We start from the raw sequence: 56,588 nt of genomic DNA, 5'->3' as shown, positions 1-56,588 counted from the left end.
CGCAAGCTCGCCGAGCGGAGCCAGACGGCGGCCAAGGAGATCAACGAGGTGGCCGGGGGCAGCGTGGGCATGGCCATCAAGTCCGGCGAGCAGCTCAAGGAACTCGTCCCCGCCATCCGGAAGACCGCCGAGCTGGTCCAGGAGGTGGCGGCCACGTCGCGTGAGCAGGCCAGCGGCGTGAAGCAGATGAACAAGGCCATGACCCAGGTGGACCAGGTCACCCAGCGGAACGCCTCGGCGGCGGAGGAGCTCTCCTCCACGGCGGAGGAGCTGTCCTCCCAGGCGGAGGCCCTCCAGCAGCTGGTGGCGTTCTTCAAGGTGGCCAACGAGGATGCCGGGTCACGGCCCGCTCCCGCCGCGCACTACCTGCATCCGGAACCGGCTCCGCTGGCCGCCAGGTCCCTGAAGCCCGCGGTGGGCTTCGGGCAGGACCAGCACTTCAAGCGGTTCTGAGGGAGGCGCCGATGGACACGAACGTCCTGGCCAACCTGGCCAACGAGGACCACAGCCAGTACCTGTCGTTCTTCATCGCGGACGAGGAGTTCGCGGTGAAGATCCTCAAGGCCCGGGAGATCCTGGAATACGGGACAGTCACCAAGGTGCCCGGCGCCCCTCCCACGGTGCGCGGTGTGATCAATCTGCGCGGTTCCGTGGTGCCCGTGGTGGACCTGGCCCTGAAGTTCGGGCTCCCCGAGCGCGAGGTCACGAAGCGCACCTGCGTCGTGATCGTGGAGGTGGTCCAAGGGGAGGAGAAGACGACCATGGGGGTGATCGTGGATTCGATCAGCCAGGTGGTCGAGCTCCCGCAGGAGCAGATCGAGCCCGCCCCGGACTTCGGCACCAAGGTCAAGCTGGAGTACCTGCTGGGGATGGGCCGGTCCGGGAAGAAGTTCGTCATGGTCCTGGACATCGACAAGGCCCTGTCCCCCTCCGAGCTTTCCTCGGTCACCGCCATCGCCGGCCAGGCCGCCGCCGAGGCGGCGCCGGAAGGCGCGGGGGCCCGGCAGGGCGACTGAGGCCGCCGCCGACCATGGACAAGCCGCGGAACCCCGCCCCGGACGCCGCCGGGGAACACCCGCTCAGGAAGGATGAGTTCCGCGCCTTCCAGGACCTGATCCACCGGGAATCGGGGATCTTCCTCGCGGACCACAAGCAGGCCCTCCTGGGCGGCCGTCTCCACTCCCGGCTGCGGGCCCTGGGCCTCGCCACCTACGGCGACTACTTCAAGGCCGTGCAGAAGGACGAGGCCGAGCGCATCGAGATGCTGGACCGGATCTCGACCAACGAGACCCACTTCTTCCGGGAGCCCCACCAGTTCGAGTTCCTGAAGACCCGGGTGCTGCCGAGGTGGATGGAAGATGCGCGGGCCGGGACGCGCTCGCGGTCCATCCGGATCTGGAGCGCCGCCTGCTCCACCGGGGAGGAGCCCTACTCCATCGCCATGCTCCTGCTGGACCAGCTTCCGGCCTCGGAAGGCTGGTCCATCGAGATCCTGGCCACGGACCTGTCCACCCGCGTCCTGCAGCGCGCCAAGGATGCGGTCTGGCGCATCGAGAAGGCGGAGGAGATCCCCACGCCCTACCTCAAGGCCTTCATGCTCCAGGGGACGGGCCCGGAGCAGGGCAAGATGAAGGCAGGGCCGGAAATCCGCTCCCTCGTCACCTTCTCCAGGATGAACCTCAACAGCCGGCCCTATCCCGTGCCGGGCGGGTTCGACCTCATCTTCTGCCGGAACGTGCTCATCTACTTCAATGCCGCCACCAAGGTGAACGTGGTGGAGGAGCTGCTGGCCCACCTCTCGCCGGCGGGCCTGCTGTTCCTCGGCCATGCGGAAAGCCTCCACGGCCTCACCGAGCGGGCCCGCAGCGTGGGCCCCACCATCTACGCCCCGCTCCAGTCCACCTACTTCAGCGGCCAGAAGCTGCCGCGGCTGCGCTGAGCGCGGATTCAGGCGCGGGGCGCGGCCGCCGATAAGCCGGGAAGACGTGCGTATCCACTTGATTCGCGCCGTCGAGTCACGTACCTCTATTCAGTCAGGCCACGCCTGGGTCACGCAGGCAGGGTGGAGCACCATGGCAGAGTTCCAGCGCAGCATCGGACACACCCCGATCCAGGTCCTGGTGGTGGATGATTCGGCCGTGGTCCGGCAGGCGCTCACATCCATCCTGGGCGGGGAACGGGACATGCGCGTGACGACCGCGCAGGATCCCATCTTCGCCCTCCAGAAGATGCAGACGGCGCGGCCGGATGTCATCGTCCTGGACCTGGAGATGCCGCGCATGGACGGGATCACCTTCCTGCGGCGCCTGATGGCGGAGGATCCGCTGCCCGTGGTGATCTGCTCGAGCCTGGCGGCGCGCGGCGCCGAGGCCGCCATGCTGGCCCTCGAGGAGGGGGCCCTGGCGGTCATCACCAAGCCCCAGCTCGGGGTCCGGGATTTCCTCCACGAATCCGCCACGCAGGTCATCGATTCCGTCCGTGCCGCCGCCCATTCGCGCCTGCGGCGGCGCAGGCCGGCCCCCGCCCAGGAACGGCCGGCAGGGACCCCGACCCTCGGGACCACCACGGACCAGGTGGTGGTGGTGGGGGCCTCCACCGGGGGGACCGAGGCGCTCCGGGAGCTGCTCTCGGCCATGCCCGTGGACTGCGCGGGCATCGTGGTCGTCCAGCACATGCCGGAGATGTTCACGGCGGCCTTCGCCAAGCGCCTGAATGAGCTCTGCCGGATCGAGGTCAAGGAGGCCGAGGACGGCGACGGCATCCTCACGGGCCGGGCCCTGATCGCCCCCGGGAACCGCCACACGGAGGTGGCCCGGTCCGGCGGCCGCTACGTCGTCCACGTGAGCGACGGCCCCCTGGTCTCCCGGCACCGTCCCAGCGTGGACGTGCTCTTCCACTCCGCCGCCCGGGCGGCCGGGTCCAACGCCGTCGGGGTGATCATGACGGGCATGGGCGACGACGGCGCCGACGGCATGCTGGCCATGAAGCGCGCCGGAGCCCACAACCTCGCCCAGGACGAGGCCAGCTGCGTGGTCTTCGGCATGCCGAAGGAGGCCATCGAGCGGGGCGGGGTGGATGCCGTCGTGCCGCTCCCCACGCTGCCGCGGGCCATCCTGGATACCGTACGGCGGGGGCGGCGGGGCTGACCGCCCGGCTCTCGGCCACCTAATTATCGGTGAGCCTCAGCCAGAAAAGCGGAACGCAGAGGGCGCAGAGACCGCCCTTCGGGCGCGCGGAGAGCGCAAGGGGGCTCGACCCACCATGCGTGGGCCCGCCGAAGGCGGCCTCCGGCGTTGCCGGAGGTCATGGGAGGCGCCAGGGCCGCGCACCCCAAAAAGAGCGCGACCCTGGCGCACCATGGAGCCCACGCTTGCGAAGCTGCACCCCCAAATCAGCCGCAGCCCCGTTTTCAATCTGTGTGAATCTGTGAAATCTGTGGACCTGAGGCCGTTTCTCCGTCATCTCCGGCTCCAGCCTTCATCTTGCGAACATGGGGCTGAGCTTGGGCGATAAGCAGGTTCGGCTATTAGGCCGCTATTGGGCTTTGGTGCGCACGGAGAAGGAGTACATCTTCGAGTTGGAGTACCGCGTCACCACGCGGAAGTTCCGGAGGAGGTACCAGCACCGGGCCTTCACGTTGCCGTCCGGCGTGGAGGACCAGAGGTTGGACTCGTCCTCGGGGTTCAGGAAGTCGCCGTAGGGGTTCCGGTGCCCCACGAAGGGGATCTCCAGGATGGCCTGGCCGTTGGCCAGGCGGCTGTTGTCGCTCAGCCCCGGGATGGCCTCGAAGATGGTTCCCCACTCGTCGTCCGAGGGGATGCGGGTCCCGAACAGCTTCATGGCCGCGTGCCAAGTGAACAGGGTGTTCCCGTTGAAGTCGTAGATGCCGTCCTTGTGGCTCGGCTCGGCGGTCTCGTTGCGGCGGCGGAGGCGCAGGCCCCCGACTTCGACGCTGTCGGCGTGGACCGTGATGGCGTGGACCTTGGCCAGTTCCTCCGCGTTGTTCGCGTAGCGGTCCTCCAGCTCCCCGAGGACGCGGACCACCGGATCGTCGGCGGGGGCCGTGTGGCGGTCCGGCGAGGCGGCGGGGGCGCTCTCGGCGCTGGGCTTGGCGGCGCCCAGGAGGAGGTCTGCCTCCTGCTGGTAGGAGGAGACGGGCACGTGGATGCCGGCCTCGACCAGCTTCAGGGCGCGCTCCACCCGCTCCCGGATCACGGCGTGGATCATGATCGCCTCTTCATGGAGGCGGAGGACTTCCGGCGTGTCCAGGGGGGAGGCGGGCTCGGTGGACAGGAGCAGCGCGCCGGCCAGAGTCAGTTCCCCGGCGCCGGCGGCGGGCGGGGCGGCCGCGGGCACCGGGGCCGGGGGCACCAGGACAGGGGGGATGCGGACCGGCGCCTCCTCGTGGTTGGGCTCGGGCGCATCCTGGGCGGCCGTATGCAGGTACTCGTCGCGCAGCCGGAGCCCCTCCAGGAGGATCATGGCCGTGCTCTCGCGGATGGTCTGCATGGGGGCCTGGGCGCCCTCCTGCATGTCGAAGATGCCGCCCTTCCAGGCGATGAGGTCGTAGACGGCCTGGGCCCCGGTGGTCTTCTCGCGCTCGGCGTGGACCATCTGGCCCTCCCGGAGCCAGACCCGGCCGGTCTGCCGGCCCAGCCGCACGGTCAGGCAGCCCGTGGAGCGGGTGGAGGCGTACAGCTGCACCAGGTCCACGAACCCCAGCTTCAGGGAGCCGGTGAAGCCGCCCCGGTTGGACTGGAGGGCCAGGTCCACCTCGTCGATGAGGGCCTTGGGGGCGAAGGGCTTCTCGATGAAGCTGAAGGCCCCCCGGCGGTCGATCTCGGACCGCATCTGGGCGCTGCCGAAGGCGGTGATGAAGATGACGGAGAGGTCCGGGCGGATCTTCTGGGCCTCGACCATGAGCTCGATGCCGTTCACCGCCGGCATCTGGAAGTCCGTGATCAGGACGTCGATGCGCTCCACGCGCAGGAGGTCCAAGGCCTCCATGGGGTTGGAGCTGATCCTGAAATCCACGGCCGGGCGTTCACGCGCGAAGTGCTTGGACACCGACCAAAGGAGATCCTCTTCATCGTCAACCATCAAGACACTTGCCATGCCCCATGCAAAGCAACAGGGACGCCAAGTGGAGTGTCTTTTTCAATTGAACATATCGGGCGGGTTGGGTGCCGGATAAGGGCCCCGCATGGGCCCGGCCTGGATCATTAATTATCCAGGTGATCAGTCTTTGACCGGGTAGGCCCCCGCCTTGCGGAGCCAGGACCGGAGGGTCACCCGGGTCACGCCGAGGGTCCTGGCCGTCTGGCTGAGGTTCCGCCCGGAGTTCTCCCAGGCCTCCACCATCCGGCCCTGGAGGATGTCCTCCAGGCTCTCCTGGGGAGCCGGCCTGGCCGAGGCCGCCGGCGGGCCGGCGATCTCCGGCGGGAGGTCCTCGATCCGGATGGCGGGCCCCGGCGTGAGGATGATGGCCCGCTCGATGACGTTGCGCAGCTCGCGGATGTTCCCGGGCCACCGGTAGCGGGCCAGGGCGGCCATGGCCTCGCCGGAGCAGGCCGGCGGAGCGGTGCCCATGGTCTCCCGGAACTTGGACAGGAAGCACTCCACCAGCAGCGGGATGTCCTCCACCCGCTCCCGCAGGGGAGGGAGGTGGATCCCCAGGACCTTCAGCCGGAAGTAGAGGTCCTGCCGGAACTGGCCCGCCTCCACGAAGGCCGCGAGCTCCCGGTGGGTGGCGGCCACGATGCGGACGTCCGCGCGGATCTCCCGCTCCCCGCCCACCCGGCGGAAGGGATGGCCCTCGATCACCCGCAGCAGCTTGGGTTGGAGGTCCAGGGGCAGCTCCCCGATCTCGTCGAGGAAGAGGGTGCCGCCGGAGGCCAGCTCGAAGAGCCCGCGGCGCCCGGCCTTGGCCCCCGTGAAGGCCCCGGCCTCGTGGCCGAACAGCTCGGATTCCACCAGCTCCTTGGGCAGGCAGGCGGCGTTGAGCACCACGAAGGGGCCTCCGCTGCGCGGACTGGCGCGGTGGACGAAGCGCGCGGCCAGCTCCTTGCCGGTGCCCGTCTCCCCGGTGATGAGCACCGGCGCGTGGGCGGCGCCGGCGGCCTGGCCGAGGGCGCGCATGGCGCGCTGAAAGGCCGGGGCGGACCCCACGATCCCCTCGCCCTCCATGGACTGGCGGCGCATGGCCTCGAGGCTGCGCCGGAGGGTGCTCTGCTCCAGGGCCGCGGCCAGGCTCGAGAAGAGGGTTTCCGACTCCACGGGCTTGGTGAGGTAGTCCGTGGCGCCCAGGCGGATGGCCTTGATGGCGGAGGCGGCCTCGTCCCGGGCGGTGAGGACGAGGACGGGGATGGTGGGATCCCCGGCCAGCAGGCCGCGGAGGAGGTCGTGGCCATCCTCGTCCGGCAGGCCCAGATCCATCACCACGAGGTCGTGGTCGGCCTTGGCCGCGGTGGCCCGGGCCTGGGCGGCGGTGGCGGCCCAGGCCACGTCGTACCCGCGCTGGTTCAGCAACCGCGTAAGCGCGAAGGCCAGGTCGTCGTCATCTTCCGTCAACAGCACCCTGGGCACGAGGGGCCTCCCGTGGGAGCGAGAGCAAGAAGCTGGTCTCTTGCTGGGGGATGGAGGTGGCCACCAGGCTGCCGTGGTTTTCGAGGGCCAGGCGGTGGGCGATGGCCAGCCCGATGCCGGTGCCCTTGGGCTTGGTGGAGAAGAAGGGCGAGAAGATCTTGGGCAGCAGGTGGGCGGGGATGCCCGGGCCGTCGTCGCAGACGCGGATGCTCGTGAAGGCCTGGCCCCGGTGGGTGGAGCCGGAGGAGGCCTCGATCCGGATGCGCGCGGGGTCCTTGACGGCGTCCAGGGCGTTCTCCAGCAGGGCCACGAGGATGCTGACGGTCTGCACCTCGTCAGCGTAGACCGTGAGCCCCTCCGAGGGGAAGGCGAGGACGGGGCCGGCTCCGAAGGGGCGCAGGCGGGCCTCCAGGCTCTCCACGGAGCGGTAGGCCATGGCCCTGACGTCGATGAGCCGGGGCGAGGGCACGGAGGGGCGGCTGAAGTCGAGGAAGACCTTCATGAGCGATTCGATGCGCAGGGCCAGCTTCTGCAGGCGCTCCACGCACTCCAGCTGGGGGCCGGGCTGGAGGTCCTGGTTGAGGAGCTCGCAGAGGGTCCGGATGGAGGCCAGGGGGTTGCGGACCTCATGGGCGAAGGAGGAGGCCAGCTGCCCCAGGTCCGAGTAGCGCTGCCGCTGGCGCTCGTCCTCCTGGACGGTCCGGACCTCGGCCTTGTGCTGGATGGCCGCCGAGAGGCCGTCGAACAGGACGTCGGGTGCCACGGGCTTGGTGAGGTAGTCCGTGGCGCCGTTCCGGAGGGCCTTGATGGCTGAGGCCGCGTCGTCGAGGGCGGTCATCACGAGGATCGGCAGGTTCGGATGTTGGAAGGACAGCTCCCGCAGCAGCTCGAAACCGTCCGCATCCGGGAGGCCCAGGTCCATGATCAGCGCGTCGTAGCCCGCCTGGTCGAGGCAGGTCCGCGTCTCCCAGCCTGTCTCCGCCCAGCGGACGGAGCAACCGCGCGCCTTCAGGAGGTCCTCGGCCATCATCGCCGTGACCGGATCGTCTTCGGTGAGCAGGATCGAGTACATGGAATCCTGGCGGGGAGGTGCGGCACCGGACCCCCGTCCGGTCTCCACGGGTTCCCTCCAGGGTACCGCAAAAACCCGCGGAGGCCCCCGGATGCCCCGGCCCTCCTCACCTCAGGTGGTGCCGCGGGGTATCGTTAGGGACTCCGATGGGGATCCCGTCCTCCCGCCCTATGCAGACGCCGCCGCTCCCGCCCGATGAATCCTTCCGTCTGGAGGTGCTGCGGAGCCTGCGGGTCCTCGACACCCCGGCCGAGGAGCGCTTCGACCGCATCACCCGCGCCGCCGCCCATTTCTTCGGGGTCCCCATCGCCCTGGTGAGCCTGGTGGACGCTTCGCGCCAGTGGTTCAAGTCCCGGTACGGGCTGGAGGCGGCCGAGACGCCGCGCGATGTCTCCTTCTGCGGGCACGCCATCCTCGCCAGCGGACCGCTCCTGGTGGAGGATGCCCTGCGGGACGAGCGGTTCGCGGACAATCCCCTGGTGGTGGGCCCCCCCTTCGTGCGTTTCTATGCCGGCGTGCCACTGCGGGGCCCCGGGAACGCACCCCTGGGCACCCTCTGCGTGGTGGACCGGGTCCCCCGCGCCTTCTCGCCCGCGGATGCGGCCTTCCTCATGGACATGGCGGCCTGGGCCGAGATGGAGCTGGTCCGGGGCGCTCCGGGGAGCGCGCCGGAGGATGGGCCCGGCCGGTGGCGCCACTCGCGGCTCCTGCTGGAGGCCCTCCCGGACCTCCTGCTGCGGCTCGACCGCGAGGGCGTCTGCCTGGAGGTCATCACCCGGGATCCCCTGGATTTCCCCGGATCCGGCGGGCCGGCGGCGGGCCGCCGCCTGGCCGAGTTCCTGCCCCCGGCGGAGGCGGCCGCAGGGCTCCAGGCCCTCGGCGAGGTGCTGGGCACCGGGGAGGCGCGGACCGTGGAGTACCGGCTGGCCCTCGGGGGCCGGGAGGGGGATTTCGAGGTCCGCCTCGTGCCCTGCGGGCCCGGCCAGGCGCTGGGCATCGTCCGGAACGTATCGGCCCGGCGCGAGGCGGAGCGGGCCAAGGAGCGCTTCCTCCACACCGCCAGCCACGAGCTGAGGACGCCCCTGTCGAGCATCCGGGGCAGCCTCGAGCTTCTGCTGAGCCAGGCCGGGATGCCCGCCCGGGCCCGGGAGCTGGCGGCGCTGGCCCACGCCAACGCGGTGCGGCTGGCCCGCATGGTGGACGACATCCTGGGCCAGGCCCGGCAGGGCCGCATGGTGCCCTCGGTGCGGGCCAGCCGCCTGGACCTCCTCGTGAACCAGGCCCGGGAGGCGGTCCGGACCTACCGCGAGTCCTTCGACGTCGCGCTGGCGGCGGGCCCCGTGCCCGAGGGGGCCGAGGTGCTGGCGGACACGGATTGGGTGGTCCAGATCCTCGTGAACCTGCTGTCCAACGCCGTGAAGTACAGCCCGCCGGGAGAGGCCGTGGTCCTCGCCATCCAGCCCTCCCCCCGGGGCTGGACGCTGGCCGTGGAGGACCACGGCCCCGGCATCCCCGAGGCCTTCCAGGCCCGCATCTTCCGGGAGTTCGCCCAGGCCGGGGGGCCGCATCAGCAGCCTGGGAGCGGGCTGGGGCTGTCCATCTCCAGGTCCCTGGCGGAGGCCATGGGAGGCGCCCTCGAGTTCGAGTCCCGTCCCGGCCGCACCGTGTTCCGCCTGGACCTCCCCGCCGCCGGCCGCGCCCTCGCGCAGGCGCCCCAGGGCGCGCTCCGCGCCATCCTGCACGTGGAGGACGACGATGTGGTGTGCGGGCTCCTGGCGGAAGCCCTGGAGGGCGTGGCGCGGGTGGATCGCGCCCGGACCCTGGCCGAGGCCCGGGAGCGCCTCCCGGGGGGGGATTGGGCCCTGGCGGTCCTGGATGGCCGCCTTCCCGACGGTGCCGGGCCCGAGCTGCTGCCGGCCCTGCGCGAGGCCTGCGGAGACACCTTCCCCGTGCTCCTCTATGCAGGCGACGATGCGGCGCCGCCGGGGTTCGCCCACATCTTCATCAAGGGCCGCTGTGGACCCGATGAGATCCGGCGGGTGATCCTGGGGATCCTTGGAGAGCCGGTCTCCTAGCCACACAGGTGGGCGCGGAAGGTGCGGAGGACGTCCGCGCAGACCGCCGGCAGCGCCGCCAGGGCGGACCGGCAGGCCGCCTGCCGGCCCGTCTTCGCGGCCTCCTCGATGCCCGCGGCGCAGGCTCGGATCCCCTGGAGGCCCAGGCTGCCTGCGGAGCCCTTGAGGCGGTGCGCGGCCGCGCCCACGCCATCGAGGTTTCCGGCTTCCAGGGCCTCCCGCATGGCGAGGCGGTCCTCCTCCATGCGGAGCTCGAACAGGTCGGCCATCTGGAGCAGCTTCGGAGCCGTCAGCCCCCCCCTGAGGCAGGCGGCGAGGTAGACCTGGTCCAGCACGGGGGGCTGGGAGGCCCCGCGAGGCTCCCCTCCCGGGTCAGGCAGGCGTTCCTGGCTTGGCACGACATCCACCTCTGACCGGAATTCTACCCTGTGAAGGCGTCCGGGACGGGCGGGCTGTCAGTGGGCCTGTCCCGGCGCGAGGAGCCCGCCCAGGCAGAACTCCACGAGGAGCTCCGCCTCCTGGAAGGGGCTGCCGAAGGGGGGATGGTCGCCCCACAGGACCTTGTTGAGCCCCGACATCATCCCGTGCCCCACCACCTGTCCCATGATCGTGATGCCGAGGAAGGCCACCTGGGCCTCGTTCAGGTCCGGGCGGAGCACGCGGATGCAGCTGCGGATCGCGTCCACCGCCGGGCCGACGTACTGCCTGAACAGCGCGTGGAGGCTCGGCCGGGGCGAGCGGAATTCCTGCATCCACAGGCGGGCCCTGAACTCCTGGAGGGGCAGCCGCACGTCCGTGCCCGGTGCGGCCCGGTCGAACATCAGGTGGATCTGCTCCCTCAGCAGCCGGATGGCCCCGGGCCGGTCCAGGGGGCCGCCGTCCGCCTCAGGGCCTGAGGCCTGCATGGGCGTCTCGAGGATGTACTTGAACACCTCGAGGTAGAGGCCTTCCTTGTTGCCGAAATAGTGCGAGAGGAGCGACAGGGGCCGCCCGGCCTTGTCCGCGATCATCCGCATGCTGCTGCCGTCGAACCCATGGTCGGCGAAGCAGACCAGGGCGGCCTGGAGCAGGGCGGTTCGGGTGTCGGTGGCGGTGGCTTCCATGATGGGTTTCATGATATCCATCCACCTCCAGCCCTCGCCTGGACGGATGGGCCCCGGATCTCCCTGCAGCCCGTTTCGATCTTTCCATGGAGCGCTCATGCGCTGGAACCTCGCACTGGCCCTCGGTCTCCTGGCCTCGTGCCCTGTCTCCGCCCAGGCGCCGGCCGCTGCTCCGGCGGAGGACACCTGGCCCGACCCGGGCCCTCCGCTGACCCGCGACCTCTTCCCCCTGAACCTGGTTCCCATCACCTACCGGCCCACCAGCCCGATGCCGGTGGGCAAGGGCCAGTGGCGCTTCGCATTCCAGGTGACCCGCTCCAACACCTTCGAGTTCTCGGACCTGATCAAGGACCGGCTGGGAAGCGACCCGTCCGGCAGGATCCGTGTGGAACCGGCGGGCGTCACCCAGTTCGCCGCCTCCCTGCCGAATGAGCCCCTCCTCTTCTTCTTCGATGGCGAAGTCCAGCGGACGGAGCTCGACTTCCGCTACGGCCTGACCCGGGACACGGACGTGGCCCTGACTCTGGGCTGGGAGAGCATCGACGGCGGCTTCCTGGACGGGCTCATCGAGGGGTTCCACAAGCTCGGGTTCGAGCAGAGTGGACGCGGGGCCATCGCCCGGGATCAGCTCACCATGGCCATCATCCAGAAGGGCCGGGTGGTCTACTTCTCGCAGGAACCGGTCCGCTTCCACCCGGTGGACCCCGCCTTGACCGTGTTCCACCGGATCTATGAGCGGCCCCGGCTGACGGTCGGCCTCCTCGGGGTCCTGAAGATCCCCGCCACCCGGTTCGACGGGAGGTTCCGGTCGGACTGGGACTCCAGCGCCGGCCTGACCTTCCAGTGGCGGATCTCGCCGAACCAGGTCGTGAACGGAGGCGGAGCCTACCTCCGCCGCAACATCCAGGGCGGCAACGGCCAGAATCCCTTCCTCATCAAGGACCAGATCGCCGGCCACCTGGGCTGGGAGTGGCACGGCTGGTCCCGGGTGAGGCCGTTCCTGGTCCTCGTCTATCACGACGGCCTCACCTCCCAGGGGCCGGGCGCCACCCTGGACAGACCCTCGGTGGTCCACGACCTCGGCATGCACGTCCGCCTCGGCCCGCGCACCGCCCTGACCTTCAGCTACATCAACAACATCACCCACAACGAGAACACCGCCGACATGGGCCTGGCGCTGCGGCTGGCGGTGAGACCGTAGGCGGTGTTCGAGTGGTTCCGGTTGGAGTTTGGCCGTGCTCGGTATTTGGAATCGGCACGCCAGGGTGGGATTCGAACTGCGCCTGGCTTTGCCAGTCGCCGGTCTCGCTCCCGACAGCGCAGCGCGCTGCCCCCGCGACCCCACTCGGAGGTTGGCCGTGCCCCGTATTTGGCACCGTCACACCAGGGCCGGATTCGAACGCGTCTGGCTACGCCAGCCGCCGGTCCCGCTTCGGCGTGCCATCTAGGCACGCCTCGGGCGGTCCCACTCGGAGGTTCGAATCCTCTCGACCCGATGGGTCAAAACACCAGAAGGGCCCTCTTTCGAGGGCCCCTCTGGTGTTTTGGTCGGCGCGAGAGGATTCGAACCTCCGACCCCTACCACCCCAAGGTAGTGCGCTACCAGGCTGCGCCACGCGCCGTGAACCATTGACTCTAGACCGGGTGGGGCCTCAGGTCAAGGTTTGACTGGATGGGACAGGCGCTCGTACAGGGCCCGCACGGACTTGAGGACGGGCTGGAGGTCGGAGCTGGTGCGCAGGAGGCGGGGGATGGTGGGCTTGGGCTTCGCGGCGGGGGCGGCGGGCAGCTCGTCGGTGTCGAGGCCCAGGTCCAGGCGCTGCACGAGGTGGCCGTGGGCCAGCAGCTCGGCGCAGTCGGCCACGGTGAGGCCCTCGGCCAGCCAGGCCTTGATGCGCTTCAGGCGGGGCAGCTCGTCCACGTGGTAGTAGCGGAGATTGCCCTTGCTGCGCCGGGGCTTGATGTCGGGGACGACCTCCTCCCAGTAGCGCAGATCTTTGGGGGAGACACCGATCATGGAAGCGGCCTCGCCAATCTTGAACCACTTCTTGTCGCTCACGGCCTGCCTCCGTGGGAGAGACCGTGCGAAGGATTCACCACGGAGACACGGAGAACACAGAGGGAAACACGGAGAAAGACAGATATTCTCCGTGCTCTTTTCTCAGTGACCTCGGTGTCTCCGTGGTGAGCCCTCATGTCAGCTCTCCCTGGGCTCGATGCCCAGGGCCTTGAGGCGCTTGTAGAGGTTGGAGCGGTCCATGCCCACGCGCTCGGCCACGCGGGTCATGTTGCCGCTCTGGAGCTTCATCTCGCGCTGGAGGTACTGGCCCTCGAACCAGTCGCGGGCCTCGCGGAGGCTGGGGAACTCGGGGAAGGAGAAGGGATCGGTCTCCACCAGGTGCCGGGCGGCCAGGGCGCCCAGGTCCCGGGGGCCGATCTCGGCGCCGCGGCCCAGGATGACGGCGCGCTCCATGAGGTTCTTCAGCTCGCGCACGTTGCCGGGCCAGTCGTGGCGCAGGAGGGTGTCCTTGGCCTCGGGGCCCAGGTGCTTGGGCGGGCGGCCGTACTGGCGGCCGATGCGGCTGATGAAGGCCTCGGCGAGCGGCAGGATGTCCTCGGGGCGCTCGCGCAGGGGCGGGATGCGCAGGGGCACCACGGCGAGGCGGAAGTAGAGGTCCTCGCGGAAGCGGCCCTTGGTGATCTCGCCGGCCAGGTCCTTGTTGGTGGCGGCGACGACGCGCACGTCCACGCCCACGGCGCCGCCCCCGCCCACGGGCTCCACGCGGCCCTCCTGGAGGGCGCGCAGGACCTTGGCCTGGGTCTTGAGCGACATGTCGCCCACTTCGTCGAGGAACAGCGTGCCGCCGTCCGCCTCGCGGAACTTGCCCTTCTGGTCGCGGACGGCGCCGGTGAAGGCGCCCTTCTGGTGGCCGAACAGCTCGCTCTCGATGAGCTCCTCGGGGATGGCGGCGCAGTTGACCTCCACGAAGGGGGCCTCCCTGCGGGCGCTCTGCTGGTGGATGAGCCGCGCCACCTCCTCCTTGCCGCTGCCGTTCTCGCCGGTGAGCAGCACCCGGCCCTCCGTGGGCGCCACCAGGGCCACGTCGGCCATGAGGCGCTTCATGGCGGGACTGTCCGCCAGGAAGAAGCGCCCGCCCTCCACCTCGGCCTGGAGCCGCAGGTTCTCGCGCTCCAGCTTAGACTGGCGCAGGGCGTTGCCCGTCACCAGCAGCAGCCGGTCCAGGTCGATGGGCTTCTCGAGGAAGTCGAAGGCGCCCAGCTTGGTGGCCTGGAGGGCCGTGTCGATGCTGGCGTGGCCCGAGATCATCACCACCGGCAGGTCGGGACGCACCTGCTTGGACTGCTTCAGGGTCTCCAGGCCGTCCTGGCCCGGCAGCCAGACATCGAGCAGCATGAGCTGGATGCCCTCGCCGTCGGGGTTGTGGAGCAGGTCGATGGCCTGCTCGCCCCGCTCGGCCTTCACGACGTGGTAGCCCTCATCCTTGAGGGCCTCGCCCAGGGACCGCCGGATGCCCGGCTCGTCATCCACCAGGAGGATGGTCGTGGGGACGCTCATGGTTCCATGCTGGGGGCGGGTCAAGCCTTTGTCCAGCAGGTGATTACCTAGATTTCCCCCAGCGCCTTCCCTGTTTCCCGCACCAGGACGGCAGCCAACTCCGAGGCCGCCAGGTAGTACGGGTGGGCCTGCACCTGGGGCAGCTGCTCGGCCACCAGGGTCACGAAGGGGCTCAGATGGTCCTGGAGCAGGCGCTGGGCCAGGTCCACGAACCGCGGGCGCTCATCCGGGTCCGCCTCGAGGACCTGGCCCAGCAGGTAGCCCAGGCAGGCCAGCTCGAGGCCCAGGTGGTCCGGCGGGATGGCCAGGTCCTCCTGGAGGCTGATGTCCGCCTCGTCGTAGATGGCCTTGAGGGGTTCCAGGACCTCGGGGGCCAGGTGGTGGCCCCGGGCCTGGACGGATTCGAAGAGGTGGACCGTGTCCGTGTCCCGGGCGTGCAGGAAGAGCCGGGCATACTCCACGGGCTGGTCCTCCGGGGAGAGGCAGGAGGCTGCCATCCGGCCCAGGGGCGCCGCGAGGGAGGGGCTGGGGCAGCCGTCGAGCAGCTGCTCCAGCCCCTCCTTCAGGCGGGCATCGGGCTCCAGGAAGGCTTCGGCAAGGATCTGGGCGAGGTCCGCCAGGAGCGCGAGCGACATGCAGTCACCTCCTCAGGAAGAGTGTGCGAAGAAAAAATCTCACCACCAAGACACCAAGACACCAAGAAAAGCACATGGTCCTTCATGCAGTTCTTGGTGACTTGGTGTCTTGGTGGTGATCAGTGGTTTTGGGAATCACCCACGGCTACTGGAGCATCCCCATGCGGTGGAAGCTGCTCATCTGCCCAGCGTAGACGAAGATGTAGCGCAGGAGGAAGCCGCCGAAGAGGACGAGGCCCGCGGCGGTGAGGGCCATGTTGCGGCTGCCGTGGAACTCCCGGCCCTTGAAGATGCTGGGGAAGAGCTCGTAGACCTCGATGGCCAGGGGCACCAGGAGGCCGAGGAACAGGAAGAACACCCAGAAGACCACGGTGTAGGGCCCGCCCAGGATGAGGGTCAGGGCGTCCTTCACGGCCTGGGACGAGAGCTGGCCGTGGATGATGTAGGGCAGGATGATGAACAGCTCCAGGGAGATGAACACCACGTCCAGGGTCACCAGGAACTTGGTCTCGTGCTTCTCGATGGGGTTCTTCCGGTCCAGGATCATGGCGAGCAGCAGGGCCGCGGCGCCGCTGGACAGGGCCGAGAACAGGAACATCTGGGCCACGAGATTCGTGTTCCAGAAGGGCCGGGCCGAGACGGCGCCCAGCAGCACGCCGGTGTAGATGCCCACCCCGATGGAGAAGGGGAAGCCCACCATGGCGATCTTCTCGCGCCAGGAGGAGATGTCGACGTTGAGCCGATGCACCTGCTTCCAGGTCGCGGGGATCTTGCTGAAGATCCACTTGCGCTCATCCTCCTTCAGCCACGCGAAGAGGTAGAGGAAGGCGATGAGGGTGAAGACGGTGAGCAGCCAGGAGCCGATGGACATGGGGCTCTGCCAGCGGAAGTGCAGGAACAGCTTGTAGAAGCGGTACCAGTTGCCCAGGTCGAGGATGAGCAGGCCGGAGCCGATGGCCACGGGCCAGGGGGCCAGGAGGGCGCCCATGCGGGCGACCCTGGCGTAGACGGGCTTGTCGTCGACGGTCAGGTAGTTGGCCAGGCCCGCGGCGAAGAAGAGCCCGGCGGACAGGCCGCCCAGGAAGAGGTAGACGACGATGAGGAGACCCCAGTTGAACTCGTGCATCGCTTCCTCCTAGAGCAGGTAATAGAGTTGGGGGCCGTTGCCCGTCTGGGGTTCCTTCACGCGGTAGCGCCGCGTGGAGAGCAGCTCGTGGATCCGGTTCGTGGGATCCTCCAGGTCGCCGAAGACGCGCACCTTGGAGGGGCAGGTCTCCACGCAGGCCGGGATGTCGCCCTTGTCCACGCGGTGGCTGCAGAAGGTGCACTTGTCCACCACGCCCTCCTCCTCGTTGAAGTAGCGGGCGTCGTAGGGACAGGCGATCATGCAGTAGCGGCAGCCGATGCACTCGTCGTAGTTCACGAGGACGATGCCGTCCTTGCGCTGCCAGGAGGCGCCGGTGGGGCACACGCGGACGCAGGAGGGGTCCGTGCAGTGGTGGCACTGCTCCGGCTCGAAGTTGATGCTCAGCTTGGGGTACTCGCCCTTCCGCTCCTCGTTGATGCGATTGCGGAAGTTCCCCACGGGGACCTTGTTCTCAGCCTTGCAGGCGACGACACAGGCCTTGCAGTTGATGCATTTCCTGGAGTCGATGACGAGGGCGTAGCGCTTCTTCTTGATGGCCATGGTCCACCCTCCTCAGGCGTTCGCGACTTTGACGAAGGTTTCGTGGAAGGCGGCGTTGCCGGACACCTTGTCCCAGGCCGTCTCGAGGATCACCGCGTCGCTGGCGCCCACGTTGTAGACCAGGCTCTGCATCTTGGATTTCTTGCCGAAGCCGTGGAGCATGAACACGCAGTCGGGGCGGATCTCCTCGGTGACGCGGGCCTTCAGCTTCACACTGCCCACACTGCTGCTGACGGTCACGGTGGCGCCGTCCCGGATGCCCAGCCGCTCCGCGGGCTTGGGATTGATCCAGAGATCGTTCTCCTTCATGAACTCGTGCAGCCACACATTGTTCGACTGGTTGGCGTGGGTGAAGTAGCCCACGCGGCCCAGGATGAGGCGGAATCGGTCGCCGGGCGGCTGCACCGGGGCGGCGTAGACGGGCAGGGGGTCGTAGCCGGCCTCCTGGAGGCGCTCGGAGAAGATCTCGATCTTGCCGCTCTTGGTGACGAAGCGGTGGTCGGGGTTCAGGGTCTTGCCGTAGCTGGGCTGCCCGCTGGCGGCCCAGACGCCGTGCTTTTTCATGTGCTCCGAGGCCATGGGGATGGGCAGGTCCTTGAACTCCGCCTCCACCCACTGGTCGATGGTGTAGTCGAAGTAGTCGCCGAGGCCCAGGCGCTTGGCCAGGCCCTGCACGATCTCGAGGTTGGGCTTCGTGTCGTGGATCGGCTTCACCACCTGCTGGCGGTAGACCACCGCGGGCCAGATGCCGGGCATGACTTCGACGGGATCCGTGCGCTCCAGGTAGGCGCTCTCGGGGAAGACCACATCCGCATACCAGGCCATGTCGCTCATCTGGACGTCGATGACGCCGATGAAGTCCATCTGGTCGATCATCTTCATCGTCTTGGACTGGTCGGGCATGGCGTTCAGCGGGTCCTGCTTGTAGACCATCCAGCCCTTCACGGGGTAGGGCTTCCCGCTGAGCACGTTCTCGCGCAGCTTGAGGTAGACGCCGTCGCCCTTGGCGGCCAGGGGGAAGTTCTTCTCGATCTCGTCCACGCGGGGGGCCTTGGGTTCGTCCCAGGGCATGAAAAGGAACTCGCCCTTGGGGAGCTTGGCGTTGGGCACCATGCCGCCCATCTGGTCCCAGTTGCCCACGATGGCGTTGAGGATGGCCTGGGCGCGGCGCATCTGGAAGTCGTTCTGGTACCACGAGGACCGGCGGCCCGCGTAGTAGAGGGCCCGGGCGCCGGCGTCGGCGAACTCGCGGGCGATGCGGACGATGTCCTTCGCCGGGATCTCCGTCTCCTTCTCGGCCCACTCGGGGGTGTACTGCTTGACGTGCTCGGCGAGCTGCTCGAAGCCGGTGGTGTAAGTGGCCACGAAATCCTTGCTGTGCCGGTTCTCCGCGATGATCACGTGGATCATGGCCAGGATGAACGCCAGGTCGGTTCCGGGCTTGATGGGGTACCACTCGTCAGCCTTGGCGGCGGTGACGGTGAAGCGGGGATCCAGGTAGACCAGCTTGGCCTTGCGCTCCATCACGCCGCCGATGAGGTCCATCGTGTCGGGGGTGATGATGCTCTCGAAGCGGTTCGCGCCGGAGATGATGACGAACTTGCTGTTCAGCAGGTCGAAGCTGGGGACCGTGCCGAAGGTGGCGCTGTAGGCCAGGTTCACCGAGGCGAGGCACAGCGTCGGGTGGCGCACGAGGTTGGGGGAGCCGAAAGCCAGGCCCAGGTTCTTGAAGAAGACCTCCTGGAAGCCCTCGGTGGAGGACCAGAGGGTGCCCTGCGGGCCGTACTTGTCCTTCACCTCGGACAGCTTCTTGGCGGCGAAGTCGAAAGCCTCGTCCCAGCTCACGGGCTTCCACTTGCCCTCACCGCGGGTGCCCACCCGGATCATGGGCTGCTTGATGCGGTCGGGGTCGTAGACCTGCTTGATGGCGGCGTTGCCACGGGCGCAGAGCATGTCGCGGGACTTGGGGTTCTCGGGGTTCGGGTTCAGCTTCCGGACGAAGCCCCCCTCGACCACGGCGATGGCCGAGCACTTGTTCGGGCACAGCTCGCAGGTCGTCGGGATTTCCCGGGTTTCCGCCGCGGAGCTGCGCCCCTTCTTGAAGTATTTGAGGCATCCCACCTGTGTGGCGGCGACGGCCCCGGCGGTGGCGCCCGCGCTTTTCAGGAACAGCCGGCGATCCATGCGAATCGTTCCCATCGTGGTCTCCCGGGTACTGCGAGGAAGGGTGGTGGAGGATGGGCCGGGGAGTCGCCTCCCCGGCCCATGTGTTTCAGGTGTCTAGAACGTCACTTCGATGGCGGCGTAGGTGTTCTTCACCTTGGCCGGGAAGCTGTACTGGAGCATGGGGTTCTTGCTCAGGTCGTAGGCGTCTTCCCAGCTCTGGCCGGGCATGGCGGCAGGGCCGATCTGCCAGCCGCTGAACGCGTGGGAGTACTTGTAGTCCAGGTAACCCAGGCGGAGCGCGGCGTTCTTGGCGAAGCGCCAGTGGATGTAGCCTTCCCACACATCGCCGCGGGTGCCCAGCTTCTCGCTGTATTCGCCGGTGGAGGGGTTGTAGGTGAACCAGCGCGGCGAGCCATGGTTGAACTCGACGCCGATCCCGAGCTTCGCGAGGGGATCCCAGCGCATGCCGGCGTAGTAGGCCGAGGCGGTGTGGCTGTTGATGGGATCGCCCATGAGGCCGCCGAAGCCGGCGAGCTGCTGGGTGCCGCCGAAGGCAGCCGGGAAGTCCCAGTAGGCGCCGTACTGCGAGACCTTGCCGTTCGGATGGCTCTTGATGTAGCCGCCGCTCAGGAAGTAGGTGAACTGGTCGCCCACCTTGTGCTTCCAGGTCATGGTCCACTGGTCCATGTCCCCGAGGTTGTTGGTGGCCGTCACGTACTGGCTGCTGGGCATGCCGCCCACGCCGGGCATGGAGGGGATGGGGAAGTTATTGAGGCTGCCGTAGGGGATGTCCATCATGTTCCCGAAGCGGTTGTAGCCCAGGTAGAAGTTCGCGCTCTGGACGCTCTCGCCGATCTGGAAGAGCAGGGGCATGTCGAACATGGCGCCCAGCACCGTGGTGTCCTTGAGGGGCCCGATGGAGGCGATCTGCATGGACGCGTTCTGCACGTTCGGCTGGCCGGTGGTGGTGTTGATGTCCACCTTGGTGAAGTTGAAGCCCACGGGGGCCGCGTTGGTCTTCACCAGGCCGCCGCCGCCGAAGCCGCTCTCGTAGCCCACGCCGTAGCAGAGGCCGAGCAGCGTGCCCTCGGGCAGGCCGATCTTCTCGAGCTCGAACTTCCAGCCGATGCCGTCGATGGTGGCGTTGACGGCCAGGGCCTGGGGCGTGGCCTGGCGCTCGCCGCCCTCGCGGACTTCGAACGGCGGGCCGTCCGTGGTGTTCTGGCGGCCGATGGACAGGATGCTGGCCAGCGACTTGAAGTGGTAGACCAGGCTGGCGCGCTCGACGCGCAGCACGTCGGTGCTGGGAACCTTGCCGGCGTTGAAGGAGTTCGCCACGGTGTTCGGCGAGCCGTTGAAGGTCGGCACGTCGGCGCCGCCGTGGATCTTGTACATCACGAGGCGGCCCATGATCTTGGCGTCCTCGTTGATGGTGATGCCCATCTTCAGGCGCAGGCGGGTGGACCACTGGACGGAGTTGGTCCACTCCTGGGCGGGCACCTGCTGGGTCAGGGGCATGGGCATGCCCGTCGCGGGGTTCTGGGCGAAGCCCATGAAGGCCTGGTAGGGCTTGAAATCCCACTGGGTGGAATCGAACCGGGTGCGGAGGTCGCCGCCCCACTGGATGTTGTCGCCGGCGACCTTGGTCTCGACCTTGGTCAGGCGCGTGTCCACTTCCTGCGCGGCGGCGGCCTTCTCTTCGACGGCCTTGAGCTGGACCTTCAGCTGCTCGATCTGCTTCTGCAGATCCTGGGCGGATTGGGCGCTGAGGGCCGCGGGCGCCAGCATGGCGACGAGGGCGAGCGCGATTCTAGAGTTCATGGTGGGTGTCTCCGGGGTGGGGGGTTAGGGGCAGGGTTCGATGGCCGCGGGCCGCGATCAGCCGCCGCAGGTCTCGGGCTGCGGGGAGTCGGAGGCGTGGTTCACGAGGAAGGTCTGCACGTCCTTGACCTGCTCGGGCTTCACGATGGAGTCGATCTTTTCGGCGCCCTTCTTGTGCTTGCCGGCGGCGAAGTAGGCCTTCCACTGGGCCTGGGTCTTGGAGAGGGGGGTGATCTCTTTGGCGCTGCCGCCGGCCGTGTGGCAGGACTTGCAGGACTTCTTGAAGAAGAACTTGCCCTTGGTGTCGCTGCCGCCCTGGGCGGCCAGCGACGCCGACAGCGCGGCGATCACGGCGAGACATTTCAGGGTGTTCCGCATGGAAGCACGTCCTTTCTGGGAGGGTGGGGGATGGGCGGGCTCCGGCCGGGCAGGCCGAAGGCACCGGACCCGGGGATCCTGTGGGAGCTTGCAGCGGGCGCGGATGAGGCGCCGCTGGAATAGAGGATGAATGGGTGGATAACGAGGTCAAGTCGTTCGTGACTATGGTCACTAATAATTAAATAACCACCAAGTAATTTGACCCCAAACCCTCGATTGGCATGGATCTGCAAGCTTTCCCCGGCCGCCACAAAGGCTGGTATGGTGGGGGTTCCCGAGGCTGCCATGCCTGTTCCCCGTCCCCTTCCCACCCCCGAGCAGGACGCCGCCGTCACGCCCGTGATGGGCCCCTCGCTGAAGCGCCAGGTGCTGGTCTGCACCTCGAAGAGCTGTGCGGCCAACGGCTCCGAGGCCGTGCTGGAGGCCTTCAAGGCCCACCTGATCGAGGCGGGCCTCCTGTTCTACAAGGGCAACCGGCAGGGCGAGGTCCAGTGCATCCACTGCGGCTCCGTGGGCTTCTGCGCCATCGGCCCGGCGGTGCTGGTGTATCCGGATGGCATCTGGTACGCCCACGTGACCCCCGAGGACGTGCCCGAGATCATCGAGAGCCACCTCAAGGGTGGCGTGCCCGTGGAGCGGCTGGTGCGGAAGCGGCTGGGCTGATTCCCGCTAGCCTTCGTCCTCGAAGTCCCGCCGCTCCTCGGGCGTATCCACGTCCTGCCATTCCGGCCCGTCGCAGGGCAGCACGAGGTGGGGCAGGGACTCCAGGAGCGCGGTGAGCGAGCGGGGGGTCGCGGCGGCGATGGCGGGGCGGAGGGCGGCGGCGATCCAGCCTCCGAGGGGCTGGAGGCGGCCACCGTGCCGGGCCGCCACCCAGTGCGCAGCCCCGGGATCGGCCGCTTCCGCACGCTGGGCCCAGGCCGCCAGGGCATCCGGCGTCCAGCGCACCTGGTCGCAGGCCACCACCCACCAGCGGCGTACGGCGGGCGCCTCCCGGGCGGCCCAGACCCCGAGCGCGCGGGCGGGGCCCTCGCGCGGATCCTCCAGTACGGGAAGGTCCGGCCGGTCGGGCAGGGGCTCCCCCAGCACCTGGACGGGCGCGCACGGGAAGACAATCTCGAAGACCTGGACGAGGCGCCCGCCCCAGCTGCCGCCAGCGGGATGGGGCAGGGCATGCTTCGCCTCGCCCATCCTGCGGCTCTGGCCGCCGCTCAGCAGCAGCAGGCCCACGGGCCTCCGGCTCACCCGCCCACCTGCCACATGCCGTCCGCGAGGTCGGGAACCTGCCCGCGACGCATGGGATGGCAGTCCAGCTTCTCCGTGAGGGCCTGGCGGATGAGCCGGGCCAGGTCCTCGTGGGTGGCGTGGTTCCGCAGGGGCTCCAGCAGGTCCACGGGCCGGTTCCCGAAGAGGCAGGCCTTCAGCTCGCCGCGGCTGGTGAGGCGGACCCGGTTGCAGCGGTCGCAGAAATCGGCGCTGAGGGTGGAGATGACGCCCACCTTCCCCTCGCCGCCCGGCAGGCGGAAGATCCGCGCGGGACCCTCCTCCAGGCCCACCACGGGCTCCTCCTCCAGGGGGATCCCGAGGCCCTCCTGGACGATGCGGAGGATCTCCTCGGCCGGCATGAACTGGTCCTTCCCCCAGCCGTTGCCCTGGTAGGGCATGAACTCGATGAAGCGGACCTGGATGCCCTCGGCCCTCGCCAGCCGCGCCAGGGGGAGGATCTGGTCCTCGTTCCAGCCCCGCAGCACCACGGCGTTGAGCTTCGTCTTGAGGCCCGCCGAGCGGGCGGCCTCGATGCCGGCCATCACGCGAGAGAACCCATCCTTGCGCGTGAGGCGCTCGAAGGCGCCCCGCTCGGCGGCGTCCAGGCTCACGTTCACGCCGGCCAGGCCCGCGTCGCGCAGGCCCCGGGCCCGGCGGGCCAGGTGGACCCCGTTGGTCGTGAGGTGCACCCGACCCTCCACCTCGGGGCTGATGCCCGCCACGATGGTCTCCAGGTCGCGGCGCATCAGGGGCTCTCCGCCCGTGAGGCGGACCTTGCGGATGCCCAGGCTGGTGAAGACCTGGACGGCCTGCACCACCTCGTTCCGGCTCATGGCGGGCGGTTCGGCGCGCTCCAGGGCCCCGGTCCGCGGCTTGCAGTACACGCAGGCCAGGTTGCACTGCTCGGTCACGGAGACGCGCAGGTAGGTGATGCTCCGCCCCAGCCCGTCCTTGAGGCCGTCCTTCAGCCTCAGCATGCGGGGAGGTTGGTTGTGCCTGGGGAGGGGCAGGGGCATGGGATGAGAAGGGGCCACGGGTGCTCCGGTCCCACCCAGGATGCGCGGAGTGGTCCGTTCCCGCCCGGGGTTTATGCCCTCGGTCACAGGGGCTCATCCCTCCTGCAGGGGGAGCTCCACGAAGAAGCGCGACCCGTTGCCGGGTTCGCTCTCGATCCTCAGCTCCCCGCGATGGGCCTCGATGATGCTCTGGCAGATGGAGAGTCCCAGGCCCCAGCCCTGGACCGCGTCCCCGGCCTGGTTCTGCCGGAAGGGCTGGAGCAGCTCCCGGGCCTTGGAGGCGTCCAGGCCGCGGCCCGTGTCCCAGACCTCCAGGCGCCAGATCCCGGCGTTCCGGTCCACGGAGGAGCGGATGCCCACCCGGCCGCCGGCCGGCGTGAACTTCAGGGCGTTCTCGAAGAGGTTCAGCATGGCCTGGTGGAGGGTGGCGGTGTCGGCGTGGATCCAGGTCTGCCCCGTGTCCGGGGAGACCTCCAGGTGGAAGGCGAGCCCCCTGGCCTCGGCCTTGAAGCGGAGCACATCCTCGAAGCCCTCGGTCACTTCGGCCGGCACCGTCGGCACCAGCTTGAGGCTCTGGAGCAGGGCTTCCGAGCGGCTCTGGTCCAGCAGGTTCCGCACCAGGGTCTCGATGCGGTTCGCCTCCCGCTCCATCACGTCGAGGAGGTTCAGGCTGGCCTGGGGCGCCAGCTCCCGCAGCCGGTCCAGGGTGAGGAGGATGGTCGTGAGGGGCGAGCGGAGGTCGTGGGTGACCGTGTCCAGCAGCTTCAGTCGGCTCTCGAGGCTCCGCTTGATCTGCTGGTGGGCGTGCTCCAGGGCGCGGTTCTGCCGGTCCAGCATGAGGGTGCGGTTCTCGATGGTCTCCTCCAGCTCGCGGGAGCGGAGGGCGAGGCTGTGGCCGCGCCACCAGAGCGCCCAGGCCAGCAGGCCCACCAGGGCCAGGCCGAAGAGACTCCGGACCAGCCAGCGCTCATGCCACGCGGGGGCGACCACGAGGGAGACCGGCGCCGCCTCAGCCCAGGCCACGCCGTCGCTGGAGGCGCGCAGCCGGAATTCGTAGTGCCCGGCCCGGAGGTTCCGGTACTGGAGCGTGAGCCCCTGGTTCACGGGCCGCCAGCCTTCGTCCACGCCCTGGAGGAAGGCCTGGTAGTGCAGCTGGGAGGGGACCAGCGGATCCCCCGTGTCGAAGCTGAGATCCAGGAAATCCGGCCGCGGGGGGACATCCGCCTCCTGCGGGAGGGCCTGGGAGCCCGCGGGCCAGCGCACATCCAGCAGGGTGGGGGGGCGCAGCGGAGTGTTGTGGAAGCCCTGGGCGTCCTGGAGGATGCAGACCCCGCCGATCATGCCGATCCAGAGCCGGCCCTTGGAATCCAGCAGGAAGCCGTCGTGGTTGGTCTCCTCCGAGATGAGGCCCTGGCTGCGGCTCAGGTGGTGGAGGTTCCGGCCCTCCAGCAGGGTCACGCCCTTGTTGTGGCCGAAGGCCATGCGGCCCCGGCCCACGTCGGCGATGAAATTGATCCCCTCGTCCGGCAGGCCGTCCTTGATCCCGAAGGTGGTCCACTGGCCGTCACGCCAGAGGTGGAGGCCCTTCATGGTGCCGATCCAGAGCCGTCCCCGGGCATCGGCGGCCATGGCCGTCACCGTGGAGGCGGCGAAGGGGGCCTCGGGGAAGGCCCGCTGGAGCTTGCCCCTGTCCAGTTCCCAGAGCCCGTAGCCCGTGGCCAGGAGCAGGCGACCCTCGTGGCGGAGGATGTTCGAGACGGTCTCGTTGCCCGCCTCGGGCGGGAGGCGGTGGTGGGCCAGGAGGCGGCCCTGGCCGTCCAGCTGGAACAGGCCCTGGTCGGTGCCCGCGAAGATGCTGCTTCCATCGCGGACCAGCGTGAGGACGGCGGCCTTGGCCATCTCCCGGGGGCCGGCGGCGGCGGCGCGGCCGTTCCGCCAGCGGGCGAGGCCGCGGTCCGTGCCCACCCAGACGCCGCCGGCTCCATCCGGGAGCAGGCCCCAGGTCTCGGTGGCGGGGAGGCCCTCGCGCTGGGTCCAGTGGCCGGTGATGTTCCGGCGGTCCTCCGCCAGGTAGATCCCGGTGCTGGTGGCCAGCATGTAGCGGTCCGGGGCCAGCTCGAGGATGCCCGAGACTGCGGCCAGATCCTTGCCCAGGACCACGTTCGAGCTGTCCAGGGTCAGCAGTTCCGGCAGCGCCTGGGCGGCGAGGCCATCGCCGTCCGAGCCCACCCACAGCACGCCCCGCCGGTCGCGCATGGCGATGAAGATGCGGTCGCGGGGAAGGCCCGTCGCCGCTGAGAGGATCCGGGTGCGCCCGTCGGCCTCCCGGACCAGCACGCCGTCACCGCCCAGGGAGATCTGGAAGCCTTCGCCCAGGGTGTCGAACCGGAGGCTCACCATGCGGGGGGTGCGGGGCAGTCCGGCGAGGGGCACGTTCACCCAGCGGCCCCGGTCCATGCGGAGGAGGGCGCTGTCCAGCAGCAGCCAGGCCTGTCCGCGGCTGTCCACCTGGAGGTCGCGGGCCACTCCGCCGGGATGGTTCCGGGACAGGGCGTACAGGCTCAGGCCCTGCGGGTCCCACCGGGCCACCAGGTTGTCCCGGCCCAGGATCCACACCCCCTTCGCATGGTCCCGCGCCAGGCGGCGGATCGGCCCCCCAGGCCAGGGCGCGGGCAGTTGCACCGGGGTGAACCGCCCGTCCTGGAAGCGGAACAGGCCCTGGCGGTTGCCCACCAGCACGCGGTCCTGCTCGTCCAGCCCGAGGGCCCGTGCTTCGAGGGCCCCCCCGTTCGGGTCGAGGGTATGGTTCAGCACGGTCTCGCCGCGGATCTCGGACACGCCCTCCTGGCTGCCCACCCAGATGCTGCCGGAGGGTGACTCCAGGAGCGTGTGGATGAAGAGGGCCTTGAGTCCCTGGGGCCCGGCGAAGGTCCGGAAGCCCGAAGCCCCCAGACGCGCCACGCCCCCGGTGTTGGTGCCCACCCACAGGAACCCGCGCTGGTCCTCCAGCAGGGTCGTCACCTGGCTCTGGGGCAGGCCGTCCCGCAACCCGAAGCGCCGGAACGCAGGCTGCTGGCCCGCCAGCGTGAGGGAGACGGTGAGGCTCAGCCAGAGCCATAGCCATAGGATGGTGGGGCGGAAGGAACGCATGGGTCGATCGTTGAGGGGATCATCGGCGCGGAAGCCGCGCACCATGATCCTTGGTGGGCATGGGATCATGAAACCATGCTTGTGGACGCCCATTGCCATCTCACCGGGAGCCATCTGGCCGATGGCCAGGTGGAAAGGACTCTCGACCGGGCCCGGGCCGAGGGGGTGGCGGGGTTCATCGCCGTGGGCACCGACTTGGAAGATTCACGCGCAGTACTTGACCTTGCGCGGCGGATTCCAAGCGTTCGGGCCAGCCTGGGCGTGCATCCCCACGAGGCCAAGACATGGTCTCAGGATACGGAACCGGCCCTGGCGGCCCTGGCGGCGGATCCCGCCGTGCGCTTCGTGGGCGAGACCGGCCTGGACTGGCACTACGATCTCAGCCCGCGCGACGAGCAGGAGGCGGTGTTCCGCGCCCAGATCCGCCTGGCGAAGGCCCTCGGGAAGCCCCTCATGATCCACACCCGATCCGCCCCGGAGGCCACGCTGGGGATCCTGGAAGAGGAGGGCGCCGACGCCGTGCGGGGCGTCATCCACTGCTTCAGCGAGAACCGCGCCTTCGCCGCCCGCGCCCTGGACTTGGGCTTCTACCTCAGCTTCTCCGGCATCGCCACCTTCCGGAAGGCCGAGGCCGTGCGCGACGTGGCGGCCTGGGCGCCGGCGGACCGCATCCTGGTGGAGACGGATGCGCCCTTCCTGGCCCCGGTGCCCTACCGGGGCAAGTCCAACGAGCCCGCCTACGTGCGGTTCACCGCCGAGGCCGTGGCGGCGCTGCGCGGCATCTCCACCCAGAAGCTGGCCGACCTGACCACCCGCAACCTGGAGGCCCTGTGCGGCTGGGCGCCCTCTTCCTGACCGGCGCGGCCCTGCTGGCCGCCCCCCCTCCCGCGACCCAGGCCCCGACGGTCCCGGGCCACCAGCCCCTGCCCTGGGAGCAGGCCTCGCCCCTGGCCTGGATGGCGGAACCCTGGGTGCCCCCGGCGGAGGTGCCCGGGACCCCCGCCCCCTCCCAGGGACCCATGACCGTGCACCTGAGCGGGGATGGCACCCTGCGCGTGAGCGATGCCCGGGGTCTGATCCTCCTGCTCACGGGCCTGCCGGGGCGGCCCCTGCGGGCCTGGCGGGATGGCGGCGCGCCGCTGGACCTGGCACCGGGCGTCTGGACCTTCCCCAAGGACTCCCCCCTGACCCAGGGACTGGGGGGGCTCCAGTGGGGCGCGGACGACTTCCGCCCCTTCCTCCGGGGCCTGCTCTGGGTCATGGAGGATGGCGAGAGCTTCCTGATCGTGGTGCATCCCGCCACGGCCCGGCTGGTCCACCTGCCGCTGCCGCCGGGCCGGGACCTGCGGATCCGCTTCCTGCCCGACCGCCTGGAGGTGGCCGCCGGGGACGTGGAGAAGGGCGCTCCGCGCCAGTGGTCCATCCCCTGGATGGGCCTGCTGCCCCGGCTGGCGGCCCTGGGGCCCCGCCCCGACCCCCCCAAAGTGGGCACCGCCCTCGCCCCCTTCCCCAAAGACTGAGGCCGAGAGCCTGAAGACTGAGGACTGAGGACCGAAGACTGAAGACTGAGGACTGAGGACTGAGGACCGAAGACTGAAGACTGAGGACTGAGGACTGAAGACTGAAGACTGAAGACTGAAGACTTACAAAAACTGGCACGACCCTGGCTCGGTACCCCGGAACCGATCCTGCGGGAGTCGGCATCCAATCCCTTGGAGGTCCCATGAACGCGCCCTTCACCCATTCCCGAGTCGCCGCGGCCCTGTTGCTTCCCGCAGCCTTCGTGGCGATGGCCCCCCACGCGGCTGCGCAGGCCCCGGGGGATGATGAGACCTACCAGGGCGAGGCCCCTGAGCGCTATGCCATGGTGCGAGCCGTCGAGGGCGAGGTCCGGGTCCGCAAGGGCGACTTGGACGAGACCCTGGGCCGCGGCACCCCCATCGCGGAAGGCGATGTCGTGGAAAGCCGCGGTCGTGGCGTTCTGCAACTGGGCGACGGCACCCGCATCGCCTTCGGCGGCGCCACCCGCTTCACCGTGGCGGCCCTCTTCACCAACCGCCAGGGCGAGAAGCAGGTGCTCCTGCGCCTCGACTACGGCCGCATGCGCGTGGTGCTGGGCGGTCAGTCCGACGCCCGGTTCCGGGTGGACACCCCCTCCGGCACAGCCACCTGCTTCGACAGCGGCGCCTTCACCATCGAGGCCGAGCGCGACCGGCTGGTGCGCCTCAAGGTCCACAGCGGCCGGGTCTCCTTCGCCAACGAGCGGGACGAGAACCGCGTCTCCGCGGGCGAGCGGCTGACGGTCTACAGCCCCCAGGACCGGCTGGACCGCGTGCGCGACTTCAACACCTACGACGGCGACGACTTCGACCGCTGGAGCGAGCGGGCGCTGGTGATCCGGCGCGGCGAGAGCTGGGACCGGGTGCCCTCCGAGATCCGCTACTACGCAGATGATCTGGACGGCCACGGCCGCTGGGTCGAGTCCACGGAGTACGGCTGGGTCTGGCAGCCCAACGGCGTGGCCGAGGACTGGCGCCCCTACTACGAGGGCCGCTGGGCCCCCTACGCGGGCGGCATGACCTGGATCTCCGACGAGCCCTGGGCCTACGTGGCCTACCACCACGGCCGCTGGCACTGGAGCCTGGGCGTGGGCTGGTTCTGGATCCCCGGTGTCTACTACAGCCCCGCCTGGGTGGCCTGGAACTACACCCCCGGCTACTACGGCTGGGCGCCCCTGGGCTACTACAACACGCCCTGCCACTGGGGTTACGGGGCCTGGGGCGGCGGCTACGCTTGGAACGTGGTGTCCGTGAACTACATCAACGTGGTGAACGTCCGCACCCGCATCTACTCCGACGCCAACGTGATCCGCAGCTTCAACGGCGCCACCGGCGCCACCACCTGGACCGGCGGCGGCCGGGATCTGCGGGCCCCCTGGCAGCGGTCCCCCTTGGTGGTCTCCCATGCGGAGTTCCGCAACCCGGGCCAGATGCAGACGGCCTTCCAGCGCGACGTGAACCGCCAGCGGCTGGCCACCTATGAGCGCCAGGCCCAGGCTGCCACGGGCCGCACCATCATCCGGCGCGAGGCCGCGCCCGTCGCGGCCGCCCGCCCCGGCACGCCCACCCCAGGCGCCACCCCCGGCCCCGCCGCCCGGGTGCCCTTCGAGGATCGCCGGGCCCAGGGCGCCGACCGCCCGGTCTCGCCCCGCGCCCGGGGCTTCGAGGACCGGCCGCGGGACCGCGCGCGGGAGCTGCCCTCGCCCCAGCCGCAGGACCGGCGGGCGGATCCGGCTCCGCGGGATCGCGGTCCCGAGCCCCGGGGCCGTGTGGAGGACCGGCGTCCGGACCCCGCGCCCCGGGAGCGCCCCATGGAATCCCGGCCCCGCCCGGAAGAGCGGCGCCAGGACCCAGCCCCCCGCGAGCGCAGCTACGAATCCCGGCCCTCCCAGCCGGACCGCCGCATGGAGAGCGCGCCCCGGGAACGCCCCGTGGAGCCGCGGCCGCGGTACGAGCGGGAGGAACGCCGCCCGGACCCTTCGCCCCGGCCCGCCGAGCGGGAATCCCGTCCCACCCGGGTCGATCCGCCCCGGGAGCGGGCCCCCGAACCCCGGCCCGAGCCCAGGTCCGAATCGCGCCCGGAACCCGCGCCCATGCGCCCCTCCGGCGGTGAAGGCCGCGGCGGCGGCCGCGAGATCCGGCGGTAGATCAAACCTGGAACGAAAAAGGGGCCCCGCGGGGCCCCTTTCCATACGCCGCCGCGCCGCGGCGGCGCCCAGGTTCAGAACACTTCGACCGGGTAGTACCCCTTCTGGATGAGCTCGCTGGCGATGCGGCCCCGCAGGCGGGCGCTGCTGGTGGGGTGGAACTCGGTGAAGGCCTTCACGCCGGCCAGGGCGTGGCGCAGGGCCTCGCCTTCGACCACGTCCGCGCAGAGCATGCGGGCGTCGCCGTGGACCTTGTGCCAGCTCTCGTTCACGTAGAGCTCGGTCATGTCGCGGGCGATCTGGGCCCAGCGGTGGCCGGACTCCACCATGCGCTCGGCGCGCACCACGGCGCTCTCCATGGCGTAGATCTCCATGAGCATGTTGCTCATGCGGGCCATGACCTCCTGGTTGTCGATGAGCTTCTGGCCCAGCACCTGCACCGCCAGACCCGCAGCCAGCATGCACTGGCGCTTGCTCAGCTCCACGCCGTGCTTGAGGCGGGCCAGGGGGCCCGTGAAGCTCTCGGCCTTGATCGGGTTGGAGATCTCCTTGGCCACCTGCTGGCCGAACTGCATGAGGGGCAGCTCGCCCTTCATGGCGCGCTTCAGCAGCGTGCCCGCGATGAGCAGGCGGTTGATCTCGTTGGTGCCCTCGAAGATGCGGTTGATGCGGCAGTCCCGCTGGGCCTTCTCGGCCGGGTACTCGGCGCTGAAGCCGTAGCCGCCGAAGGCCTGCACGGCCTCGTCCGCCACGCTGAACAGGGCCTCGCTGGCCCACACCTTGGAGATGCTGCACTCGATGGCGTACTCGTCGATGGCGGCCATCTTGTCGGCGCCGGCGGTGGGGCTGTCCCAGCTGGTGGCGTGGAGGGCGTCATCCAGGTAGCCGATGGTGCGGAAGTTCAGGGCCTCGGCCACGAAGATCTTGGTGGCCATGTCGGCGAGCTTCTGCTGGATGAGCCCGAAGCTGTTGATGGGCTTGCCGAACTGCTGACGCTCGCCGGTGTACTTGATGGTGTATTCCAGAATGCGCTTCATGCCGCCCTGGCTGCCCACGCCCAGCTTGAAGCGGCCGATGTTCAGGATGCCGAAGGCGATCTTGTGCCCCTTGCCGATCTCGCCCAGCAGGCGGTCCTTGGGGATGCGGCAGTTCTCCAGGATGACGGTGCGGGTGGAGCTGCCCTTGATGCCCATCTTCTTCTCTTCGGCGCCGGTGCTCACGCCGGGGTCGGTCTTCTCGACGATGAAGGCGCTGAAGTCCTTGCCGTCCACCTTGGCGAAGATCACGAAGACATCGGCGAAGCCGGCGTTGGTGATCCACATCTTGGTGCCGTTCAGCACCCAGTGGTCGCCGTCCATCACGGCCGTGGCCTTCGCGCCGAGCGCGTCGGACCCGCTGCCCGCCTCGGTCAGCGCGTAGGCGGCCAGCCACTCGCCGGTGGCGAGCTTGGGCAGGTAGGCCTTCTTCTGGGCCTCGGTGCCGAAATAGACGATGGGCAGGGTGCCGATGCCGGTGTTGGCGCTGTAGCTCACGGCGAAGCTGCCCTGCTTGCTCATCTCCTCGAGCACGAGCATGGCGGTGCGCTTGTCCACGTCCATGCCCTCGTAGGCCTCGGGGATCTCGAGGCCCAGCAGGCCCAGCTCGCCGGCCTTCTTCATGAGCTCGATGGTGAGGGGCAGGTCGAGCTTGTCGATCTCCTCGTCGCGGGGGATGACCTCGCCCTCGATGAAGTCCCGGGCGGCCCGGGCGAACTCCTTGGCGTCGTCGCCGAACTCCTCGGCGGTGAACTGGGGCATGGCCCCGATGGGGGTCAGCAGGAAACTGCCTCCCTTGACCTGCTCTGCAGCGGCGGTGCTCATCTCTGTCCTCCAGATTGGGGTAGGGACCACGATGGGGGCCCACAGGGCTCTTGGCTAGCCTCTACCTCTGGTCAATGCCGGGGATACCTCAGGTAGGCCTCCTCTCTGGTTCAATGGAAGGGCCCCAGGAGGTTGGATGCCGGAAGGCCCTCAAGTGCAGCAGATGTTTTCGGCCATCGCCGGGAAGTACGACCTCCTGAACCATGTGCTGTCCGGCGGCGTGGACTTCTGGTGGTGGTGGCGCATGGCCCGGCGCTCCGGCGCCGCGCCGGGGAAGCGCTTCCTCGATGTGGCTGCGGGCACGGGGGACTCCAGCGTGGCCCTGGCCCGGCGCGGCGCCCAGGTGGTGAGCACGGACTTCACCCACGCCATGCTGCGGCTGGGGCCCGCCAAGTTCCAGCGCAAGGGCCTGGCGGACCGGATCTGGGCCTCCAGCGACGCGGACGCCCAGCGGCTGCCCTTCCGGGACGCCAGCTTCGACGGCATCACCATCTGCTACGGCATCCGCAATGTGGAGGCGCGGCCCCTGGCCTACGCCGAGTTCCTGCGGGTGCTGAGGCCCGGCGGCCAGCTCACCATCCTGGAGTTCAGCACTCCGGTGCTGCCGGGACTGAAGGCGCTCTACGACTGGTACAGCCTGCGCGTGCTGCCCCGCATCGGCGCCCGGATCAGCGGCGACGCCTCCGCCTACACCTACCTGCCCGAGAGCATCCGCGGCTTCCCGGACCAGCGGGCCCTGGCCGCCGAGCTCACCGACGCGGGCTTCCGCGAGGTCGGCTGGACCAACCTCACAGGCGGCATCGTGGCCCTGCACACGGGCGTCCGGTAGGAGAGAATCCCCGGCGCGAGGGATCCACCACGGAGACACTGAGAACACGGAGGAGAAGAACACGGAGATGCGATTTCAGTGCTTTCTCCGTGTTCTTCTCAGTGAACTCCGTGCCTCCGTGGTGAATCTTTAGCCGATCGGGTAGCGCCCCTGCTCCATGAGGGCCAGGGCGATGCGGTTGCGCAGGGTGGAGAGCGGCGCCGGCGCCGGGGCGTGCATGGCGAGCAGCTCCGCCATGAGGGCGTCCAGGGCCTCGCCGGAGGCCAGCTCGCCGGCCAGCATGCGGGCCTCGGACTGCACGCGGTTCCAGGCCTCCTGGGTGTAGACCTCGGCCATGTCGCGGGCCAGGGCGGCCCAGCGGTGGCCGGAGGCCAGCATCTTGCCGGCGCGGACCGCGGCGGACTCCATGGCATAGAGTTCCAGCAGCAGGTTGCTGATGTGGGCCGCGGCCTCCTGGTTGTCCAGGATCTTCGGTCCCTGCTCCGCCTGGGCCCGGGCGATCACCTTCAGGGCCCGGGCCTTGGCCAGGGCCACGGTACCCAGCAGCCCGTCCTCCGGCACCTGGAGGGGCGCCGAGCCGGCTTCGGCCAGGGGCAGGCCGTCCGTGCCGCTGCACCGCTTGAGGAAGGTCTGGGCGATGAGGAGGCGGTTGATCTCGTTGGTGCCTTCGAAGATGCGGTTGATGCGGCAGTCCCGGTAGATCTTCTCGGCGGGGTACTCGGCGCTGAAGCCCGCGCCGCCGAAGGTCTGCAGGGCGTCGTCGGCGGTGGCGAAGAGGGCCTCGCTGCCCCAGACCTTGGCCATGGAGGCTTCGGTCGAGTACTCCTCGATGGCCTTCATCTTGTCGGCGCCGCCGGTCTCGCTCTCCCAGCTGGTGTGGGCCAGGGCCTCGTCCAGGTAGCCGATGGTGCGGAAGTTCATGCTCTCGCCCACGAAGATCCGCACGGCCATGCTGGCCAGCTTCTGCTGGATGAGGCCGAAGGCGGTGAGGGGCTTCCCGAACTGGGTGCGCTCCCCGGCGTATTTCAGCGTGTACTCCAGCACGCGCTTGCCCGCCCCGGCGGAGCTGGCGCCCAGCTTGAAGCGGCCCACGTTGAGGATGCCGAAGGCGATGCGCGCGCCCTTGCCCTTGCCGCCCAGCAGCCGGTCTTCGGGGATGCGGCAGTTGTCGAGGATGACGGTGCGGGTGGAGCTGCCCTTGATGCCGAGCTTCTTCTCCTCAGCCCCGGTGCTCACGCCGGGATCCGTCTTCTCGACGATGAAGGCGCTGAGGTGGGTGCCGTTGATCTTGGCGAACACCACGAAGACATCGGCGAAGCCGGCATTGGTGATCCAGGCCTTGGTGCCGTTCAGCACCCAGTGGCCGTCCTCCAGCACGGCGGTGGTCTTCGCGCCCAGGGCATCGGAGCCGCTGCCCGCCTCGGTCAGCGCGTAGGCCGCCACCCACTCGCCGCTGGCCAGCAGGGGCAGGTACTTCGCCTTCTGCGCGTGGTTCCCGAAGTAGACGATGGGCAGGGTGCCGATGCTGGTGTGGGCGCCGTAGCTGGTGGAGAAGCTCGCCTGCTTGGCCATCTCCTCCAGCACCAGCAGGGCCGTCTTCTTCTCCAGGTCCAGGCCGCCGTAGGCCTCGGGGATCTCGATGCCCAGGATGCCCAGCTCGCCGGCCTTCCGCAGCAGCTCGCGGTTCAGCTCCAGATCGAGGTGGTCGATCTCCTCGTCCCGGGGCATGACCTCACCGGCCACGAAGTCGCGGGCGGCTTCCGCGATGGCCAATGCCTCCTCGCTGCTCTCCTCGGGCGTGAACTGGGGCAGGGTGCCCGCGGGGTGGAACATGAAGCTGCCGCCGCGCACGAGCTGGGTGTCATTCAGGGCCATGGACGCCTCCCGACCCTGGATGATCTACCGAGAGTCAGGACCGCTCCAGCCCAATGGGGGCGATCTGGATCACAAATGACCAAATGGTCTATAACAAACGCTTCTGGGCCTTGGGGTGGTGGAGGACCACCTCCTTCACCCGGCGGATCCAGCCAGGGCGGTCCCCGGGATCCAGCCGTTCGTGGGGGATGGCGCGCTCCGCCAGGAGCTGATCCACCAGCCGGTCGATGGACTCGGCGAAGAAGGTGTCCGTGTCCCGCACGCCGTCCGCCGCCAGGTGGCCGGAGAAGGGCACCTTGAAGAGCAGGTCGTAGCCCTTCATCCAGTGGTGCATGAAGCGCTCGATGGGCAGCTGGCGGCCGAAGGCCAGCATCAGGTAGGCGTAGTTGTCCAGCACGCTGCGGTCGCACACCACCACGTCATGCTGGCTGCCGGAGCGGATCTCCTCCGCCATCTGCGTGAAGAAGATCCAGGTCTGGGCTTCCAGGGAGGTCTTCTGGTTGATGGGCAGGGGCGAGAGCCGCGCCACCTCCTTCACGATGTCCACATGGATGCCCTCCCGCTTGAGGGCCGCGGCCAGCTCATAGCAGAGGGTGGTCTTGCCCACGCCGTGGGTGCCGATGAAGGCGATCTTCACTCGCTACCTCCCTCGGTCCGTTGAGTGCGGCGGGCCTGGATCTCCTCCCGGAACCTCTGGGCGCAGTCGGGGCAGACGCCGTGGGTGAAGGTGGCCTCCGTGTGCTCGGAGAGGTAGGTCTCGATCTGGCTCCAGTAGCCGTGGTCGTCGCGCACCTTTTTGCAGTTGCCGCAAATGGGGAGCATGCCGCTGAGCTGCTTCACGTCGGCCAGGGCCTGGGTCAGGCTCTGGATCAGCCTCTCGCGCTCCACCTCCATCCGCTTGCGCGCGGTGATGTCCCGGGTGACGCCCTGGAAGCCGAGCAGGCACCCGTCCTCCCCCCAGACCGCCCGGCATTGGATCTCCACGTGGATCTCAAGCCCGTCCTTGCGGGCCACCGTGGTCTGGAGCAGGTCCTCCTCGGCGGGCTGGGACCCAGGAGGAAGCCGGCGGATTTCATCCAGGCGCTTCTGGAACGATTCGCCAGCTTTCCCAGAGACCGCCCGCACCTCCGGCTTCGAGGCCATGAACTCCTCGGGGGACCATCCGCGCTGCTGGAGGATGGCGGGGCTCACGTAGGTGAGGTTGCCGTCTGGATCCATGGACCAGATGACGTCTGTGGCATTCTCCGCCAGCAGCCGGTACTTGGCCTCCTGAGTGGCCAGCCGCTCCTGGTCCTTCTCATAGCGGATCCAGGAGGATCGCGCTTGCCAGCCCAGGGCCAGGGTGAGGCCGACCAGCCCCAGAACCACCCCGGCCGCCAGGGCGGCCTGGTGGCGCCAGGCCTGGAGATACTCCTGCTGGGCCAGGCCAACCTGGATGTAGAACACGGGAGAGTCGGACCTCCGCAGCGTGTAGGTGCGCCGGATGCCGTCCAGGACCGATGTCTCCGTGAACTGGGCGGAGCCATGGCCGGACCGGATCGCCACCTGGTAGGCGCCGGACACGTGGGTGTCGCCGATCAGCCTGGACCGTCCTGCGAAGTCGGGATAGCGGGCGAGCAGGCCCAGGTCCGCCCCCCGCAGGGACACTGAACCCCATCGGCCCACATCCAGCCGGGACATGGTCCGGGCCAGTTGTTCCGTGGGAAGCAGGGCGTAGACCGCGCCGGCGAACCCGCCTCCGGCGCGCTGGATCCGCCGGGCCAGGATGAGGTTCCAGGTGCCGCCCGGGCCCGGGACGGGGCTGGAGATGAACAGGTCATCCCGTTCCGTCTCCTGGAACTGCCGGAAAAAGGCCTGGCTGGACACCGCCGCCGCGGGTTCCCCGGGGACCGCGTAGATCACTCGCCCCGTCCGGTCCGCCACCTGGAGGGAGGTCAGGTTCCCGGTCCGCTGGAAGGCCTGGGTCAGGACGCTCTGCCTCAGGCCCCGGGGGTCGTGGACGGCCTCGTCCTGGAGGGACTGGAGGGTGAGGTCGATCCCCCGGATGGTGTCCCTGACGTTGTCCTCCAGCGCCTCGGACAGGTTCTGGGTGGCGATTTCGGCCCGCCTCACGTGCTGCCGGTAGATGACATCGAGGCTCCAAGCCACCGCGACCGCCACCCCCAGGTTCAGCAGGATCAGCAGCGCTCCGATGACCTTGACGATTCGCGGGGTGGCGACGGATGCGAGCGGCATCTGGCTCACGGAGCCCTCCTCAGAGCAGGCTCTTGCCGTCCATGGCCTCGGGCTGGGGCAGGCCGAACAGCTTCAGGAGGGTGGGGGCCACGTCGCTGAGTGCGCCGCCGCTGCGAAGCTGGCGGGCCTCGAAGCCCCGGGCCACGAGGACCGCCGGAACCGGGTTCAGGGTGTGCGAGGTGTGGGGATTGCCGCCCTCGTCGCGCATGCACTCGCAGTTGCCGTGGTCCGCGGTGATGAAGAGGGCCCCGCCCGCCGCCAGCGTGGCGTCCGCAATGCGGCCCACGGCGGCGTCCACGGCCTCGCAGGCGGTGACGGCGGCCTTCAGGTCGCCGGTGTGGCCGATCATGTCGGGGTTGGCCAGGTTGCACACCAGGAACCGGTACTGGCCGGAGCCGATGGCCGCCTCCAGCCCATGGCTCACGTCCGCCAGGCTCATCTCCGGCTGCAGGTCGTAGGTGGCCACCTTGGGGGAGGGCACCAGGCGCCGTTCCTCGCCCTCGAAGGGGGCCTCCCGGCCGCCGTTGAAGAAGTAGGTCACATGGGCGTACTTCTCCGTCTCCGCCGTGCGGAACTGCTTCCAGCCCTTGGCGCTGATGAGCTCGCCCAGAATGTGGTCCAGGCTCTGGGGCGGGTAGGCGACGGAGATGTAGGGGTCGAGTTCCATGTCATAGGCCGTGAAGGTGACCAGCTTCACGGCCGGGCGGTGCCGGGGCTTGAATCCCGCGAAGCCGGGATGCACCAGGGCGTGGCACATCTGCCTGGCCCGGTCGGCGCGGAAGTTGAACCACAGCACGCCGTCGCCATCGGCGATGGGATGGAAGGCCGTGAGCTTCGTGGGGGCCACGAACTCGTCCGTCTCGCCGCGCCCGTAGGCCGCCGCGATGGCGGCCAGGGCGTCCGGCGCCGTCTGGGGCGCCTCGCCGTCCACGTAGAGCTTCCAGGCCTGCTCCGTGCGCTCCCAGCGCTTGTCGCGGTCCATGGCCGTGTAGCGCCCGCACACCGAGCCGAGGGTCACCAGGGGGAGGTCCCGCAGCTGGAAGGTCAGCCACTGGAGGTAGCCGTCGGCGCTCTTCTGGCCCGTGTCGCGGCCGTCCGTGATGGCGTGGATGGTGGTGGGTACGCCGGCGGCCTGGGCCCACTGGGCCAGGGCCACGAGATGGTTCTGGTGGCTGTGGACGCCGCCGTCGCTCACCAGGCCCATGAGGTGGAGGCGCTTCCCGGAGGCCTTGAGCCCGGCCAGCAGGGCGCCCATGGCGGCGTTCTCCCGGAAGGTGCCCCGCCGGATGGCCGCATCGATGCGGGTCAGCTCCTGCCACACCACGCGGCCGGCCCCCAGGTTCATGTGGCCCACCTCGGAGTTGCCGAACTGGCCGTCCGGCAGCCCCACGGCCTCGCCGCTGGTGAAGAGCTGGGTGGTGGCGTAGGCCTTCCTCAGCGAGTTGAAGCGCGGCATGGCCGCCACGAAGGTGGCGTCGAATGCGTTCCGCGGCCCGTCGCCGAAGCCGTCGAGGATGAGCAGGGTGATGGGGCCTTGGATCATGGACGGATCATCCCTTCTTCGGGGCGCGCTGCCGCGCCTTCAGCCCCTTGGGCAGGTTCTCCTGGACGAAGCCGATGGGGCGCTCCGGCTGCCCCTCCTCTTCGCCCTCCCCCTGGAGGGCCTTGAGGATCACGTCCACCTTCTGTTCCAGCAGCATGAGCCGGGCGGCCAGCTCGGCCTGGGCCGTGAGGACCCGCCGGGCCTCGGCGAAGGCGGGCAGAAGCTTGAGCAGGGCCGGCTCCTGGTCCGCCAGGAGGCCCGTCAACAGGGCCGTTCCGGCCTCCGTGAAGGCCAGGACGGGGGCCTGGGGGATCTTCTGGCGCTCCTCGGCCGTGAGGTGGAAGACCAGGCTCTCGGAGAAACGCTCGGGGCGGGCCTGCACCAGCGCGGTGAGGGCCTTCAGGTCCAGGCCCAGCTGGTCGGCCAGGGCCTGGTCGGGCAGGGCGGCGGCATCCCTGATCCAGAGCAGGCGGGAGAGGATCTCGACGGGGGCGGCCATAACTACCTCTTCGGGCGGAAGCCGATGGGCTTCCTGGCGGGGACGGGCGGTTCCCTCAGGTCCCGGATGGCCCGCTCGCTGTTGAGCACGCTGGAAAGCATGGCCACGCCCAGTTCCGTGAAGGCGTACGGCGCGGTCCTGCGGCCGCCCCAGGACCTTGAGATCCCAGATTGTGATTTCAAGATGGCCCATTCCCCATCGCTGAGCTGGAACATGAAGTCAGCCGGAAATCGCTGGGCGTTCCGCTTGATGGCCTGGACGAGGACCCGGGTCTCCACCCCGTAGAGCTCAGCGAGATCCGCATCCAAGAGCACCCGGTCCTTCCGGAAGAGGTGGATGGCGTGCAGGATGCGCTCGACGGGAAGCGCCATCAGGGCACCTGCTCCCCGTGGGGGTGGGACAGCAGGTAGAGGACGGCCATGCGGACGGGCACGCCGTTGGTGACCTGGTCGAGGATGAGGTTGCGGGGGCCGTCGGCCACGTCGCTGGTGATCTCCAGGCCGCGGTTGATGGGGCCGGGGTGCAGCACCACGACGTCCTTCTTGGCCTGCTTCATGCGGGCCGGGTTGAGCTGGAAGAAGCGGCTGTACTCGCCCTGGCCGGGGATGTAGGCGCCCGTGCCGCGCTCGAACTGGGCGCGGAGCATCATGATGGCGTCCTGGTCGGGGATCACGGCGTCGAAGTCGTGGCTGATCTGGATGCCGGGCCAGGTGGCGGCCATCTCCTGGGGCACCAGCGTGGGGGGGCCCACCAGGGTGACCTTGGCGCCCATGCGGGTGAGCAGCCACAAATTGGAGCGCACCACGCGGCTGTTGCGGATGTCGCCCACGATGGCCACCCGCAGGCCCTCCAGGTTCCCGAAGTGCTTGCGCAGGGTGTAGGCGTCCAGCAGGGCCTGGGTGGGGTGCTCGTGGGCGCCGTCGCCGGCGTTCACGATGCTGGCCTTCATGTGCCGGGCCAGCAGGGCGTGGGCCCCCGGGGCGCTGTGGCGCATGACGATGAGGTCCGGGTGCATGGCCTCCAGGTTCATGGCCGTGTCGATGAGCGTCTCGCCCTTGTTCAGGCTGCTGGTGTCGGCGTCGAAGTTGATGATCTCGGCGCTGAGCCGCTTCTCGGCGATCTCGAAGCTGTTGCGGGTGCGGGTGCTGTTCTCGAAGAAGAGGTTCACCACCAGCTTCTTGCGCAGGGCCGGCACGATCTTGATGCTGGGCCGCTCGCAGACCTCCTCGAAGGCCCGGGCCTGGTCCAGGATGGCGGTGATGTCCTGGGGGCTGAGGGGCTCGATGCCCAGCAGGTGCTTGTGGGGAAAGACGTAGCGCTCGGACGTCATCAGCAGGCCTCCACGGTCACGCCGTCTTCACCATCGATTTCCTTCAGCCGCACCGCCACCCGGTGGCCTGGGGGCACCTCCACCCGCAGCCCGGCGAGGTCGGCCTGGATGGGCAGCTCCCGCCCGCTGCGGTCCGCCAGCACCAGGAGCATCACCCGGCGGGGGCGGCCATGGTCCAGCAGGGCGTCCAGGGCGGCGCGCACCGTCCGGCCGGTGTAGAGCACGTCGTCCACCAGGACCACGGTGCGCTCCTTCAGGGTGAAGGGGATCTCCGTGGGCCGGACGATGGGGCTGCCCACCATCTCGGTGAGGTCGTCCCGGTAGAGGGTGATGTCCAGGGAGCCCACGGGCACCGCGGCCCCGGTGGCGGCCCGCAGGAGGATGGCCAGGCGCTCGGCCAGGGGCAGGCCCCGGGAGCGGATGCCCAGGAGGACCACCTCCTCCTCGGGCTTCAGGCGAGCCAGCAGGTCCTCCGCCAGGCGCCGGAGGGTGGCGTCCAGCTGGCCGGGGTCCAGGCAGCCTGACCCAGACCCCCCGTGTGCCGCGACGGTGCCAGCCGGGATGCTCGGCAAGGAAGGGCCCGCAGGGCAACGTGGTTCGTTGCTCAAGGGCCCTGACGCCGCCGAGCGCCCGGCTGGCACCGTCCCTTCGGGCTGGGGCGGCGGGCAGCACCCCGCTGCGTCAGGCTCGGATCGCGTAGAACCACTAGGCTCACCTCGCCTTCCTGGCGGGCTACTGCCCGGCGCTCCCAGCGCGGCGCGCGCGGGATCTGGGTCAGGCTGCGGAGGGCAAGGGCCTTGGGCTTCGGGCATGGAACCTCCGGGGTGCGCCCCCGCGGGCGCGCGCACGGATCCAAGTCTATCCCAGCCCGGCCCCGGGCCGGGGGACGGCTGGGCCAGATTTGACAATGTTCCATATCCCACCGATGGGAGAGAATGCCGAAGCGCACCGAGCGCCCCGGCCTTCCCTGGAGACTCCGTGAAGATCCTCGTGGTGGACGACTCCCCGACGATGCGGCGCATCATCATCGGCAACCTCGTCCGCATGGGCCACACGGACGTGGTGGAGGCCGAGCATGGGCTCGCCGGCTTGGCGATGCTCGACCAGGGTGGCGTGGACCTGATCATCACCGACTGGGACATGCCCGAAATGGATGGCCTCGCCTTCGCCCGGGCCATCCGGGACCGCGGTGTCGCCGTGCCGATCCTCATGGTGACCACCCACGCCGCCACCCAGGACATCGTCCAGGCCCTGGAGGCGGGCGTGAGCACCTATGTGGTGAAGCCGTTCACCCAGGAGTCGCTCAAGGAGAAGCTCGACTCCCTCCTGGGATAGGACCCTGGAGCCGGCTCCTTTCCCCGGGCACAATAGAGGTTTAGGCCGAGGAGCCCCCGTGAGCAGCCAACCCTTCACCGAAGTCCGATTCCTCGCCGGCCAGGTCGGCGAGACCGTCCGGCTGCGGGGCTGGGTCCGCAATGCCCGCACCAGCAAGACCCGCTTCATCGACCTGCGGGACGGCTCCGGCTTCGTCCAGTGCGTGGTCGGGGCCGCCGAGGCCGACCCCGCCAGCTACGAGCTGGCCGGAAAGCTCACGCAGGAATCCGCAATCACCGTGACCGGCGTGGTCCAGCTGCACCCGAAGACCGGCCAGCCCGAGCTCCTGGTGAAGTCCCTGGAGCTCATCGGCGGCAGCCAGGACTACCCCATCACCCCCAAGGAGCACGGCACCGAGTTCCTCATGGAGAACCGCCACCTCTGGCTGCGCAGCAAGCGCCAGTGGGCCATCCTCCGCATCCGCCACACCCTGGTGAAGGGCATCCGCGACTTCTTCGACGGCGACGGCTTCACGCTGCTGGACGCGCCCATCCTCACGCCCAGCGCCTGCGAGGGCACCAGCACCCTCTTCGGCACCGAGTACTTCCACGAGGGCATGGCCTTCCTCAGCCAGTCGGGCCAGCTCTACCAGGAGCCGGGCATCGCGGCCTTCGGCAAGGTCTACTGCTTCGGTCCCACCTTCCGCGCCGAGAAGAGCAAGACCCGCCGCCACCTCACGGAGTTCTGGATGGTGGAGCCCGAAGTGGCCTTCGCCCACCTGGACGACGTGATGGCCCTGGGCGAGCGCATGACCAAGTTCCTCCTCCAGCGCGTGCTCGAAAGCCGCCAGGAGGAGCTGAAGATCCTCGAGCGCGACACCGCGCCCCTGGAGACGGCCCTCAACACCACCTTCGACCGCATGACCTACACCGAGGCCGTGGAGAAGCTGAAGACCCTGGGCAGCGACATCAACTGGGGCGAGGACTTCGGCAACGACGACGAGACCATGCTCATGAACGCCACGGACCGGCCCCTCTGGGTGCACCGCTTCCCCAAGGCGTTCAAGGCCTTCTACATGGAGCCCGATCCCCAGGATCCCCGCCTGGCCCTGGGCGCCGACCTGCTGGCCCCCGAGGGCTACGGCGAGGTCATCGGCGGCGGCGAGCGCGCCTCCAGCCTCCAGTACCTCCTGGACCAGATCGACCACGAGGGCCTCAGCCGCGCCGACTACGAGTGGTACCTGGACGTCCGCAAGTACGGCAACGTCCCCCACGCGGGCTTCGGCATGGGCCTCGAGCGCGCCGTGGCGTGGATCTGCAAGCTGCCGCATGTCCGCGAGACCATCCCGTATCCCCGCATGATGGGCACGCTCAGGCCCTAGAAGCAAAAGGATCTCCACGAAGGACACGAAGAAAGGATTGAAGGGCACCAAGGTCATTCCTTGGTGCCCTTGCTATTCCCTTCGTGTCCTTCGTGGAGATCTTTTCCCTGGGATGCCTACAGCTGCATCACCACGCCCGGCAGCTTCTGGATCGCCTCCCGCAGGGGCGTCTCGGCCTGGCCGTGGGGCAGGGTGACCCAGAAGGTGTAGCTGATGAAGGCACCCTTGCAGTTGGCGGTGTGCCGCTCGTCGCCTTCGGCCTGGGGGCCCAGGTGGGCGAGGATCAGCTCCATGACCATGTCGGGGCGCAGTTCCTCCTGGCGCCCGATGATCTTCATGGGGACGCGGGTGGGGTAGGTGACGTCGGGGCGGCGGCAGGCTTCCATGGGCTCATTGTACCTCTTGGTAGGCTGGAGGGTCGGAGGCCCCCGTGCTGGATCGCCTGAAGAAGCTGGAAGCGCAGTCGCGGCAGCTGGATCCCGGTGTGGAGGCGCGGGCCGGGCTGTGGGAGGCCGCCCATGGCTACGCGGAGGGCTTCCTCCAGGCCCTTCCGGAGGCACCGGCCTTCGTGCAAAAGGACCGGCCCGGGGCCGGCCTGGCGGACTTCCCCATTCCGGAGGAGGGACGCCCGTTCCCCCGCCTCCTGGATCTCCTGGCGGAGCATGTGGACGGGGTGGGAGCCCATGGCGCCTCGGGCCGGCACCTGGCCTTCATCCCGCCTTCGTCGCTCTTCGCCGGGGCCCTGGGCGACCTGCTGGCGGCCCTCACCAACCGCTATGCGGCCTATTTCTTTGCCGGGCCCGGCGCCGTGCGCATGGAGAACCAAGTCCTGGGCTGGCTGGCCCGGGAGCTGGGCCTGCCCGAGGGCAGCTCCGGCAACCTGGCGGCGGGTGGCAGCATGGCCCACCTCATCGGCATCTGCACCGCCCGCGAGGCCGCGAGCCTCAAGGCGGTGGACTACGCGAGGGCCTGTGTGTACCTCTCCGAGCAGGCCCACCACTGCATCGTGAAGGCCCTCCGCGTGGCGGGCATGGGCGAGGCCCCCGTGCGGGAAATCCCGACGGATGCGGACTACCGGCTTCGGCCCGAGGCCCTGGAGGCGGCCATCCAGGCAGACCTTCGCGCCGGGCTCCGGCCCTGGCTGCTGGTGCCCACGGCGGGCACCACCAACACGGGTGCCGTGGACCCCCTGGAGGCCTGCGCCGATCTCGCCGGACGGTACGGGCTTTGGATGCACACGGACGGGGCCTACGGGGCCTCCTTCGCCCTGACGGATCAGGGGCGGGCCGCCCTCCGGGGCCTGGAGCGCAGCGACAGCCTGGTGCTGGATCCCCACAAGGGCCTCTTTGCACCCCTGGGCCTGGGGGCCCTGCTCACGCGCCACCTGGAGCCCCTGCGGAAGGCCCACGCCTTCCAGGCGGACTACCTGCCTTCGCCGCCGGAGGACCTGGAGGAGCTGAGCCCTTCCGAGACCACGCTGGAGTTCAGCAAGCACGCCCGGGCCCTGCGCCTCTGGCTGCCCCTGCAGCTCCATGGCGTCGCGGCCTTCCGCGCGGCCCTGGAGGAGAAGCTGCTCCTGGCCCGGTACGCCTACGATCGCCTCCGGGAGATGCCCGGCGTGGAGCCCGGTCCCGCCCCCCAGCTCAGCGTCCTGGCCTTCCGCTTCCTGCTCCGGTCCGGCGACCCGGACGCCTTCAACCAGGCCATCCTTCAGCGCCTCACCGCCGAGGGCCGGGTCTTCCTCAGCGGCACGAAGCTGAACGGCACCTTCCACCTGCGCCTGGCCATCCTCGCCGCCCGCACCCACCGGGCCGACGTGGACGAAGCCCTGGAGCGCCTCCAGAAAGCCGCCGCCGACCTGGCCTGAGATCCGTTTTTTTTCTGCTCTCCACGCGCAGCGTGGAGAGCCGCCGTCACTGGACCTCGATCTCCCGCAGATCCTTCCCCGGCTTGAAGCGGATGCTCTTGCCCTTGGGAATCTGCACGCTGGCGCCGGTCTTGATGTTCCGGCCCATGCCGCGCTTGCGGGGACGGGGCTCGAAGACGCCGAAGCCCCGGATCTCGATGCGATGCCCGTTCAGCAGGGCGTCCTTGAGGCGCTCCGTGAGCAGGTCCACCACCTGGAGGGCGGTGGCGCGGGAGCAGGGGTGAACCTTCATCAGCGAATTGGCGATGTCGATCTTGATCATCGGCGACCTCGGTCCGGGAGTGGGAGAGCCAGGATAAGGGGAAGGGCGGTCAGCGTGCCAGGGTGATTTTCACGTCGGTGGTGGGGGGCATGGCCATGGGCATGCCCGGAGCGGGAGGCTGGACCGAGGGCGCCGCGGGCGCGCCGGACTCCCGGCCCCCGCCCTGGGCGATGGACATGCCGCGCTCCATGTTGGCCCGGGCCATGTCGGCGGTGGCCATGACGCCTTCGAGGCGCAGCTTGAACTCGCCCACGTTGGTGGCGCGAAGCAGGGCCTCCTCCTCGGTGATGAGCCCCTGGCGCAGCAGGAAGTAGAGGCTCTGGTCGAAGGTCTGCATGCCGTACTGGGCCGTGCCCGAGGCGATGACGTCCTTGAGGAGCTTGGTCTTGTCCTTGTCCTCGATGCAGGTGCGGACGGTCTCGGTGGCCACCATGACCTCCACGGCGGGCACGCGGCCCTGGCCGTCGGCCCGGGGCACCAGGCGCTGGGAGATGATGCCCTTGAGCACGGCCGCCATCTGGAGGCGGATCTGCTTCTGGTGGTGGGGCGGGAACACGGAGATCACGCGGTTGATGGTCTCGGTGGCGTCCAGGGTGTGCAGGGTGCTGAAGACCAGGTGGCCCGTCTCCGCGGCGTGCATGGCCGTCTCGATGGTCTCCAGGTCGCGCATCTCGCCCACGAGGATGACGTCGGGATCCTGGCGGAGGGCGGCGCGCAGGGCCGTGGCGAAGGTCTTGCAGTCCGCCTCCACCTCGCGCTGGTTCACGATGCTGAGGTTGTCCCGGTGCAGGTACTCGATGGGGTCCTCGATGGTGAGGATGTGCTCGGACCGGGTGGCGTTGATGAGGTCGATCATGGCCGCCAGGGTCGTGGACTTGCCGGAGCCCGTGGTGCCCGTCACCAGCACCAGGCCGCGCTGCTCCTGGCAGATGTTCTTGAGGACCTTGGGCAGCATCAGGTCGTCGATGGTGTAGATCTTCCGGGGGATCACGCGGAGGACGAGGCCCACGGTGCCGCGCTGGTTGAAGATGTTGCAGCGGAAGCGGCCCAGGCTCGGCACCGAATAGGCGATGTCGAGGTCGAGGTTCTCCTTGAACTTCGCCTTCTGCTTGTCGCTGGCCATGATGGCGTAGGCCATGGCGATGGTGTCTTCCTGCACCAGGCGCTTGAACTGCGTCATGGGCGTGAGTTTCCCCTTGATGCGGGCGATGGGGTGGTTGCCGACCTTCAGGTGGAGGTCGCTGGCGCCCTGCTCGCAGACCACGGTGAGCAGTTCGTTGATATGCATGGGGTTCTCCCGGTGAGGGTCCGCTTATCTTAGACCCCTGCCGCGACAATGGAAGGGGGTGCGATCAAGGCTCGGAAAAGTCACGGGAATCTGGTAAAATCTAAGGTTCTGCCGGGCTTGTGCCTGGACTGCCGGGAGCCCGATGACCTCGCTCGAGAAGATCCGCAACATCGCCATCATCGCCCACGTCGACCATGGCAAGACCACCCTCGTGGATGCCCTGTTCAAGGGTGCCCACATGTTCCGGGACAACCAGCGGGTCCAGGAACGGGCCATGGACAGCAACGACCAGGAGCGTGAGCGCGGCATCACCATCCTGGCCAAGACGACCTCCCTCCACTGGGGAGGCTACCGCTTCAACATCGTGGACACCCCCGGCCACGCCGACTTCGGCGGCGAGGTGGAGCGCGTGCTCTCCATGGTGGACTCCGTGCTGCTGGTGGTGGACGCCTTCGACGGTCCCATGCCCCAGACCAAGTTCGTCACCCGCAAGGCCCTGGCCCTCGGTTTACGCCCGATCGTCGTCATCAACAAGGTGGACCGCCCCGGCGCGCGCCCCCTCTGGGCCCAGGACCAGGTCTTCGACCTGCTCATCGAACTGGGCGCCACCGAGGAGCAGCTGGATTTCCCCTGCGTCTTCGCCAGCGCCAAGCAGGGCTACGCCATGCTGGACGCCAACGAGGCCAGCGAGAACCTGGATCCCCTCTTCGACACCATCGTGAAGCACTGCCCGCACCCCACGGGCAGCCCCGATGCGCCCCTCCAGATGCTCGTCACCCTCATGGACTGGAGCGACTTCGTGGGCCAGATCGGCATCGGCCGCATCGTGAACGGCCGCATCAAGGTGGGCGAGACCGTGTCCCTGGTGAAGCGCGACGGCAGCGTCCAGCAGCACAAGGTCACCCAGCTCTACGGCTTCGAGGGGCTGTCCCGCATCCAGCAGGCCGAGGCCACCGCCGGCGAGATCGTGGCCCTGGCGGGCATCCCCGACATCCGCGTGGGCGAGACCATCGCGGATCTCGGGAGCCCCGTGGCCCTGCCCTACGTGGACATCGACGAACCCACCATCTCCATGATGTTCATGGTGAACGCCGGTCCCTTCGCGGGCCAGGACGGCAAGCACGTCCAGAGCCGCCGCATCCGTGAGCGCCTCCAGAAGGAGCTGCAGCACAATGTCGCGCTGCGCGTGGAGGACACGGACAGCCCCGATTCCTTCAAGGTCAGCGGCCGCGGCGAGCTGCACCTCTCCGTGCTCATCGAGACCATGCGCCGCGAGGGCTTCGAGCTCTGCGTGAGCCGCCCGGAGGTGATCCTCCACACCGACCCCGTCACCGGCGAGAAGCTGGAGCCCTACGAGGACGTGACCATCGATGTCCCCGAGGCCTACATGGGCGTGACCATGGAGCACATGGGCAACCGCAAGGCCGAGATGCAGGACATGGGCAATGAGGGCGGACGTCTGCGGCTGCACTTCAAGATCCCCAGCCGGGGCCTCATCGGCTTCCGCAGCGAGTTCATGACCGACACCCGCGGCGAGGGCATCCTCCACAGCCTCTTCAGCCACTACGGCCCCTACAAGGGCGAGCTGCCGGGCCGCAAGAACGGCGTCCTCATCAGCATGGAGCAGTGCGAGTCGGTGGGCTTCGCCCTCATGAACCTCGAGGATCGCGGCGTCATCTTCATCCACCCGGGCATGAAGTGCTACGAGGGCATGATCGTGGGCGAGCACGCCCGCGAGAACGACCTGGTGGTGAACGTGGCCAAGGGCAAGAAGCTGTCGAACATGCGTGCCAGCGGCAGCGACGAGGCCACCCGCCTCACCCCGCCCCGGGAGCACACCCTGGAGCAGGCCCTGGAGTACATCGAGGCCGACGAGCTGGTGGAGGTCACCCCCAACTTCATCCGTATGCGCAAGCGCGTGCTGGACACCAACGAGCGCAAGAAGTCCGAAAAGCGGTCGGAAGGTTGAGCCTGGTCCTTGGGATGTGTCGCTGGGCATGTTTGAGTCCGGCGTCTGAGCATCCAATGGATGCGAAGAAGAAGTCGGAGAAGCGGGCCGAAGCCTGAGCTGACGAGGTATCGCGCGCCCCGGGCCTTGAGGTCCGGGGCGCTCCCGTCTATGCTCCTCGGATCCTTCCAACCCCTCCTGCGGCCGCCGAAGCAATCCAGGGCCGCCTTCCCCCCGGAGGTTCCGTGTTCCGAGTCGCCGCCTGCCTCCTCTGCTGTGCCCTGACCGCCCTGGCGCAGGCCCCGGGCCTGCCCATCATCGCCAGGGCCGATCCCCAGATGGTGTATCCGGGAACCCCCGGCTGGCTGGACGAGTACGGTCGCGTGGTCATCGTCCTCGCGGGCGCGAACCTGGCGCCGCCGGACGGGGACCTGGGCCATCCCGCCGGGCCCGAGGGCGGCTACCAGCACATCTTCGTGCGGGGCGTCTCGTCCCGGAACGTGGCCACGCCCTGGGTCCCGGCCACCTGGGACAACGGGGCCCGGGTCCTGGGGGCCTGCGCCAGCACGGTCATCACGCTGGCCGTGGATCCCTCGCGCTTCCTCAGCGAGCCCGGCAGCCACCTCCAGGTGAAGCTCTGGGTCTCCGGGGGCGCGGATGCCGCCGACGACCCCTCCCGGGCCACCACCATGGCCAGCCCCTGGTCCGCGATCAAGACCATCGACGTGGCCCCGGCGGGCGCGGTCAAGCCCGTGCCGCCGCCCAGCGCCCCGCCGGCCCTCACCCGCCTGGTCCCCAACGACATCCAGCTCCTGGGGGGCCGGCCCTCCTACCGCCTGAAGCTCTACGGCACCCACCTGAATCCCGATGCGGGCTCCCTGAAGGTGGTCTTCAACGGCGACCGGGCCGGGGCCGTGCCGGCGGAGGACCGCGTCCACTACTACGACGATGACGGGAGCTTCACGAAGAACGGGGAGGGCCTCATCCACGTGACGATCCCCGAGCGGTTCCGGCTCAGCGGGCCCGGCCAGCTCCGGGTCGCCGTGATGGACGTGAACGGGGTCATCACCCAGGAGAAGGTGCTCACCTTCAGCGCCCCCGTTGTCAAAGCCGCGCCCCGGGCCATCCCGCCCGTGGCGCCGGTCTCCAATGCCATGGCCGCCCCGCCCGTCGTGGCCATGGGCCCGGCCGCCGCCCCGGGGACCGTGGCGCCGGGCGTGGCCGGGCCCCAGATCCTCCGCCTGAATCCCACGGAGGTGAAGGTGGGCGACCACGCCCCGGCCTACCGCATCCGGATCTATGCCCGGCAGCTCGGAAGCGAGGTGCCCAAGGTGGTCTTCAACGGGGAGGAGGCCTCCGCCGTGCCCGCGGAGGACGCGGGGCGCACCGTGGATGACAATGGCGCCACCCTGCCCGCGGGCGAGCGGGTGCTGCACGTGACGATCCCCGACCGCTACCGCCGCGCCACCCCGGGGCCGCTCGCCGTGAGCCTGCTGGTGGGCCGGGCCCGGAGCCAGGCCGTCCAGCTCCAGTTCACGGGGGGAGCCGTGGCCCCGGCGGTGATCCGTCCCCTCGCGCCCCTCGCGCCCCCGACCCCGGCGCGCCCGCCCGCACCCGCGCCGGTGGCGCAGCCGACCATCCGGCGGTGACGGGGCGCTGACCGGAGCCGCCGCGAAGGGTGGCATCCTGGGGCATGGCGTCTGATCCCTACACCGCCCCGCCGGGCTCCACCTTCTGGCAGATGCTGGGGCCCGGCGGACTGGCCTCCTTCCTCCTGGCCTCCGGCAGCACGCTGCTGCTGCTGGGGCTGCCCGTGTGGTGGCGGATGCCGCGGGTGCTCCGGGAGGCTGGGGGCCACCCCATGGAGCCGGCGGACCTCATCCTGGTGCTGGGGCGCCGGCTGGAGGGGGACCGCCTGACGCCGATGTTCCAGGCGCGGCTGGCCCACGCCGCGGACCTCTGGGAACGGGGGCTCGCCCCGCGGATCCTGGTGGCCGGCGGGCGCACCGGGCGGGCGACGCTCAGCGAGGCCGAGGCGGGCCGGGCCTGGCTGCGCGAGCGGGGGATCCCCGACAGGGCCCTGGAGACCGAGGACCAGAGCCAGCACACCCTGGAGAACCTCTTCCACGTGCGCCGGGCGCTCCGGGCCGGGGGCCGGAGCGAGATCCTCCTGGTCTCCGATGGCCTCCACCTCTCCCGGGCCGGGGCGCTCGCGGCGGGCCTGGGCCTGCGGGTGCGCTGCAGTCCCGCCCCCGGCTGCCCGCCCGCGCCGGGCACCGTCCGCTGGTACCGCCGCGCCGCCGTGGAGGCCTTCCTCCTGCACTGGTACCACACGGGCCTGCTCTACAGCCGCCTCATCCGCAGCCGCAGCCAGCTCGAGCGCGTGACCTGAGTCTTGGCCGGAAACGGAAAGATCACCGCCAAGCCGCCAAGAACGCCAAGAAAGCCAGTTAGGACCTGGGTGGATCCGATTTTTGCTCTGCGCTCTCTGCGTCCTCTGCGGTTAAACAAACAGCCTGGAATACCTCGCCGCCCGGACCCGGAACGGCCCTGCCAGACTGGGACCATGGCCGGCCATCTCATCCTCGTTCCCACGCCCATCGGCAACCTCGGCGACCTCACGGACCGCGCGAAGGAGGCACTGGCCGAGGCGGATCTGGTGGCCTGCGAGGACACGCGGCGCACGGGCGGCCTGCTGAAGCACCTGGGGCTCGACAAGCCCCTGTTGCGCTTCGACGACCACGCGGGCGCGGCGGCCTATGAGCGCATCGGGATGGAGCTGGCTTCGGGCCGCATCGTGGCCTACTGCAGCGACGCCGGCATGCCCGGCATCAACGACCCCGGCTTCGAGATCGCCCGGGCCGCCCGGGCCGCCGGGGCCCAGGTCACCGTGCTGCCCGGCGCCTCGGCGGTGCTGCTGGCGGTGGTGGCCTCGGGCCTGCCCAGCCATGCCTTCAGCTTCTGGGGCTACCTCCCCACCCGCGGCGAGCCCCGGCGCACCCTGCTGAAGAAGCTGGGCGCCGAGGAGGAGACCGTCGTCGTCTTCGAGACGCCCCACCGCATCCACGAGACCCTGGCGGACCTGGCCGAGCTGCTGCCCGACCGCGAGATCGCCCTGGGCCGCGAGCTGACCAAGCTCCACGAGACCTGGTACCGCGGCACGCCTGCCCAGGTGGTCGAGCAGCTGGGCAGCGAGGATCGCGGCGAGATGGTGCTCGTCCTCGCCGGCGCCGGCGCCAAGCGCGTGGTGGGCGAAGTCGACGCCGCCTTCGACGGCACCCTCCCCGACTGGGCCAAGACCTACCTCGCCGCCGCGCGGGAAGGCGGCATGACGCTGCGCGAAGCCGTTAAGCCCCTGGCCAAGCATCTGGGGGTGCAAGCGTCGGAGCTGTACCGGATGGCGTCGGAGCTTTGAGCGCTAAGGCAGAATTGCCAACCGCGGAGAACGCGGAGCGCGCAGAGGAAAGGCAAATGGGATTTGCCACGGATAAACACGGATGAACACGGATCTGGCGACCGTATCGCTCAACAAATGAGCTGACCGGCCCCGTCTGCGCCGAGACGCTGAGCAGAGCCGGGGAAACGAGAAGTTGAGAGAGAGCTAAAGGCAATGCACGCAGAGTCCGAGTTGAACGGAGGGTTAGGCGTGCGGTGAATTGGTATTCTGATTTTTCTTTGAGATAATAGCAGTATTAATTAAATTTCGAATTTCTTTGATTTCATTGCGAATTCTTGATGTTTCTAGTGCGACATTATGAATATCGTATTTAGTGTTTAGACCAAATATGGTTCCATCAAAAGTAGAAAGATCAAAGTAAAATTCTAATTTCCTGGTTCTTGGATATGGGAGAATCGGATTATCAAATTCAATAATTATTGTAAAAGGCATTTTGCAAACTTCACTGTTAGCCTCCATGTCGCACCAGAAGAACTGATGGCGTTCATTCTCTGAGAAAAAGGGAATCGGTTGTTTGAAGTAATCAGACGTACTTCTGGGTGGTCTATGATTGTCTTTCCCTAAATTATCCCAACCGATGAAATCTGGCTCTGATTTGATCACAACATTTTTTAGTGTACCCCCTTTATTCTCTAAAACGAAATCAGCCAAGGGCCTTCGCCAACTCCATTGCTCCGTATCATCTGAAACACCTTGCAAGTAAAAAGCGATATTTGGTTGCCTGGGCTTCACAAGGGTTTCATAGGCAACAAAGGCTAATAAACCAAATGTCAGCAGATTATAAATACCGGTGAGAATCAACGACCACATCTCGTAGGTACTCATAAGTTTCGTTCTCCTTGAGCCATTTGAAATGAATCACGCCTTACGAATGAAGTTAAACGACCCCGCCTGCACCGAGGCGCTGAGTGGAGCCGAGGAAGCGGGACGTTGAAAGAGCAGAAGGCAATGCGGGCGGGGTCATAGTTGAGCGGAGGGTTAGGCTGAGGAACAACTCATTGTCATTAGAGTGAAGTCTAGCGCCAAAAAGGAAGAGAACGATTTGACTCAATTCGTAAAATTGCCATTACATTATTAACTTTTTGTAGTGAGTCGATGAATCGGTGATTGATTTCATTCCACTCTTTCAATTGTGAGGCCTTCAAATCACCACCATCCTGAAAGACTTGAAGTATTACGTGAAGCCGTAATAGATCATCTTCTGAAAAAATAAAAGGATATATTTCGTCGAGCGCACTTCTTGATCTGGAATTAAGATCATTCCATGCAGAAGCAAGTTGTCGGAGGGATTCCCTTGAAAGGAATATGTCCTGAGCTTTGTTCACAATGAAAAGATAGGACGGTTTTGTGACCTTGATTGCAACTTCATCAAGAAGATTTAAGTCATTCCCAATACTGACGCTCACTTGTTGATGGATTTCTGTACTGATTTCAATGAGACCACGCATATGAGACATACATTTCGTGACCCACTCTTTAGCACGCATGTATCGTTCCGATCTTCTCCTCTTCCAATCAAAATAGACAATTAAAAGTGTAGGAATGATTGATACATAGATTCCAATTACGGCGAGATCATGATCAGAAAAGGTCAAGTTATCTCCGAAATCAAGAGGCCTAACTTTGAATTGGACGAACAGCCGGACTCTAAACCTGTGCGGTTCGTTTGAGTGATCCAATCATCTTGGTGGTCGTGGAATCAAAGCATGCGCATCCTGCCATGAGGTGGGTGGATCCTCAATGAAAAACCCAGTCGCGCGATGGTAGGGAAGCCGGAATCTCCGAGCTTCTTCTGGCCATCAACTCCCATTTTTCATCTCCGTCCATCTCCGTTCATCTCCGGCCAACCATCTTTCCATTCCAGATGCCCCCCGCCTGTCCGACAGTGGAATGATCATGGCGGCTCGTGATCCTCTCTCCCGGCTTCAGTGGTTGGTCTTCGCGCTGGTGAGCGCGGTGTTCACGACGGTGTACATCCCGCAGCCGGTGCTGCCGGTGCTTCGGCAGACGTTCGGGGTGGGGGAGGGGGCGGCGTCCATGACGGTGTCGGCGGTGGTGCTGGGCATCGCGCTGGCGAACCTGCCCTTCGGGGCCCTGGCGGACCGCCTGGCCATCCGGCCCATCCTGCTGACGGGCGGGCTGGTGGTGGCTGCGGCCGGCGTGGTGTCGGCCCTGGCGCCGACGCTGCCGCTGCTGGTGGGCGCGCGCTTCGTGCAGGGGCTCTTCGTGCCGGCCCTCACCACCTGCCTGGCGGCCTACTTAGCTCGGGAGATGCCGGCGGAGCGGCTCAACGTGGTGATGGGCGCCTACGTCTCCGCCACGGTGGTGGGCGGGCTCTCGGGCCGGCTGCTGGGCGGCTTCCTGCTGCCGCCGGCCCACTGGCGCTGGGCCTTCCTGGTGGCCGCGGCCCTGCTGGTGGCGGCCACCCTGGCGGCCTACGCGGGGCTCCCCAAGGAGGATGGGAGCGCCGCCCGCGAGGCCGAGACCGTGCGCTTCCGGGACGTGCTGTTCCGGCACGACCTCTTCCGCATCTACTGCGTGAGCGGCGGCGGCTTCTTCGTGTTCTCCTCAGTCTTCAACTACATGCCCTTCTACCTGCACGGGGCGCCCTTCCACTGGTCCACCCGCGCCGTGACGCTGCTCTACCTGTCCTACATCGTGGGCGTGGTGGCCGGGCCCCTGGCGGGCCGCCTCAGCAACCGCATCGGCAACGGCAAGGCCATGGTGGCGGGCTCGCTGGTGTTCGGCGCCGGGCTGGCGGTCACGCTGGTGCCGCGGGGCGGGGCCATGGCCCTGGCGCTGGCCCTGGTCTGCGCGGGCTTCTTCACCATCCACGCCTCGGCGGCGGGTGCCCTGAACCGCAAGCTCAGCGCGGGGCGCGGGCGCGCCAACGCCTTCTACACGCTCTTCTACTACCTGGGCGGCGCCGCGGGCATCACCCTCAGCGGCCAGGCCTACCATGTGGGCGGCTGGCACGGCGTGGTGGCCCTGGCGGCGGGCGTCCTGCTGGTGCCCCTCACCACGGGCTTCGTGGAGATGCGGGCCGCTCAGCGGGGGTGATCCGGACCTGCATCCAGAGCAGAAGAATCACCACGAAGGGCACGAAGATGCCCTTCCGGGCATGAAAAGAACACGAATGGGCCTCGACCCACCCGACATCCCATTGCGGGCGGCGGCCATGGCGGCCTCTGGAAGCCGCCCGGGACCGCCGCCCGCAAAGCCGGTCGCGCGACGCGCGCCCGGGGGCCGAAGGCCCGGATGTCCTGGGCCGGACCGCAGGGCCTGCCTTCGTGGCCTTCATCCGCTCCTTCGTGTCCTTCGTGGAGGCTGTTCAACCGCGTTCATCGGTGGCCATGCCTGATTTCCTCCCACGCGCCGAAGGCGGCAGGCTGTACCAGGCGATGGTGGCGAGGATGATCAGGCCCCCGGCCAGGGCCCAGGCGGAGGGGCGCTCCCCGATGCCCAGGAACACCCAGATGGGGTTGAGCACGGCCTCCAGCGTGCCCGTCACCACCGCGGCCGTGGCGCTGAGGTGCTTCATGCCGGCGTTGAAGAACAGGTAGGCCACGCCGATCTGGAAGACGCCGAGGTAGAGCAGGATGCCGGCCTGCAGTGGCGTGGGGTGGAGGCCCGGCAGGGCCAGGGGGGCGCAGAGGGCCGCCACCAGCAGGTTGCCGAGGATGATGGCGCTGATGGGATCCTCCTCCGGGCGGCGCTCCCGCTGGAGCCGCAGGGTGAGGGAGAAGAGGGCGAGGCAGAGGCCTGCCAGGACGCCCAGCAGGTTGCCCGACAGGGTGCCCGCGCCCAGGCGGCCCACGAAGAAGAGGGCCATGGCGCCCAGGCAGAGTGCCACCGCCGTGAGGTCCCGCCGGGCCACGCGCCGGCCCGCCAGGCGCGGCTCCAGGAACACCAGGTAGATGGGCGCCGAGAACTGCAGGAAGATCGCGTTCGCCGCGGTGGTGAGCTTGGTGGCGGCCACGAAGCAGACCAGCACACCCGCGTAGGAGATGGCGCAGGCCAGGGCCAGGGCATCGGGCCGGGGGAAGGGCCGCCCGCCCCGGAGCTTCACCACCAGGGCGATGGTGACGGCTGCCGTCAGGCTGCGGACGAAGGCGATCTGGAGGGCCCCCAGGGGGAGCACCTTGATGAAGAGGCCGCTGCTGCTCCAGAGGAGGGCCGCGAGCGCCACCAGGGCCGCGCCCCTCATCCTGTCGCCATGTCCGGTCATGGGTCCATTGGAGCATGGCCGGGGTTGCGGCCGGCCCCAGGGGAAAAGATCTCCACGAAGGTTGTCAGTTGGCAGTCAAGGTCTCGGGATTCTTTTCCCTTCGGGCGGGCAAGGATCTGTCCAGCCGAGAGAGGCGCAAGGCCGCGAAAGGGACGCCAGGGACGGCTTCTGGCACGCCTTTCGCGGCCCGCAGGCTTTGCGCCCCTCCCGGCTGCGACCGTTGGCTCCGCTGTGAAGGGAAAAGCAGAAGGTGGGCTCCTCCTTCACGCGGCCTGGATCTTGGGAACCCAGTCGTGCTCGGCCTTGAGCACAGCTCGCATGAGGACAAGCAGCTTGCGCATCACGGCCCCCAGGGCTGCCCTCCAGTGGAGACCCC

49 protein-coding genes, 1 tRNA gene and 1 pseudogene (1 of these 51 running past the window's edge) are annotated in these 56,588 nt (G+C 68.7%); 19 read left to right on the top strand and 32 right to left on the bottom strand.

The features are described 5' to 3' along the window. The 4 genes from G398_RS0108350 to G398_RS0108335 form a co-directional block, all read left to right on the top strand. A protein-coding gene (locus G398_RS0108350; protein ID WP_026853264.1) for a methyl-accepting chemotaxis protein crosses the window boundary here: on the top strand, positions 1–453 show its 3' end. It extends 1,188 nt beyond the left edge of the window; the window shows 453 of its 1,641 coding nt (coding positions 1,189–1,641); its start codon lies beyond the left edge, outside the window; it ends in the stop codon at positions 451–453. A gap of 11 nt (positions 454–464) precedes the next feature. Further along, entirely contained in the window at positions 465–1,016 is a 552-nt protein-coding gene (locus tag G398_RS0108345; protein WP_052571695.1) for a chemotaxis protein CheW, read from the top strand. Positions 1,017–1,030: 14 nt separating this feature from the next. Continuing rightward, complete coding sequence (locus tag G398_RS17205) at positions 1,031–1,939, top strand: CheR family methyltransferase (RefSeq protein WP_052571694.1); 909 nt, start codon at positions 1,031–1,033, stop codon at positions 1,937–1,939. A gap of 133 nt (positions 1,940–2,072) precedes the next feature. Next, entirely contained in the window at positions 2,073–3,146 is a 1,074-nt protein-coding gene (locus G398_RS0108335) for a protein-glutamate methylesterase/protein-glutamine glutaminase (protein ID WP_052571693.1), read from the top strand. A 388-nt stretch (positions 3,147–3,534) separates the two neighbouring features. On the opposite strand, the gene G398_RS0108330 is transcribed toward G398_RS0108335, so the two are convergent. From G398_RS0108330 to G398_RS0108320, 3 genes are all read right to left on the bottom strand, one after another. After that, a complete protein-coding gene (locus G398_RS0108330; RefSeq protein WP_281173072.1) occupies positions 3,535–5,100 on the bottom strand; it encodes a DUF4388 domain-containing protein in 1,566 nt (521 codons plus the stop codon). A gap of 138 nt (positions 5,101–5,238) precedes the next feature. After that, positions 5,239–6,585, bottom strand: coding sequence for a sigma-54-dependent transcriptional regulator (locus G398_RS0108325; RefSeq protein WP_026853260.1), 1,347 nt, complete (start codon positions 6,583–6,585; stop codon positions 5,239–5,241). Further along, positions 6,557–7,657, bottom strand: coding sequence for a hybrid sensor histidine kinase/response regulator (locus tag G398_RS0108320; RefSeq protein ID WP_026853259.1), 1,101 nt, complete (start codon positions 7,655–7,657; stop codon positions 6,557–6,559). Before G398_RS0108320 ends, G398_RS0108325 begins: the two co-directional genes overlap by 29 nt. 146 nt (positions 7,658–7,803) lie before the next feature. Here G398_RS0108320 and G398_RS19560 point away from each other — a divergent pair, with 146 nt between their 5' ends. Beyond that, complete coding sequence (locus G398_RS19560; protein WP_084512287.1) at positions 7,804–9,732, top strand: ATP-binding protein; 1,929 nt, start codon at positions 7,804–7,806, stop codon at positions 9,730–9,732. Here the strand turns inward: G398_RS19560 and G398_RS17195 are convergent. Together G398_RS17195 and G398_RS20740 are read right to left on the bottom strand one after the other, a co-directional pair. Beyond that, entirely contained in the window at positions 9,729–10,130 is a 402-nt protein-coding gene (locus tag G398_RS17195; protein ID WP_157492335.1) for an Hpt domain-containing protein, read from the bottom strand. The two genes, G398_RS19560 and G398_RS17195, sit on opposite strands and share 4 nt — an antisense overlap. 57 nt (positions 10,131–10,187) lie before the next feature. Beyond that, positions 10,188–10,847, bottom strand: coding sequence for a TetR/AcrR family transcriptional regulator (locus G398_RS20740; RefSeq protein WP_169720633.1), 660 nt, complete (start codon positions 10,845–10,847; stop codon positions 10,188–10,190). 85 nt (positions 10,848–10,932) lie between these two features. Between G398_RS20740 and G398_RS0108300 the strand changes: the two genes are divergently transcribed. Further along, a complete protein-coding gene (locus tag G398_RS0108300) occupies positions 10,933–12,036 on the top strand; it encodes a DUF3187 family protein (RefSeq protein WP_026853257.1) in 1,104 nt (367 codons plus the stop codon). A 344-nt stretch (positions 12,037–12,380) separates the two neighbouring features. Here G398_RS0108300 and G398_RS0108295 read toward each other — a convergent pair. The 9 genes from G398_RS0108295 to G398_RS0108255 all read right to left on the bottom strand — a co-directional run bounded on the left by G398_RS0108295 (position 12,381) and on the right by G398_RS0108255 (position 21,099). Next, a tRNA-Pro gene (locus G398_RS0108295) sits at positions 12,381–12,457 on the bottom strand. A 35-nt stretch (positions 12,458–12,492) separates the two neighbouring features. Further along, positions 12,493–12,894: a helix-turn-helix domain-containing protein gene (locus G398_RS19555; RefSeq protein ID WP_052571690.1), complete on the bottom strand. Its 402-nt coding sequence runs from the start codon at positions 12,892–12,894 to the stop codon at positions 12,493–12,495. Between the two features lie 138 nt (positions 12,895–13,032). After that, the gene (locus G398_RS0108285; protein WP_026853256.1) at positions 13,033–14,412 is read right to left on the bottom strand and encodes a sigma-54-dependent transcriptional regulator; all 1,380 of its coding nucleotides are present in this window, start codon (positions 14,410–14,412) and stop codon (positions 13,033–13,035) included. A 47-nt stretch (positions 14,413–14,459) separates the two neighbouring features. Further along, positions 14,460–15,047 (bottom strand): TorD/DmsD family molecular chaperone, encoded by a 588-nt coding sequence (locus G398_RS0108280; RefSeq protein ID WP_026853255.1) that lies wholly within the window; start codon positions 15,045–15,047, stop codon positions 14,460–14,462. Between the two features lie 145 nt (positions 15,048–15,192). Next, positions 15,193–16,173, bottom strand: coding sequence for an NrfD/PsrC family molybdoenzyme membrane anchor subunit (gene nrfD, locus G398_RS0108275; RefSeq protein WP_026853254.1), 981 nt, complete (start codon positions 16,171–16,173; stop codon positions 15,193–15,195). Positions 16,174–16,182: 9 nt separating this feature from the next. After that, a complete protein-coding gene (locus G398_RS0108270; RefSeq protein WP_026853253.1) occupies positions 16,183–16,734 on the bottom strand; it encodes a 4Fe-4S dicluster domain-containing protein in 552 nt (183 codons plus the stop codon). A gap of 12 nt (positions 16,735–16,746) precedes the next feature. Beyond that, on the bottom strand, positions 16,747–18,918 hold the full coding sequence (locus tag G398_RS0108265; protein ID WP_211229061.1) for a molybdopterin-dependent oxidoreductase: 2,172 nt from the start codon (positions 18,916–18,918) through the stop codon (positions 16,747–16,749). A gap of 96 nt (positions 18,919–19,014) precedes the next feature. Beyond that, positions 19,015–20,721, bottom strand: coding sequence for a DUF3373 family protein (locus G398_RS0108260; RefSeq protein ID WP_084512281.1), 1,707 nt, complete (start codon positions 20,719–20,721; stop codon positions 19,015–19,017). A gap of 57 nt (positions 20,722–20,778) precedes the next feature. Continuing rightward, positions 20,779–21,099, bottom strand: coding sequence for a c-type cytochrome (locus tag G398_RS0108255; protein WP_026853250.1), 321 nt, complete (start codon positions 21,097–21,099; stop codon positions 20,779–20,781). 285 nt (positions 21,100–21,384) lie between these two features. Between G398_RS0108255 and G398_RS0108250 the strand changes: the two genes are divergently transcribed. Continuing rightward, positions 21,385–21,762, top strand: coding sequence for a (2Fe-2S) ferredoxin domain-containing protein (locus G398_RS0108250; RefSeq protein WP_211229060.1), 378 nt, complete (start codon positions 21,385–21,387; stop codon positions 21,760–21,762). A gap of 6 nt (positions 21,763–21,768) precedes the next feature. On the opposite strand, the gene G398_RS19550 is transcribed toward G398_RS0108250, so the two are convergent. The 3 genes from G398_RS19550 to G398_RS0108235 all read right to left on the bottom strand — a co-directional run bounded on the left by G398_RS19550 (position 21,769) and on the right by G398_RS0108235 (position 26,531). After that, a complete protein-coding gene (locus G398_RS19550) occupies positions 21,769–22,344 on the bottom strand; it encodes an NTP transferase domain-containing protein (protein ID WP_157492334.1) in 576 nt (191 codons plus the stop codon). Then, entirely contained in the window at positions 22,341–23,399 is a 1,059-nt protein-coding gene (gene moaA / locus G398_RS17180; protein ID WP_157492333.1) for a GTP 3',8-cyclase MoaA, read from the bottom strand. Before moaA ends, G398_RS19550 begins: the two co-directional genes overlap by 4 nt. 75 nt (positions 23,400–23,474) lie before the next feature. Further along, positions 23,475–26,531: a sensor histidine kinase gene (locus tag G398_RS0108235; RefSeq protein ID WP_169720632.1), complete on the bottom strand. Its 3,057-nt coding sequence runs from the start codon at positions 26,529–26,531 to the stop codon at positions 23,475–23,477. Positions 26,532–26,606: 75 nt separating this feature from the next. Between G398_RS0108235 and G398_RS0108230 the strand changes: the two genes are divergently transcribed. The 3 genes from G398_RS0108230 to G398_RS0108220 all read left to right on the top strand — a co-directional run bounded on the left by G398_RS0108230 (position 26,607) and on the right by G398_RS0108220 (position 30,237). Beyond that, positions 26,607–27,386 (top strand): TatD family hydrolase, encoded by a 780-nt coding sequence (locus tag G398_RS0108230; protein ID WP_026853247.1) that lies wholly within the window; start codon positions 26,607–26,609, stop codon positions 27,384–27,386. Next, entirely contained in the window at positions 27,362–28,051 is a 690-nt protein-coding gene (locus tag G398_RS0108225; protein ID WP_026853246.1) for a hypothetical protein, read from the top strand. Before G398_RS0108230 ends, G398_RS0108225 begins: the two co-directional genes overlap by 25 nt. 203 nt (positions 28,052–28,254) lie before the next feature. After that, the gene (locus G398_RS0108220; RefSeq protein ID WP_026853245.1) at positions 28,255–30,237 is read left to right on the top strand and encodes a FecR family protein; all 1,983 of its coding nucleotides are present in this window, start codon (positions 28,255–28,257) and stop codon (positions 30,235–30,237) included. Positions 30,238–30,311: 74 nt separating this feature from the next. Here the strand turns inward: G398_RS0108220 and G398_RS0108215 are convergent, their stop codons facing one another. Beyond that, positions 30,312–32,096, bottom strand: a complete 1,785-nt coding sequence (locus G398_RS0108215; RefSeq protein WP_026853244.1) for an acyl-CoA dehydrogenase family protein — start codon at positions 32,094–32,096, stop codon at positions 30,312–30,314. A gap of 136 nt (positions 32,097–32,232) precedes the next feature. On the opposite strand from G398_RS0108215, the gene G398_RS0108210 reads away from it, so the two are divergent. After that, positions 32,233–32,925: a class I SAM-dependent methyltransferase gene (locus tag G398_RS0108210; protein WP_026853243.1), complete on the top strand. Its 693-nt coding sequence runs from the start codon at positions 32,233–32,235 to the stop codon at positions 32,923–32,925. A 129-nt stretch (positions 32,926–33,054) separates the two neighbouring features. On the opposite strand, the gene G398_RS17175 is transcribed toward G398_RS0108210, so the two are convergent. From G398_RS17175 to pyrR, 8 genes and pseudogenes are all read right to left on the bottom strand, one after another. Further along, on the bottom strand, positions 33,055–34,800 hold the full coding sequence (locus G398_RS17175) for an acyl-CoA dehydrogenase family protein (RefSeq protein ID WP_043484375.1): 1,746 nt from the start codon (positions 34,798–34,800) through the stop codon (positions 33,055–33,057). Positions 34,801–34,888: 88 nt separating this feature from the next. Then, positions 34,889–35,437: an ATP/GTP-binding protein gene (locus G398_RS17170; protein ID WP_052571686.1), complete on the bottom strand. Its 549-nt coding sequence runs from the start codon at positions 35,435–35,437 to the stop codon at positions 34,889–34,891. Then, positions 35,434–37,035: a PAS domain S-box protein gene (locus G398_RS0108195; RefSeq protein ID WP_245576287.1), complete on the bottom strand. Its 1,602-nt coding sequence runs from the start codon at positions 37,033–37,035 to the stop codon at positions 35,434–35,436. The genes G398_RS17170 and G398_RS0108195 overlap by 4 nt, the downstream gene beginning before the upstream one ends. A 19-nt stretch (positions 37,036–37,054) precedes the next feature. Next, a complete protein-coding gene (gene gpmI, locus G398_RS0108190) occupies positions 37,055–38,578 on the bottom strand; it encodes a 2,3-bisphosphoglycerate-independent phosphoglycerate mutase (protein ID WP_026853241.1) in 1,524 nt (507 codons plus the stop codon). A 7-nt stretch (positions 38,579–38,585) separates the two neighbouring features. Then, complete coding sequence (locus tag G398_RS0108185) at positions 38,586–39,077, bottom strand: hypothetical protein (protein WP_026853240.1); 492 nt, start codon at positions 39,075–39,077, stop codon at positions 38,586–38,588. A gap of 65 nt (positions 39,078–39,142) precedes the next feature. Beyond that, positions 39,143–39,448, bottom strand: a pseudogene (locus G398_RS17165) (ORF6N domain-containing protein); the annotation flags it as partial. Then, positions 39,448–40,407, bottom strand: coding sequence for an aspartate carbamoyltransferase catalytic subunit (locus G398_RS0108175; RefSeq protein ID WP_026853239.1), 960 nt, complete (start codon positions 40,405–40,407; stop codon positions 39,448–39,450). The gene G398_RS0108175 and the pseudogene G398_RS17165, both read right to left, overlap by 1 nt. Then, on the bottom strand, positions 40,407–40,979 hold the full coding sequence (pyrR, locus tag G398_RS21475) for a bifunctional pyr operon transcriptional regulator/uracil phosphoribosyltransferase PyrR (RefSeq protein WP_281173071.1): 573 nt from the start codon (positions 40,977–40,979) through the stop codon (positions 40,407–40,409). Before pyrR ends, G398_RS0108175 begins: the two co-directional genes overlap by 1 nt. A 406-nt stretch (positions 40,980–41,385) precedes the next feature. Here pyrR and G398_RS0108165 point away from each other — a divergent pair, with 406 nt between their 5' ends. After that, positions 41,386–41,742 carry a response regulator gene (locus tag G398_RS0108165; protein ID WP_026853237.1) on the top strand — a complete coding sequence of 119 codons (357 nt, stop codon included), beginning with the start codon at positions 41,386–41,388 and terminating at the stop codon, positions 41,740–41,742. Between the two features lie 58 nt (positions 41,743–41,800). Next, a complete protein-coding gene (asnS, locus tag G398_RS0108160) occupies positions 41,801–43,102 on the top strand; it encodes an asparagine--tRNA ligase (protein WP_026853236.1) in 1,302 nt (433 codons plus the stop codon). A gap of 116 nt (positions 43,103–43,218) precedes the next feature. Here the strand turns inward: asnS and G398_RS0108155 are convergent, their stop codons facing one another. Then, a complete protein-coding gene (locus G398_RS0108155; protein WP_026853235.1) occupies positions 43,219–43,488 on the bottom strand; it encodes a DUF493 family protein in 270 nt (89 codons plus the stop codon). Positions 43,489–43,532: 44 nt separating this feature from the next. Here G398_RS0108155 and G398_RS0108150 point away from each other — a divergent pair, with 44 nt between their 5' ends. Next, positions 43,533–44,969 carry a pyridoxal phosphate-dependent decarboxylase family protein gene (locus G398_RS0108150; RefSeq protein WP_026853234.1) on the top strand — a complete coding sequence of 479 codons (1,437 nt, stop codon included), beginning with the start codon at positions 43,533–43,535 and terminating at the stop codon, positions 44,967–44,969. A 46-nt stretch (positions 44,970–45,015) separates the two neighbouring features. Here G398_RS0108150 and G398_RS0108145 read toward each other — a convergent pair whose 3' ends face one another. Together G398_RS0108145 and G398_RS17160 are read right to left on the bottom strand one after the other, a co-directional pair. Continuing rightward, positions 45,016–45,291 carry an HU family DNA-binding protein gene (locus tag G398_RS0108145; RefSeq protein ID WP_026853233.1) on the bottom strand — a complete coding sequence of 92 codons (276 nt, stop codon included), beginning with the start codon at positions 45,289–45,291 and terminating at the stop codon, positions 45,016–45,018. 49 nt (positions 45,292–45,340) lie between these two features. Beyond that, positions 45,341–46,579: a type IV pilus twitching motility protein PilT gene (locus tag G398_RS17160; protein WP_157492332.1), complete on the bottom strand. Its 1,239-nt coding sequence runs from the start codon at positions 46,577–46,579 to the stop codon at positions 45,341–45,343. Between the two features lie 142 nt (positions 46,580–46,721). Between G398_RS17160 and typA the strand changes: the two genes are divergently transcribed. The 4 genes from typA to rsmI all read left to right on the top strand — a co-directional run bounded on the left by typA (position 46,722) and on the right by rsmI (position 51,942). Beyond that, positions 46,722–48,548: a translational GTPase TypA gene (gene typA, locus G398_RS0108135; RefSeq protein ID WP_026853232.1), complete on the top strand. Its 1,827-nt coding sequence runs from the start codon at positions 46,722–46,724 to the stop codon at positions 48,546–48,548. A 224-nt stretch (positions 48,549–48,772) separates the two neighbouring features. Next, complete coding sequence (locus G398_RS0108130; RefSeq protein WP_026853231.1) at positions 48,773–50,176, top strand: hypothetical protein; 1,404 nt, start codon at positions 48,773–48,775, stop codon at positions 50,174–50,176. 44 nt (positions 50,177–50,220) lie between these two features. Beyond that, entirely contained in the window at positions 50,221–50,919 is a 699-nt protein-coding gene (locus G398_RS0108125; RefSeq protein ID WP_052571685.1) for a YdcF family protein, read from the top strand. A 174-nt stretch (positions 50,920–51,093) separates the two neighbouring features. Beyond that, on the top strand, positions 51,094–51,942 hold the full coding sequence (gene rsmI, locus G398_RS0108120; protein ID WP_026853229.1) for a 16S rRNA (cytidine(1402)-2'-O)-methyltransferase: 849 nt from the start codon (positions 51,094–51,096) through the stop codon (positions 51,940–51,942). 225 nt (positions 51,943–52,167) lie between these two features. On the opposite strand, the gene G398_RS20735 is transcribed toward rsmI, so the two are convergent. Together G398_RS20735 and G398_RS20730 are read right to left on the bottom strand one after the other, a co-directional pair. Continuing rightward, positions 52,168–52,809 (bottom strand): hypothetical protein, encoded by a 642-nt coding sequence (locus G398_RS20735; protein ID WP_157492331.1) that lies wholly within the window; start codon positions 52,807–52,809, stop codon positions 52,168–52,170. A 191-nt stretch (positions 52,810–53,000) separates the two neighbouring features. Then, positions 53,001–53,471 carry a hypothetical protein gene (locus G398_RS20730; protein ID WP_157492330.1) on the bottom strand — a complete coding sequence of 157 codons (471 nt, stop codon included), beginning with the start codon at positions 53,469–53,471 and terminating at the stop codon, positions 53,001–53,003. A 403-nt stretch (positions 53,472–53,874) separates the two neighbouring features. Between G398_RS20730 and G398_RS0108115 the strand changes: the two genes are divergently transcribed. Beyond that, entirely contained in the window at positions 53,875–55,044 is a 1,170-nt protein-coding gene (locus G398_RS0108115; RefSeq protein ID WP_026853228.1) for an MFS transporter, read from the top strand. A gap of 271 nt (positions 55,045–55,315) precedes the next feature. On the opposite strand, the gene G398_RS0108110 is transcribed toward G398_RS0108115, so the two are convergent. Continuing rightward, positions 55,316–56,191 carry a DMT family transporter gene (locus G398_RS0108110; RefSeq protein ID WP_026853227.1) on the bottom strand — a complete coding sequence of 292 codons (876 nt, stop codon included), beginning with the start codon at positions 56,189–56,191 and terminating at the stop codon, positions 55,316–55,318. Between the last annotated feature and the right edge of the window lie 397 nt (positions 56,192–56,588).

It is taken from the genome of Geothrix fermentans DSM 14018, from assembly GCF_000428885.1.
Classification (GTDB): domain Bacteria; phylum Acidobacteriota; class Holophagae; order Holophagales; family Holophagaceae; genus Geothrix; species Geothrix fermentans.
Note: the sequence above shows the minus strand (reverse complement) of the source record. Positions and strands in the feature narration are given on the sequence as shown.

Excerpts from the sequence above, each read along its gene's own strand:
- G398_RS0108125 (WP_052571685.1), top strand. The coding sequence starts at position 50,221 with ATGGCGTCTGATCCCTACACCGCCCCGCCGGGCTCCACCTTCTGGCAG.
- G398_RS0108145 (WP_026853233.1), bottom strand. The coding sequence starts at position 45,291 with ATGATCAAGATCGACATCGCCAATTCGCTGATGAAGGTTCACCCCTGC.
- G398_RS0108175 (WP_026853239.1), bottom strand. The coding sequence starts at position 40,407 with ATGACGTCCGAGCGCTACGTCTTTCCCCACAAGCACCTGCTGGGCATC.
- G398_RS0108320 (WP_026853259.1), bottom strand. The coding sequence starts at position 7,657 with ATGTACTCGATCCTGCTCACCGAAGACGATCCGGTCACGGCGATGATG.
- G398_RS17175 (WP_043484375.1), bottom strand. The coding sequence starts at position 34,800 with ATGGCCCTGAATGACACCCAGCTCGTGCGCGGCGGCAGCTTCATGTTC.
- G398_RS17160 (WP_157492332.1), bottom strand. The coding sequence starts at position 46,579 with ATGCATATCAACGAACTGCTCACCGTGGTCTGCGAGCAGGGCGCCAGC.
- G398_RS0108300 (WP_026853257.1), top strand. The coding sequence starts at position 10,933 with ATGCGCTGGAACCTCGCACTGGCCCTCGGTCTCCTGGCCTCGTGCCCT.
- G398_RS20735 (WP_157492331.1), bottom strand. The coding sequence starts at position 52,809 with ATGAGTACCTACGAGATGTGGTCGTTGATTCTCACCGGTATTTATAAT.
- G398_RS0108110 (WP_026853227.1), bottom strand. The coding sequence starts at position 56,191 with ATGAGGGGCGCGGCCCTGGTGGCGCTCGCGGCCCTCCTCTGGAGCAGC.
- rsmI (WP_026853229.1), top strand. The coding sequence starts at position 51,094 with ATGGCCGGCCATCTCATCCTCGTTCCCACGCCCATCGGCAACCTCGGC.
- G398_RS0108215 (WP_026853244.1), bottom strand. The coding sequence starts at position 32,096 with ATGAGCACCGCCGCTGCAGAGCAGGTCAAGGGAGGCAGTTTCCTGCTG.
- G398_RS20730 (WP_157492330.1), bottom strand. The coding sequence starts at position 53,471 with ATGCGTGCTAAAGAGTGGGTCACGAAATGTATGTCTCATATGCGTGGT.
- G398_RS19560 (WP_084512287.1), top strand. The coding sequence starts at position 7,804 with ATGGGGATCCCGTCCTCCCGCCCTATGCAGACGCCGCCGCTCCCGCCC.
- G398_RS0108210 (WP_026853243.1), top strand. The coding sequence starts at position 32,233 with ATGCCGGAAGGCCCTCAAGTGCAGCAGATGTTTTCGGCCATCGCCGGG.
- G398_RS0108230 (WP_026853247.1), top strand. The coding sequence starts at position 26,607 with ATGCTTGTGGACGCCCATTGCCATCTCACCGGGAGCCATCTGGCCGAT.
- G398_RS0108270 (WP_026853253.1), bottom strand. The coding sequence starts at position 16,734 with ATGGCCATCAAGAAGAAGCGCTACGCCCTCGTCATCGACTCCAGGAAA.
- gpmI (WP_026853241.1), bottom strand. The coding sequence starts at position 38,578 with ATGATCCAAGGCCCCATCACCCTGCTCATCCTCGACGGCTTCGGCGAC.
- G398_RS0108255 (WP_026853250.1), bottom strand. The coding sequence starts at position 21,099 with ATGCGGAACACCCTGAAATGTCTCGCCGTGATCGCCGCGCTGTCGGCG.
- G398_RS0108260 (WP_084512281.1), bottom strand. The coding sequence starts at position 20,721 with ATGAACTCTAGAATCGCGCTCGCCCTCGTCGCCATGCTGGCGCCCGCG.
- G398_RS0108280 (WP_026853255.1), bottom strand. The coding sequence starts at position 15,047 with ATGTCGCTCGCGCTCCTGGCGGACCTCGCCCAGATCCTTGCCGAAGCC.
- G398_RS0108285 (WP_026853256.1), bottom strand. The coding sequence starts at position 14,412 with ATGAGCGTCCCCACGACCATCCTCCTGGTGGATGACGAGCCGGGCATC.
- nrfD (WP_026853254.1), bottom strand. The coding sequence starts at position 16,173 with ATGCACGAGTTCAACTGGGGTCTCCTCATCGTCGTCTACCTCTTCCTG.
- G398_RS17205 (WP_052571694.1), top strand. The coding sequence starts at position 1,031 with ATGGACAAGCCGCGGAACCCCGCCCCGGACGCCGCCGGGGAACACCCG.
- G398_RS0108335 (WP_052571693.1), top strand. The coding sequence starts at position 2,073 with ATGGCAGAGTTCCAGCGCAGCATCGGACACACCCCGATCCAGGTCCTG.
- G398_RS0108185 (WP_026853240.1), bottom strand. The coding sequence starts at position 39,077 with ATGGCCGCCCCCGTCGAGATCCTCTCCCGCCTGCTCTGGATCAGGGAT.
- G398_RS0108345 (WP_052571695.1), top strand. The coding sequence starts at position 465 with ATGGACACGAACGTCCTGGCCAACCTGGCCAACGAGGACCACAGCCAG.
- G398_RS0108250 (WP_211229060.1), top strand. The coding sequence starts at position 21,385 with ATGCCTGTTCCCCGTCCCCTTCCCACCCCCGAGCAGGACGCCGCCGTC.
- G398_RS0108155 (WP_026853235.1), bottom strand. The coding sequence starts at position 43,488 with ATGGAAGCCTGCCGCCGCCCCGACGTCACCTACCCCACCCGCGTCCCC.
- G398_RS0108220 (WP_026853245.1), top strand. The coding sequence starts at position 28,255 with ATGAACGCGCCCTTCACCCATTCCCGAGTCGCCGCGGCCCTGTTGCTT.
- G398_RS0108195 (WP_245576287.1), bottom strand. The coding sequence starts at position 37,035 with ATGCCGCTCGCATCCGTCGCCACCCCGCGAATCGTCAAGGTCATCGGA.
- G398_RS0108265 (WP_211229061.1), bottom strand. The coding sequence starts at position 18,918 with ATGGATCGCCGGCTGTTCCTGAAAAGCGCGGGCGCCACCGCCGGGGCC.
- G398_RS0108115 (WP_026853228.1), top strand. The coding sequence starts at position 53,875 with ATGATCATGGCGGCTCGTGATCCTCTCTCCCGGCTTCAGTGGTTGGTC.
- G398_RS20740 (WP_169720633.1), bottom strand. The coding sequence starts at position 10,847 with ATGAAACCCATCATGGAAGCCACCGCCACCGACACCCGAACCGCCCTG.
- G398_RS0108330 (WP_281173072.1), bottom strand. The coding sequence starts at position 5,100 with ATGGTTGACGATGAAGAGGATCTCCTTTGGTCGGTGTCCAAGCACTTC.
- G398_RS0108235 (WP_169720632.1), bottom strand. The coding sequence starts at position 26,531 with ATGCGTTCCTTCCGCCCCACCATCCTATGGCTATGGCTCTGGCTGAGC.
- typA (WP_026853232.1), top strand. The coding sequence starts at position 46,722 with ATGACCTCGCTCGAGAAGATCCGCAACATCGCCATCATCGCCCACGTC.